Here is a 55389-nt window from a genome sequence, read left to right as displayed (position 1 = left end):
GGTGGGCTTCGCACCAGGGCGCGGGGATGGTGCAGCCGGGGAAGGCGCAGCCGAGGTCCCGGGCGATGAGGGCTTTGCGGAGGTGGGGCGGGAAGAGCCGTGTGGCCCGTCCGATGTCCAGGATCCGTCCCTCACCCCCGAGCAGGACGGGGATGATGTCGGCGTCGCAGGCGATCTTCCGGATGGTGGAGGCGGTGACGGGTCCGGTGAACAGCAGCGAGCCCGTTTCCCGCACCGCCCCCGCGGGCCGGAACGCCCCACCGGCCGCTGCCTGACTTTCTGTCGTGCCGGTCTGAGCGGCCGCACCGGTTTCGTCCGCCGCGCCGGCCGCGCCGGCGGCAGTGCCGTCGGGGGTGGTGCCGAGCCGGGCCAGCAGGTCCCGGTAATCGATGGTGACCATCACCTGGGGGCGGAGCCCGCCGGCGGCGGGCAGGCCGCCGGTCGCGAGGGCGACTTCGCAGGCACCGACCAGGCCGTCGAGCAGCCGCTGGGGCCGGGACCGTCGATCCAGCCGCTCTGCCCCCGGATCCTCCCCGAACACCGGCTGGCCCGCTCCGGCAGGGGCGTCGTCCGGAACGCCATGATTCCCCGCGGCGGGAGCCTGAGCATCCGCGTGAGCCGACACGCCCCCGGCCCGGGCACCACAGGCCGGCACGCCGGCCCCGGCATTCGTGACCGGCCACTCACCGTCGGCCGCACTGGGAGCCCACCCCACGGCGAAAGCCGTGCCGGCGGGCTCAGCGGCCCAGCCAGCAGAAACGGCGGCACCGGGGGTGGCATCAACCGCCCGGCCGTGACCGGCGGCCGTTCCGGCACCCGCGGCCCAGTCATCAGCGGCGCCGACACCGGGGGCGGAGCCCTCCGAGGCGCCATCACCGGCGGTCCAGCCGTGACCGGTGGCGGAGCCCTCGGCGCCGGCCGCGGGGCCCTCAGAAGCGGCGCCGGCGGCCGATCCCTCAACGGCGGCGGCGGGTGTGCTCGTGGTCTCGGCGGCGTTCGTGGTCCCGGCGGGTGTGTTTGTGGTGCCGGTGCGGGGGTTGGTGCCGGTGTTCATGACGGTGAGGAGGTACTCGAACTGTTCGGTGGTCGCGAAAATCTCGACATGGTGCAGGCCGTGGCGCCGGCGCCGGATGAAGGCGCCCTGAAGCTGGCGCAGCAGCTCCTCGGACGGCTCGGCGCCGTCCTGATCCAGCGCATCGGCCCAGCCCCGGGCGACCCGGGCCAGGAAGTCCGTATCGTTTTCCGCGGCCGTGCGCGTCAGGGCGTGCTCCATCCGCGCCAGCGACCCGGCGTCACAGGCGTGCCGGACCTTCTCCAACGCCGCCGCGATGATCGTCGCGGCCCGGGACGCGACCTCCCCGGCCGCGACCGCCGCACCCAGCTCCCCATGCGCGGCCGGGACGGGCTGGCCGGTGAGTCCCCGGCGGGGCAACAGACCCCCGGCCAGCGACAGCCGGCGCTTAGCCTCCGGCGCACCGATCCGCAACAGCGCCCGCAGGAACTCCGCCGTGTTCCGATACCCGTCATCCACCACCGCCGCGTCACCGGCCGCAGCCGACGGCACACCCTCCCCGGTCAGCGCCTCGGGCGAAGCCGCTGAACCGGGCACACCGTCGATCCTGCCATCGGTCCCGTCGCTCACCGCGCCGGAAGATGCGCCACTGGCCGCCGCGGTTCCGGGGGCCTCGTCGCGCCAGCCCGTCGTCCACGACGTGCCGGCCCCCGCCGCCGCGGCGGCCTGTGTCCTGGTCCGGTCCACCGCTCCGGCCGCCACCAGCTGCAAAAACTCCACCCGGCGCGAGAGCTCCTCCACACCCCCGGCGAAGTCCGACGCGGCCCGGAAATCCCACAACGCCGCATCCTGAACCGCCGTCGAACCCACAGCCTCCAGCGCCGCCAGCGCAACATCCACACCCGACCACCGGCCCCGGTCCGTGTTGCGGTCCGTGCCCTGCCCGTCGTCCCCGAACGGAATGAAATCCCTGACGGCTTCCATGACAACAGTCTCCTCCGGGGGTCCGACACTTTAAGCGGGAACCGTGCGCGAAGCCATTGGCGCCGCGGAGCGGTTGCCCGGCCGCCAACTTTTCAGGGCACTCGGGCCAAAGCGGAAGGTTAGTGTGCGCGGTTCAGGACTCTGGATAGCCAAACTGCGTGCGCACCCCGGGCGAGAAAACCACGGACTCCGGAGCCCCTGTGACTTCAATGCCGGCAGCGCGCACCAACTGATCCTCCAACAGAGCCACTCGCGCCCGGTACAGCGGCCACGCGCTGTGCGCGTTCGGAACCAGTGGAGCAGCCGGGTCCCTGCACGGCGACGAAGCCGACACGAAAGGGCCCGCCCCCCAATCCCTAGTGGTCGAAGAACACCAGGCTGGAATTGATGAGTTCTGCGATCACTTCGGGGTCGTAAGCCCGGCGAAGCGACTCGCGGAAGGACTCCTTCGACAGTGAGCGTGCCAGGGTCGCGAGCACTTCGAGGTGGTCGGAAAAAGAACTCGCCGGAGTGGCGATGAGCAGAATCACGGTGGCCGGCCCGTCAGCGGCGCCGAAGTCGAGTGCCCTGCCGTATTTCGTGATGCCGACGGCGATGGAGGTCTGCGAGACGAGCTCGCTGCGGGCGTGCGGCAGTCCCACCCCGCCGGGCAGCCCGGTGGCGAGCTGGTGCTCACGGGCGTTGACCTGCTTGAGGAAGCCCTCGAGATCGGAAATGCGCCCTGCCTCATACATGCGCTCTGCGAGCTGGGACGTGGCGTCGAGCTTGTCCGTGGCGTCCAGTTCGAGGATCACCATCTCGGGCGTGGTGAGCTCGGCGTCGTACCGGTCCAGTGGTTCCGCCAAGAGATGTCCCTTCGAAGTGGCGTCAGTGCACGCCGGCCGGCAGTCATATGACTAGCGTTGTGGTCCGCACTGCCGGCCGGTGCTGAGTCTCAGCGCAAGGGGACGATATCCTCCACGCCCAACCGTGCGGCATCGGCGGATTCGTCGTCCGGCTGCTGCTGGCTCAGGCGCTCGGCATCAACCCGGGCCAGATAGTGCTTGATTTCGCCCTCGCGCTGCGCATCACTCCAGCCGAGAACGTCTCCCATTAGTTTAGCGACTACCGGAGCGGCGGACACACCCCGGTCCCACGCCTCGATCGAAATCCGGGTGCGGCGGGTCAGGACGTCCTGGACGTGGCGGGCGCCCTCGTGCGTGGCGGCATAGACGGCCTCGGCGGCGAGGTAGTCATCCGCGCCCGGCAGTGGCTCTGCCAGTTCCGGGTTGCTGGCGATGAGGGCCAGCACCTCCGGAGCCATGGCGCCGTAACGGTTGAGCAGGTGTTCGATCCGGGCCACGTGGACGCCGGTCTCCTCCGCCATCCGGTTCCGCTTGTTCCATGCGGCTTTGAAACCACTGGCTCCCAGAAGGGGAATGGACTCCGTGCAGCTCGGCGGGACACGCTCGTCCATGCTGCGAGTTGCCTCGTCAACGGCGTCCTTGGCCATGACGCGGTAGGTGGTCCATTTCCCGCCGGCTACTACTACAAGCCCCGGCACGGGGTGGGCCACTACGTGTTCGCGGGAGAGCTTGGCGGTGGAGTCGCTTTCCCCGGCCAGCAGCGGGCGTAGTCCGGCGTAGACGCCCTCGACGTCCTCCCGGGTCAGCGGCCGTTTGAGGACCTTGTTGACGTGTTCCAGCAGGTAGTCGATGTCCTTGCTGGAGGCTGCAGGGTGGGCCTTGTCGAGGTGCCAGTCGGTGTCCGTGGTTCCGATGATCCAGTGCCGGCCCCAGGGGATGACGAACAGCACGGACTTCTCGGTCCGCAGGATCAGCCCCACCGTGGACTGGATCCGGTCACGGGGTACCACGAGGTGGATGCCCTTGGAGGCTCGCACCTTGAGCTGTCCGCGCTCCGTCACCATGGCTTGGGTCTCGTCGGTCCAGACTCCCGTGGCGTTGATGACCTGCTTGGCCCGGATGTTGAAGCTCGAGCCGTCCTCGTGATTGACCACCTTGGCGCCGACCACGCGCTCACCTTCGCGCAGGAAGGCCACGACCGACATCTGGTTGACCGCGTGCGCGCCGTAATATGCCGCGGTCCGGACGAGGTTGGCAACGTACTTGGCGTCGTCCACCTGGCCGTCGTAGTACCGGATAGAGCCTACGAAGGCGTCATCCTTCAGGCTCGGCGCGGCCCGCAGGGTCCCGCGGCGGGACAGGTGCTTGTGGAACGGAACGCCGCGGCTGTGTCCGCCGGTGATGGACATGACGTCGTACAACGCGATCCCGGCACCGACGTACGGGCGCTCAACGAAGTGCTTGGTCAGCGGGTAGAGGAACGGCACCGGCCGGGCCAGATGCGGAGCGAGGACGGAAAGGATGAGCCCGCGCTCGTGCAGCGCCTCCTTGACCAGGGCGAAGTCCAGCATCTCCAGGTAACGCAGGCCGCCGTGGATGAGCTTGGAGGACCGGGAGGAGGTGCCGGCCGCCCAGTCGTTGGCTTCGACGATGCCGACGCTGAGCCCACGAGTGATGGCGTCCAGCGCGACGCCGGCGCCGACGATTCCTCCGCCCACGATCAGGATGTCAAGTTCCTTGCCCGGGTCGCCCGTGCCCTTCAGAAGCGCGATCGAAGCATCGCGCTCTGCGGGGCCAAGAGCACCTCCGGCCACGGGAGAACCGCCGGGAAAACTGTTCATGTCACGCCTCCATCCGGATCAAACCTCGTAGGGCACCAGACTACGTCCAAGTCTTCCGGATGGGCAGGGCCAATCCCCTGCCGGCGTGGGGTTCAATTCCCGGCGTCGCGTTTAGCCGTCTGCCCCGGGTTCAGTCTCCGGCGTACGTCAGAGTTCCCGGCGCCGGGTTCAGTTCCCGGCGTACGGCGAGACGACGACGTCGACGCGCTGGAACTCTTTCAGGTCCGAATAGCCGGTGGTCGCCATCGAACGGCGCAGCGCACCGATCAGGTTCGAGGTGCCGTTGGTGTGGTGGCCTGGACCGAACAGGACTTCCTCGAGCGGACCCACCGTTCCAACGTTGACCCTGTCGCCGCGGGGCAGTTCGAGGTGGTGGGCTTCCTGGCCCCAGTGCCAGCCCTTGCCGGGTGCTTCCTCGGCGCGGGCCAGGGCACTGCCCAGCATCACGGCATCGGCACCCATGGCGATGGCCTTGACGATGTCACCGGAGGTGCCCATGCCGCCGTCGGCGATCACGTGCACGTAGCGTCCGCCGGATTCATCCATATAGTCCCGGCGGGCGGCCGCGACGTCGGAGATGGCCGAAGCCATGGGCGAATGGATGCCGAGCGCGCGGCGGGTGGTGGTGGTGGCTCCCCCGCCGAAGCCGACCAGGACGCCGGCGGCGCCGGTGCGCATGAGGTGAAGTGCCGGGGTGTAGCCGGCCGCTCCGCCGACGATCACGGGGACGTCGAGTTCGTAGATGAACTGCTTGAGGTTCAGCGGCTCGTGGTCCTTGGAGACGTGTTCGGCCGAGACGGTGGTTCCGCGGATGACGAAGATATCGACGCCGGCAGCCACCACGGTCTTGTAGTGTTCCTGCGTGCGCTGCGGGGTGAGGGAGCCTGCGACGGTGACGCCGGCGGCGCGGATCTCGGCCAGGCGCGAGGTGATCAGCTCGGGCTGGATCGGCGCCTGGTAGAGCTCCTGCATGCGCCGGGTGACGGCGGGGCTGTTGGTCTCGTCCGCGAGGACCGCGATTTCGTCCAGGACGGACTGCGGGTCCTCGTACCGGGTCCACAGGCCTTCGAGGTCCAGGACGCCGAGCCCGCCGAGGCGGCCCAAGGCGATGACGGTTTCCGGCGACATGGCCGAATCCATCGGTGCCGCGATGACCGGCATGTCGAACTTGTAGGCATCGATCTGCCAGGAGACGGATACGTCCTTGGGGTCACGCGTGCGACGGTTGGGGACGATCGCAATGTCATCCAGGGAGTAGGCACGGCGCCCACGCTTGCCTCGGCCAATCTCAATCTCGTAAGTCACTGCTCTAGGTTATCCCAGGGCGCGGTTTTCCCCGTGAACGTGTCCCGCACGGCAGCGCAACGACCGCTGCCGACGTAAGGTGGCCGCATGGGTATGCGGTGGATCTTCGACGGCCACATTGCCGGGATCGGCACGGCGTCGGGACTTCGTGCCGTGGTGGGGCTCTGGCAGGAGTCCCCGTTCGGCCGTTTCGCCGACGCCATGGTGGAACTACCCTCGGGCCGGCGCATCCTGCTGGCCCCCACGGCAGAGGTGGCAGGATTCATTGCAGCCGTCTACTGCTTCGATGAGACCCTGCTGGTGGACATCGCCGTCCGGCACGCTGGCGGAACGCTGACGGTAGACGCCGGGCGCCTGCTGCTGGAAGCTGCCGTCGGCGCCCGGACCGCGCTCGGCACGGCGGCACGGCTCATCCCCCGGCCCTTGGCCGTGCACCCGCGCTGGCTGCGCGCCGTCAGCCCCTTCGCGGGACTTCTCAGCCCCGGGGTGCGCACTGCCGGCACCGCCGGGGGCGGTCGGCGCGAGTACTACGGCGTCACCGATCTTCACCGCATTGACGCGGCGACGGTCAGCTGGGACGGGGTCGACGCCGGCACGCTGGCAAAGGTCGTGCCCGCCGTCGGCTTCGGCTTCAGCAGCGTTCCGCCCGAACCGGGCATAGCCCGCGTGCGCACCACTGTGGAAGGCGCTCCCGTCACTCTCCGCTGATGTCCTCCGTGTCCGGGACGGCCAGCTGGGATTCGAACATCCGGAAATACCGGCCGCGCAGCGCCACGAGCTCGCGGTGCGTGCCTTGTTCCACGATCCGGCCGTCCTCGAGCATGTAGACAACGTCGGCCTTCTCGATCGTGGCCAGGCGGTGGCTGATGGCGATGATGGTGCTGCCGCGGTCGGCGAAGAGCCTCGTGAAGATCCGGTGTTCGGCCAGCGCGTCGATGGCCGAGGTCGGCTCGTCCATCACCATGAACGCTGCGTTGCGGTAGAAGTTCCGTGCCATCGCCAGGCGCTGCCACTGCCCGCCGGACAGCCCGCTTCCCTTCCGTCCGCGCGGGTCCTCCATCCAGTTGCTGACGTGGTTGTCCAGGCCGTTGGGCAGTTTGTTGATGAACTCCAGGGCCTCGGCATCGGCGGCGGCCCGGCGGATCATGCCGTCATCGCGGGGCGAATCGACGTCGCCGAAGAAGATGTTCTCCGCCGCGGTGGCGAACTCGTATTTCAGGAATTCCTGGCTGAGCACCGCCAGGTGCCGGTGCCAGGACTTGACGTCGACGGCGGCGAGGTCGACGCCGTCGAGCAGCACCTGCCCGGAATCGGGCCGGTAGAGGCCGGCCAGGATGCGGATCAGGGTGGACTTGCCCGCGCCGTTCTCGCCCACGATGGCGATGTGCTGGCCCTGCCGGATGGTCATTGAAATTCCGCGGATGACTTCAAGGTCGCTGCCGGTGTAGGTGAAGTGGATGTCCCGCAGTTCCAAAGTCTTCGGTGCCTCCAACAGGGGCGGAGCATGGCTGGAATGCACGGGCAGTGCCATGAACAGTTCGTAGTCCTTGAGGTTCGCCAGGTCCTCGTCGATCGAGCTGAGCGAGGAGACCAGGCTGTTGGCCGTGGACAGGGCGCGGCTGACAATCTGCTGGATATAGAGGAACTGCCCCACCGGCTGGGCATGGGCGATGATCTGGCCGACCACCCAGATCAGAGACACAACTTCGGCACCGTACTGCAGCGCATCGGCCGCGAGCTGTCTGGGGATGTAGCGCTTCTGGAAGTCCAGCCGGCGCTTCTCGTCGGCGTCCCGGAGCCTGGAGCGCAGCCCCATCAGGTAGCCGACGATTCCGTAGAGCCGCATCTCGGCGATGTGCTGCGGGCGCAGAAGGTTGGTTTCGATCATCCTGCGCTGCCGGCGCGAATCCACCTGCGTGTTCCAGTGCGCGATTTGTTCGCGGGAGAGCTTGAACTGCAGGTAGACGCTGGGGACGATCGCGATCAGGACGATCACGGCGATCCACCAGCTGACCAGCAGCAGTGCGCCAATAGCGAGGAGCACCGAGACGAGCTGGGTGAAGATCGCGGCGATCCGGTCAAGGACCCGTGCGTAGGAATCGGAGAAACGCTTGGCGCGGTCGTACAGGTCCACCGTCTCTTTGTCGTCGTAGCGCCAGAAGTCCAGGGTGAGGAAACGCTCGTACATCAGATCACCGACGATCGCACCGACCCGGAAGCTCATGAGCTGCTGGATGTAGCGGTCCACGCTGCTGAATGCGCCCCAGAAGAGCCCGAGGGCCGCGGTGATGATGACGTAAATGATGGCCTGCCGGCCGGCGTCGGCGTTGCCCGCGTAGGCGGCAGCCAGCGCCGTCGTGGTCAGAGCGGCGAAGTAGGTGGTGACGAGCGGCAGGAGCGCCGAGATCAGCGAGCCGAGGACTTTCATCACGACGGCGGCCGGTGAGGCCTGGAAGCTCACCCGCAGAACCTGCGCCACGGCGCGGGCATAGGGCTTCAGCGCAAGCTTGCGTTTCGGCTCACGTGCGGGCAGGAGTTCGGACATGCCTCCAGCCTAGTTCCGGGACCCGGAAGTGGCGGGTGCGGCGACTGCGGGTGCGGCACCGGCGGGTGCTGCGCCGCTCCGGGTGAAACCGGGCGCCCACAAACGGGCGAGCCCGCCCAGACGGGTCAGCCCGCCGAAACTGCAGTTTCGGCGGGCTGACCCGGTTCACAGGGAGAGTCTTAGCGCGAACCGTAGTTCGGGGCTTCGACGGTCATCTGGATGTCGTGCGGGTGCGATTCCTTGAGTCCGGCGGCGGTGATGCGGACGAACTTGCCGCGGGCCTTGAGCTCGGCGACGGTGGGGGCGCCGGTGTAGAACATGGTCTGGCGGAGGCCGCCGACCAGCTGGTAGGCCACCGAGGACAACGGGCCGCGGTAGGCGACCCGGCCTTCGATGCCCTCCGGGATGAGCTTGTCATCGCCGGAGACGTCGGCCTGGAAATAGCGGTCCTTGGAGTAGGAGGTGTTCTTGCCGCGGGTCTGCATGGCGCCCAGGGAGCCCATGCCGCGGTAGCTCTTGAACTGCTTGCCGTTGACGAAGATCAGCTCGCCCGGGGATTCGTCGCAGCCGGCCAGGAGGGAGCCGAGCATCACGGTGTCGGCACCGGCGACCAGCGCCTTGCCGATGTCGCCCGAGTACTGCAGGCCGCCGTCGGCGATCAGCGGGACGCCGGCCGGGATGGCCGCCTTCGCCGATTCGTAGATGGCGGTGATCTGGGGGACGCCGACGCCGGCAACCACGCGGGTGGTGCAGATGGAACCGGGGCCGACGCCGACTTTGATGCCGTCGGCACCGGCGTCGATCAGGGCCTGGGCTCCTTCGCGGGTGGCGGCCTGGCCGCCGATGATGTCCACGTGCGCCGCGGAGGACTCGGCCTTGAGCCGGCGGATCATTTCCAGCACGCCCTGGGAGTGGCCGTTCGCGGTGTCCACGAACAGGGCATCCACACCGGCGTCAACGAGCGTCATGGCACGCTCCCAGCCGTCGCCGAAGAAGCCGATGGCCGCACCGACGCGCAGGCGGCCAGCCTCGTCTTTGGTGGCGAGCGGGTACTGCTCAGCCTTGGTGAAGTCCTTGGTGGTGATGAGGCCCTGGAGCCGGCCCTGCTCGTCAACGAGCGGGAGCTTCTCGATCTTGTTCGTGGCCAGCTTGTGCGAGGCTTCCTCACGGCTGATGCCGACGTGCCCGGTGACCAGCGGCATCTTGGTCATGACGTCACTGACCAGACGGAGCGGGAAGTCCGATTCCGGCACGAACCGGGTGTCGCGGTTGGTGACGATGCCCAGCAGCCTGTTGCCTTCGTCCACCACCGGGAGCCCGGAGACGCGGTAGCGTGCGCAGATCTCGTCGAGCTCAGCCAGCGTGGCCTCGGGGCCGATGGTCAGGGGGTTGGTTATCATGCCGGATTCGCTGCGCTTGACCCGGTCCACTTGGTCGGCCTGATCGGCGATGGAAAGGTTGCGGTGCACGACGCCGAGGCCGCCCTGGCGCGCCATGGCGATGGCCATCCGGGACTCCGTGACGGTGTCCATCGCGGCGGACAGCAGCGGGGTCTGGACCGTGATGCGCTTGGAAATCCGGGAGGACGTGTCCGCCTCGGAGGGGATCACGTCGGTGTGGCCGGGCAGGAGCAGGACGTCGTCGTACGTCAGGCCGATGAAGCCAAAGGGGTTGTGTTCGGGCTGGGTCATGAGTGCGCCTCTTACCTTGGGTTACGGGGTTCACGGGTAGGGGTTGCAACAGATGACCAGCCAGTCATTACGGGTCTGGTCTGTGCAGAAGGGTTGAATAAATAGTAGAACCTTGGCGGCGATAGCCATATTCCGGGGCGGTAATGTGCGCCTTCAATGTGAGCCGCCCCATGCCGGACGGCCGCCGGGGGCTGCCGGTGCCGGCCCGGCGCGGGGGGCCTACTTCCAGCCGGTGGTGGCCAGGAGCCGCTGTTCGAACATGGGGATCATGGTCTGAACGTAGGTCTTGGTCAGGTGGTTGTCGTCCTTGTAGACGTACACGTTGCCTACGACCGCGGGGCAGACCCCGTTCGCGCAGATGAAATCGCTCATGTCCATGAGGTGCAGGCCGGGCACCTTGCCACGGTAGGCGTCCAGCGGCGAGGACCCCGCGAGCGACTCCTGCTCGGGCACGTTGCACTCCGCGGCACCCTCGCCGTTCTTCTGGACGCATTCGGGCATATTGATGTTGAAGCGGGGGTTGTCGCGGATGCCCACCACGTCGATGCCGGCGTCGGTGAAGGGTTTGATGCCTTCAAGGTACTGCGGCACCTCGGTCTCGAACGGCGCTTCCTTGTGGGTCAGGGACGCGACCGTGAAGACGGCGTCCGGGTGGTGGTCCAGGACGTACTGCGCGCTGGCCTTGTTGAAGGCATTGCAGTCCGCGTCCCGGTCCGGTGACTCCCCGCCGAAGCGGCAGTTGCCTTTCAGGAGTGTAACGACTTCCCAGCCGTGGCTCTTCGCGATGGGGCCCAGCGCCGCCATGTACTGCTGGGCATGGGAGTCGCCGAGCACCACGATTCGCTTCGTGACCTTCTCGGGTTTGTTGTTCTGCAGGCAACCCTGCAGCAGGGGGTCGCTGGGGACGTTCTCGTCTGCGCACAGGCCGTCGATGTCGGCCCACTCATTCTTCATCGCCGCCGGCGCGGGGATGATCTTCGCGTCCGGGGTGGGTTTGCCGGCGTTTTCCGGAGCCAGGGCGGCCGCGCCGGGCGTAAGTTCCTTGGGCTGGGACGCCGCCGCGGCCTCGTCGGCCACGAGCCTGCTCTGCCAGACCGCGACCGGACCTGCCAGCAGGGCCCCGCAGGCGGCAATCACCACGGCGGTGCGCCAGGCACGGCGCTTCGGCCAGTGCCATTCGCGCAGCGGCTTCTCGACGAAACGGGTGGTGAGGACTGCCAAAACGATGGACACGCCGACGATGCACAGCCCCTGGACAAGGTTCGGCGCTGTGATGGCCGCCCCCGCAAGGGCCAGCACCAACAGCGGCCAGTGCCAGAGGTACAGCGCATAGGAGTTGTCTCCCAGCGACACCAGCGGCTTCCAGGTCAGGAGACGGTCCACGCCGAAGCGGCTGCCGCTTTGTCCGGCGGTAATGATCGCGGCGGCGGCCAGCGTGGGCCACAGTGCGATGAAGCCCGGGAACGACCGGTCCACGGTCAGCAGCAGCCCGCAGGACAGCATGGCCACCAAGCCGGCCCATCCCAGCACGACGCGCAGGATCCTGCCGGGCTTCAAATATGGCAGGGCGAGGGCCAAGAGGGAGCCGAGGGCGAATTCCCAGAGCCGGGCGCCGGTGTCGAAGTAGGCGTGAGCCTGGTTGGTGGTGGTCTGCTGGATCGAGTAGACGAGGGACACGGCGAAGATGGCGCCGAATGCCGCGGTCAGCAGGGACCGGTAGCTAAGCAGGGCGCGGTCCTCGCCCGTCCAGCGCCGGAGCAGTCGGGAAAGAAGAGCCGTGCCGGCAAACACGAGGGGCCAGAGCACGAACACCTGTCCCTGGATCGACAGCGACCAGAAGTGCTGGAGCGGGCTCGCGCCCGAATGGTCCTGGGCGTAGTAGTCGACGGCGCTGTCGGCCAGGAGCCAGTTCTGCCGGTACAGCAGGGACGCCCACGCCTGGTCGAGGATGTCCGGCCAGCGGCTCTGCGGCAAGATGGCCCAGGTGCCGACCAGCACGCCGAGCACCACCACGACGACGGCGGGCAGGAGGCGCTTGAGCAGGTGCAGCCAGTGGCTCAGGAGCCGCAGGGGCGCGCCGGATTCGACCTTCCGCGTGAAGCTGAGCGTCATCAGGAAAGCCGAAATGAGAAGGAAGATGTCCACGCCGCCGGAGACCCGGCCCAGCCACACGTGGTACGTGACCACCATGAGGACGGCCAGGGCGCGAAGGCCCTGGACCTCGGGTCGGTAGCTGGCTTTTCGGGTCGCCGGAGAACCCGCATCCGCTGTTGGCGGGGTGGCTATGGTTCGCTCGTTCGACACTAAAAAACCCTTCAGGCCGGCTTCCAAAAGATCAATGTTACCGAACCGTAACTTTCTTTGCCAGTCACAGGGCTTCGGCGGGGGTGTCGGACGGGGCCTCGGCGGGGGTGTTTCGTTGGAGTCCCGGGCGGCCGCGGGCGTCGGCGAACTCCACTGGCCTCGGCGCGGAAGCTAGGCTGGTGGGAGTCTGAGGAGGCCGCTAAGTGATCGTGCAGCTGCGCATTTGTGTTCCGGGTGATTTGTCCGGAGTTGTTGTCGAAAGATGTGCCGATCATCTCGGCGTCGCGGAAATCGCCGTCGACAAGGGCGCCTCGGTCATGCCGCCCGGGGACGTTATTCAGGTCCTGCTCGCCCGCGAATCCGTGGAGACCCTCATGGAGAAGCTCCAGGCCCTCGACCTCCAGAAACGCGGATCGATTTCGGTCAACCTGCCGGATCTTGTGCTCTCGGACCGGGCCGACCGGGCGGAGGCTGAGGCCCCCGGTGAGGGCGCCGACGCGGTCATCTGGGAAGAGGTGTCGCGCCAGAGCGGCGAAGATTCGCGCCTCACCTGGAGTTTTCTGGCATTCCTGGTCCTGGCCACCCAGCTGGCGGCCATCGGCATCGTCACGGACTCCACAATCGCGATTGTCGGCGCCATGGCCGTGGGCCCGGAGTTCGGCCCGCTGGCTGCGCTGGCTGTGGCTCTGGTCCGGCGCGAGCGGCGGCTCGGACGCGACGCGGCGCTGGCCCTCGGCGTCGGATTTCCGCTCGCGATGCTGGCTGCCGCCCTGACCGCGTGGCTGTCCGTACCGCTCGGGCTGTTTCCCAAGGACGCACTGGACCACGGTTCAGCGGTTGAATTCATCTACCATCCTGGGCCGTATTCGCTGATTGTCGCGGTGCTGGCTGGAACGGCCGGGATGCTCTCGGTGATCAGCCGGCGCTCGGCGGCGCTGATTGGCGTGTTTATCTCCGTCACCACTGTGCCGGCGGCGGGATTTGTGGCCGTGGCCCTGGTCCTGGGCGAGTATCAGAAGGCGGCCGGCTCGGCCCTTCAGCTGTTCCTGAACCTGGTGGGGATTGTGGTGTCCGGCGTCGGGGTGTTGCTCTTCTACCGCGTGGTGGCCAAGCGGCTGCCGCCGGACGCTACGCTGCGGCGCAAGTCTGCGGGCACCCAGCGATGACAGACCAAGGCTGACGGCCCGGTGCTGACGGACTGACTGACAGACTGGTTGGCGGCCGCGCCGGCGGTCAACCAGTCAGTTAGGCAACGGCAGCAGGTTTCTCACTGGGTGTTCCACCCCGTAGCGGCCAGGAACTGGGTCTCAAAGTAGGGCGTGAGGCTCTCCATGTAGGTCCTGGTGACGTGGTTGTCATCCTTGTAGACCATCACGTTGCCGATGACGGCCGGGCAGACATCGTCCTGGCAGAAGTACTGGCTGAAGTCCAGAAACTTGGTGGCCGGGAGCTGCGCGGCCACGGAGGCATCGGGCGACGCGGGCTGGTAGTTCTCCGCCGTCGTCGATCCGCAGGCTGAGTAGTTGTTGGGGTTCTTCTCCAGGCAGGCCGGGACGGCCTCGTGCATGCGCGGGGTGTCGCGCAGCGCCACGACGGGGATGCCGGCATCGTTGATGGCCTTGATCGGCGGAACCCACCCCGGGTCCATGAACTCGGTGGACGTCGGATCCGGGTCGGTCCGGGTGCTGGTTGTCACCACGAGGTCCGGCTTCATGGCCAGCACCTTCTTGAGGGTGTCCTTGTTGAAGTCCAGGCAGCCGTCCGAGAGGCCGGGGGCCGGGCCGACCGTCACAGGGCAGTAACCCTTGGTGATGGCTTCGACCTTCCACCCGTATTTGTCGGCCAGAGTGAGAATGGGGGTCGACCAGACGTGGGCGTGCGAGTTGCCGATGATCACCACGGTCTTGGCGGCGTTCTGTTTGCCGTTGGTGCAAATGTTGGTGAGGGCCTTCTCATCCGACGTGCAGCCGCCCGCGTAGCGGGGCCATTCATCAGCCGCGGTGGCGAGGGTGGGAAGGAGCGGAGCGGATTTGTCGGCCCCGCCGACGTAGGCCGGGTCCAGCGAACGTGCACCCGGATTATTGACCCAGGCCTGGCTTGACGCCGCGGCAAGGGCGTAGTTGATCTGGAGTTGCCAGGCCGCCAGCGGCACGGCAGCGATGGCCGCGGCCGCGGCGATGGCAATGAGGGCGCGGCGGCGTTTGAGCTCGGGCCACTTCCACCCGCGCCAGGGCTTCTCAATGAAGCGGGTGGTGACGTATGCGAGCACCATCGAAACGGCCACGATGATGCTGCCCGTAATCGGCCCCGCGCGGTCCTTGTCCGTCGCGGTCAGCGAGATGACCAGGACGGGCCAGTGCCACAGGTACAAGGCGTAGGACATGTCCCCCAGCCGGACCAGGGGCCCCGAGCTGAGGAAGCGGTCAACGCCCAGCTTGCTGCCGGTCTGGCCGGCGACGATCACACAGGCCGCGGCCAAGGTGGGCCAGAGTGCCACGAAACCGGGGAAGGAGGCCTGGACATTGAGCAGGAGGCCGCAGCTGAGCATGGCCACAATGCCCAGCCAGCCGAGCGCCAGGCGCCAGCTCCGGGGAAGCCGCAGGGAGGGAAGGGCCAGAGCCACCAGGGTGCCCAGCGCAAACTCCCATAGCCGCGCACCGGTATCGAAGTACGCTTCCGTCTGCTCCGCCTTAGTGAAGAGGACCGAGTAGATCAGCGAACCGAGGAAAATCAAGGCGAAGATATAGCACAGCAGCACGCGGTAGCGGAGCCGGAAGCGCTTGGCGACGAGTGCGGCTCCCGCGAAGATTAGGGGCCACAGGATGAAAATCTGCCCCTGGATCGAGAGGGACCAGAAATGCTGGAAAGGGCTGGCCTGGCTGTGGTCCGAAGCGTAGTAGTCCGTGGCCTGGGACTGCAGGAGCCAGTTCTCGACATAGGACAGGGAGGCCCAGCCCTGCGAGATCACTTCCAGCCAGCGGGTCCGGGGAAGGAACAGGATGCTTGCGGCAATGACGGCCACGATGACGGTGACGGCAGCCGGGACGAGGCGCCGGAAGAGGTGCAGCCAATGCTTGAGTAGGGCCATGGGCCGGCCCTGCTCGTAACGGCCGACGAACTGCAGCGTCATGAGGAACGCCGAGATCAGCAAGAACACGTCCACACCGCCGGAGACCCGGCCCAACCAGATGTGGTAGCTCATGACCATCAGCACGGCCAGGGACCGGAGGCCCTGAATTTCGGGCCTGAAGGTGGACTTTCGGCCGGCCTGGGGCGCCCCGTCGGATCGGGCAGGCGCGGGTAGGGTTCTTTGCTGTGTCATAGAAAAACCCCTCAAACCGGTAACCAAAACGTCTATGTTATCCAACCGTGATGTTCATGGCCAATCGTCGCGGTGGGCATAGAACCCTATTCAGTCATGCCAAGGTGTGAGTTTCCAGTGAATTGCCAGCAGGGAGGCAGCACGTCGCGGCTGAGTCGCGGCGGGACCTGCCGCACTTCGGGAGCATTTTCGCGGCAGTCCCCGGGCACAAAAGGAACGGCCCGGCAAGTTGCCGGGCCGTCCCCTGTGCGGGCCGAAATTAGTGCTGGTGGCCTGCGTGCTCGTCTTCGTCGGCCGGCTTCTCCACCACGAGGGTTTCAGTGGTGAGGACCAGTGCAGCGATGGAAGCCGCGTTGCGCAGAGCCGCACGCGTCACCTTGACGGGGTCGATCACGCCGGCGGCGATCAGGTCTTCGTACTCGCCGGACTTGGCGTTGAAGCCCTGGTTGACGGCGGATTCTGCCACCTTGGCAACAACCACATAGCCGTCGAAGCCGGCGTTCTGGGCGATCCAGCGCAGCGGCTGGGTCAAGGCCCGGCGAACGATGCCGACGGCGGCAGCCGCGTCACCTTCGAGAGCCTGGACAGCTGCGTCCTCGTCGAGGGCCTTCAGCGCGTGGATGAGGGCGGACCCGCCACCGGCGACGATGCCTTCTTCAAGGGCAGCGCGGGTCGAGGACACTGCGTCCTCGATGCGGTGCTTCTTTTCCTTCAGCTCAACCTCGGTGGCAGCGCCAACCTTGATCACGCCGATGCCGCCAGCCAGCTTGGCCAGGCGTTCCTGCAGCTTTTCCTTGTCCCAGTCGGAATCCGTGCGGGTCAGTTCGGCGCGCAGCTGGGCAACACGCGCGGCGACGTCCTCGGCCGAACCGGCGCCGTCGACGATCGTGGTGTTGTCCTTAGTGACCGTGATGCGGCGGGCGGTGCCGAGCACCTCAAGGCCCACGGAATCCAGGCTCAGGCCCAGCTCCGGGGAGACAACCTGTGCGCCCGTGAGGGTCGCGATGTCCTGCAGCATGGCCTTGCGGCGGTCGCCGAAGCCCGGGGCCTTGACGGCGACGACGTTCAGCGTGCCGCGGATGCGGTTGACGATGAGCGTGGACAGGGCCTCGCCCTCGACGTCTTCGGCAATGATGAAGAGCGGCTTGGAGCTCTGCAGCGCCTTTTCCAGCAGCGGCAGGAATTCCTGCACCGAGGAGATCTTGCCCTGGTTGATCAGGATCAGGGCGTCCTCGAGGACAGCTTCCTGGCGTTCCGCGTCCGTGACGAAGTACGGGGACAGGTAGCCCTTGTCGAACTGCATGCCCTCGGTGAGGACCAGTTCAGTCTGCGTGGTGGAGGATTCCTCGATGGTGATCACACCATCCTTGCCGACCTTGCCGAACGCCTCGGCCAGGAGCTCGCCGACCTCGTCGCTCTGGGCGGAGATGGCGGCAACGTTGGCAACCTGAGTGCCTTCGACCGGGCGGGCGTTTTCCAGCAGGCGGGCAGCAACGGCCTCGACCGAAACCTCGATGCCACGCTTGATCTCGCCCGGGGCGGCGCCTGCCGCAACGTTGCGCAGGCCTTCCTTGACCAGGGCCTGGGCCAGCACGGTGGCGGTGGTGGTGCCGTCACCGGCAACATCGTTGGTCTTGGTGGCGACCTCCTTGGCAAGCTGCGCGCCAAGGTTTTCATAGGGGTCGTCCAGCTCGATTTCACGGGCGATGGTCACACCATCGTTGGTGATCGTGGGAGCGCCCCACTTCTTGTCCAGCACGACATTGCGGCCGCGCGGGCCCAGCGTGACCTTGACGGTGTTGGCGAGCTTATCGATGCCGGCTTCAAGCGACCGGCGGGCAGCGTCGTTAAACGCAAGCTGCTTTGCCATGGTTTTGTCCTTTCAAGACAGAACCCCGCGCAACTGATCCGTTCAAGGCGAAGGATCGGCTGCGCGGGGGACCAAGAGAGTTACTTTACGACGATCGCCAGAACGTCGCGGGCGGAGAGTACGAGGTACTCCGTGCCGCCGGTCTTGACTTCGGTTCCACCGTACTTGGAGTAGATAACGACGTCGCCGACGGCAACGTCCACGGGAACGCGGTTGCCGTTGTCGTCAAAGCGGCCGGGGCCTACTGCAACAACTTCGCCTTCCTGCGGCTTCTCCTGCGCGGAGTCCGGGATAACCAGGCCTGAAGCCGTGGTCTGCTCGGCTTCGAGCGGGCGGACAACAATACGATCCTCAAGAGGCTTAATAGAGACCGACAAGGACCTCTCCTATTCGTCAGCAAATTCGTGGACTATGAAGCAGTGATGCCATGGCGTACAGACCGTCGTCGCGGTGCCGGCAGCAGCCTGGCTGTGAAGCTTCAGGTGTTAGCACCCTCCTAGGGAGAGTGCTAATTACGACTCTATGTAAATGGTTAGCACTCGGTCAAGGCGAGTGCCAGAAATTCATCTCGGGTGAACAACTCCCCCGCGTGGGACATGCCCATTCTTTGCTCCGGCCAAGGGACACTTCGGCAAAATGCTCTCTGCCTGCCCCAGGGGACGGACATGTCCAACGGGTAGCGGCCATTCACGAGGACATGCCCAACGCATGCGGGCTGCTCAGTGGGAGATGCCCGTTCTCGGCGATGTTCAATGGACACTTCGGCATCATGCTCCCGGTCCGCGCCAAGCGGGGGGCATGTCCGGCGCACGCTGGCTGTCCGAGAGGACATGCCCAACGCATGCGGGCTGCCCAGCGGGACTTGCCCATTCTTTGCTGCAGCCAGCGGACACATCGGCATCATGCTCTCTGCCCGCGCCGAGCGAGGGGCATGTCCATCTACCGGGCCCGCTGGGTCCACGGGGCCTTGGGCGTGCGCTTACTCGCCGGCGAGGTCCTCGAAGTCCACGTCTTCGCCTTCTTCGTCGTCGCGGTCACTGCCTTCGTCGTTCCGATGCCGGTACATCACCAGTGCTCCGGCGCCAGCCAGCAGGACGCCGGCGATGAGGAAGATGATGCCACCGAGCCTGGCCGTGGCATAGGTGTCGCGGATGGCCCGGGCCTCGTCCGTGGCGTCCTGTACGTTCTTGCCGCCGACGGAGTAGACCGTCGCGTTGAAGGAATCGAGGAAGAAGATGATCACCAGCAGCGCGATGCACACGACAGCGATCACCGCTCCGGCGATGATCGCCGGCTTTGCGTAGCGGGCCAGTCCTTGCTGGTGGCTATGGCGCACCCGCCCGTCGTCGTCCCGCCCGGCGTCGTCCCGCCCGTCCACGCCCTGCCCAGCGGCGTCCTGCTCAGCGGCGTCCCGCCCGTAGTCGTCCTGCCCGTCCGTATTCTGCCCGGATGTTTCCTCTGACGTGCTGTCGCCTGTACCGCTGTCTTCCATGTCGTCAAGCCTAGTCCCCGCGGTCCGGTCGCAGCGTGCCCGCGGCGCTGAACTACGCTGGAAGGCATGACTGACGCACCGCAGGAACACATTGCCCCGATCCTCACGCCCGAGGGCTGGGAGCTGCTGGCGTCGCTGGGCCCGTACCGCGAGGACGAGGCCTTCCGCCTCACCGCGGCGCTGCGCAAGGCCGGCCATTCCCCCGAGCTGGTCTCGGCGGTGCTTACCCAGTCCCGGCTGCGGACCAAGGCCGAGGCCAAATTCGGTGAGTTCGCCCGGCAGATGGTCTTCACCAAGGCCGGCCTGGAGCAGGCCACCCGGCTCACGGTGGCGGCCCGGCACGCGCAGCGGTTCGTCGAGGCCGGAATCAGCCATGTCGCGGACCTCGGCTGCGGGCTGGGTGCCGATGCCATGGCCCTGGCGTCCATGGATCTCGTGGTCACCGCGGTGGAAATGGACGAGACCACGGCTGCCTGCGCCACGATGAACCTGATCCCCTTCCGCAACGCCACCGTGGTCCACTCCGATGCCACCGCGGTTTCCCTTGAGGGGGTCGACGGCGTCTGGCTGGACCCTGCCCGGCGCACCACGTCCACTTCGGGAACGAAACGGATCTGGGATCCGGAGGACTTTTCTCCGCCGCTGTCCTTCGTCGAGTCGCTGGCCGGCTCCGGGCGCGCCGTCGGCGTCAAGATGGGACCGGGCATGCCGCACGATTCCGTGCCGGCGGACTGTGAGGCGCAGTGGGTCTCCGTGGGAGGGGACGTCACCGAGGTGGCGCTGTGGTTCAACGCTGTGCGGCGCCCCGGCGTCCGGCGCGCGGCCCTCGTCCTCGGGCCGCTCGGTGCCGCTGAACTCACCAGCGGCGAGGACTTCGGGGCCGGCCCGGCGGCGCCCGTGGGCCCGGTGGAGGGCTACCTGTACGAGCCCGACGGTGCGGTCATCCGCGCCGGACTCGTGGCCGACGTCGCCCTCCAGCTGGGCGGGCACCTCGTGGACGAGCACATCGCCTACATCTGCGCCCCGGAGTTGCGCGAGACCCCGTTCGCCAAGGCCTACAGGGTCCTGGAGGTGATGCCGTTCAACGTCAAGGCGCTCAAGGCTTGGGTCAAGGACCAAGGGATCGGCGTCCTGGACATCAAGAAGCGCGGCACAGCCGTCACCCCGGAAGAGCTGCGCAAGCAGCTCCTGCCCGGCGGAAAACCGGCAGGATCCAAGAGCAGGGGCAAGAAATCGGCCACCCTGGTCCTCACCAGGATCGGCGAGGACCGGGTGGCCATATCGGTGGAGCCCGTCTAACTCGCGCGGCCGGGGCTACTGGGCCCGGGTGAACTCCTCGGCGGCCTTGATCTGCTCGTCGGTCGGCCGAATCCCGGTGTAGAGCACGAACTGCTCCAGCGCCTGGATCGTGGCTACCTCGGCTCCGGTGATCACGGTTTTGCCGGCCGCGCGGGCGGCCTTGATGAGCGGCGTCTCTGCGGGGAGGGCGACGACGTCGAAGACCACCTTTGCGGCGTCGATGGCCTCCTGCGGGAAGGACAGCGCGTCGGCGTCCGGCCCGCCGGCCATGCCGACCGGTGTCACGTTGATGATCATGTCGGCCGTGCCCGTTCCGGACCTTGCGGAGCCCAGGTCCGGGCTCCAGGCGAACCCGTACAGCTCGGCCAGGCCGCGTCCGGTGTCCTCGTTGCGGGCCACGACCGTCACGTCCTTGAAGCCGGCATCCCGCAGCGCGGCGACAGTGGCCTTGGCCATGCCACCGGAGCCCAGGACCAGCACCGAGTAGTCCGTCGGGACGGCATTGCGCTGCAGGAGCTGCTCGATGGCCGTGTAGTCGGTGTTATAGGCGGTAAGCCGGCCACCGTCGTTGACTATGGTGTTGACCGAATCGATGGCCTTCGCGGAGGGGTCCATGACGTCCACCAGGGCGATCACGTCCTCTTTGTAGGGCATGGACACCGCGCAGCCGCGGATGCCGAGTCCTCGCACTCCGGCGATGGCCTGGGCGAGATCGGTGGGGGCGAAGGCCTTGTAGATCCAGTTCAGGCCCAGCTGTTCGTACAGATGGTTGTGGAAGCGTGTCCCGTTGTTGCTCGGCCGGGCCGACAGCGAGATGCACAGGGTCATGTCTTTGTTCAGAATGGGCACAGCTCCATTAAACGCCAGGAGCGGCCCGCTCCCCGGCAGCCCCGCCCGAGCCCGGGCCCGAACCTCAACGACGCCCGGCGCCGGAGCCTCCCCTGACCAGCGGCGTTTGTGAATACACTCACGCATCAGCGGTAACTTTGGCCGCCGTCCGGGGCCAGACCCTGCACTAGACTTGGACCACCCGTAGCCCTGCCAGTCGCCCGGCGGGCGCTGTGGCGGGAAATGGCACGCGACACCGCCGGTGCCGCGTGCAGGGGCACGTCCGAGGGTGTTTGCCAGCGCACTCCCGCCAGGACGACGGCCAGGACAGCAGAACAGTGAAGGGACCACATGAAGATCGAGTTCGCTTCATCCAGGCAGTCGACTCTTGGCGTGGAATGGGAGCTGGCCCTCGTCGATGCCGAGACCGGCGAACTGGCCTCCGTGGCGAACCAGGTGCTCCGCGGAGTCGCTGCCAGGCATCCCGAACTCAACGAGGACGACGAGCACCCGCACATCAAGCAGGAGCTGCTGCTGAATACCGTGGAACTCGTCACCGGAGTCTGCACCACCGTGGCGGAGGCGAAAGCCGACCTGAACAGTTCGCTGGCCGCGGTCCGCGAGGTCACCGACCCCATGGGCGTGGAGGTCTTCTGCGCCGGGAGTCATCCGTTCAGCCCGCCCCAGCTGCAGCCCGTGACTGATAAGGAACGCTACGCGAAGCTCATCGACCGGACGCAATGGTGGGGCCGGCAGATGGTCATCTACGGCGTCCACGTCCACATCGGACTGGACAGCCGGGACAAGGTCCTTCCGGTGCTGGACGGGCTGGTCAACTACTTCCCGCATTTCCAGGCCCTCTCCGCCTCCAGCCCTTTTTGGGGCGGCGAAGACACCGGCTACGCCTCGCAACGCGCCCTCATGTTCCAGCAGCTGCCCACCGCGGGGCTGCCGTTCCAGTTCGCCCGCTGGGAAGACTACGAGGCCTACGTCCAGGACATGTTCACCACCGGGGTCATCGACACCCTGTCCGAGATCCGCTGGGACATCCGGCCCGTCCCGCATTTCGGCACCATCGAGATGCGCATCTGCGACGGCCTGGCCACCCTTGAGGAAGTCGGGGCCATCGCCGCATTGACCCAGTGCCTGGTGGACGAATTCTCCACAACACTGGACAACGGCGGCACCATTCCCACCATGCCGCCGTGGCATGTCCAGGAAAACAAATGGCGCGCGGCCCGGTACGGCCTGGACGCGATCATCATCCTCGACGCCGAGGGCAACGAGCAGCTCGTGACTGAGCACCTCCGCGAGACGCTCAAGCGGCTCGAGCCCGTCGCGGCGAAACTGGGCTGCAGCGCCGAACTGGCCGACGTCGAGAAGATCATCCAGCGCGGCGCCGGCTACCAGCGCCAGCGCCGGGTAGCCGCCGAGCACGGCGGGGACCTGCGCGCCGTCGTCCTGGACCTCGTCAAGCAGATGCGGCAGGGGCCGGAAGCCTAGCTCCGGCGCGAGGTGTAGCGTCCGCGGGAGCGGACAATGGCAGGCGACGCCGGCGCTAACGGCGCCCCAGCCGAACCATTTTCGGGCGAACCGCGGCGGACGGTTCCTCAGGCGCAGACGGTGGTGACCGGCATCGAGGAGTCGGGGGCAAAACCGATCCCGCTCGGCTCCACTCCGGCCATCACCAGCTGCGCCCCGAGAGCTGCCACCATGGCACCGTTGTCCGTGCACAGCGAGAGCGGCGGCACCGTCAGCCGGATCCCGGCGGCGCTGCAGCGCTGTTCGGTGAGCTGGCGCAGCCGCGAGTTAGCGGCAACGCCTCCGCCCAGGAGGACCTCCGTGATGCCGTTTTCGCGGCAGGCGAGCACGGCCTTGGACGTGATCACGTCCACTACGGCTTCCTGGAAGGCCGCGGCGATGTCCGCGACCGGAACCGTCTCGCCGCGGGCCTCGAACTGCTCCACGCAGCGGGCGACGGCGGTCTTGAGTCCGCTGAAGGACCAGTCGTACCGGTGCGGGCCGGGTTCCTCGGCGGTCCCCATGTACTTCGGCTGGGTGAGGCCGCGCGGAAACCGGATGGCTTTGGCGTTGCCGGTGCGCGCGAGCTTGTCGATGGCCGGGCCGCCGGGATAGCCCAGGCCCAGGAGCCGCGCCACTTTGTCATAGGCTTCGCCGGCAGCGTCGTCGATCGTGGAGCCCAGCAACTCGACGTCGTCGGTGATGCTCCGGATCCGCAGGATCTCGGTGTGGCCGCCGGACACCAGGAGCGCGCCCATGTTGTCCGGGAGGGTTTCCGGCGGCGACCCGGCGGGCGGCGTCGACACCGACGTCGCGTTGCCGGTGCCCTGCTGGAGGAGCCCGACACCGACGTGCGCCACCAGGTGGTTGATGGCGTAGAGGGGTTTTCCGGTGGCGACGGCGAGCGCCTTGGCCGCGCAGACGCCCACCATGAGCGCTCCGGCCAGGCCCGGTCCGGAGGTGACGGCAATGGCGTCAATGTCCGCCAGCTGAACGTTCGCCTCCGCAAGCGCCTCCTGGAGGGTGGGGACGAAGGCGTCGAGGTGGGCGCGGGAGGCGATCTCGGGAATCACGCCGCCGAAGCGGACGTGTTCCTCCATGGAGGAGGACACGGTGTTGGTCAGCAGTTCGGTCCCTCGGACAATGCCGACGCCGGTTTCGTCGCAGGAAGACTCGATGCCGAGCACGAGCGGCTGGGTGCGGTTCATGGTCGGCCTGCTTCCTTGGGCTGGGGGCTGAGTGGTTCGCGGGGCAGCTGGAGCCGCATGATCAGGGCGTCGACGCCGTCGCGGTAGTAGCGGGGCCGGATGTGGATCTGTTCGAAGCCGAAGCGCCGGTAGAGCTGCTGGGCGCGGGGATTGTCCGCCCGGACCTCCAGCAGCAAGTCGTGGGCGCCGCGGGCCCGGCTTTCCGCGATCAGCTCGGTAAGCAGGGCCGAGCCGATGCCCTTGCCTTCCTGTTCGGGTACGACGGCGATCGTCTGGACGTCCGAGATCGGTTCGATGCACATCAGCCCGGCATATCCCACGATCCGGCCGTGGAACTCCGCGACGAGGTAGCGACGGGTATCCGTCTGCGCGAGCTCGTCGCGGAACATCTGCAGCGGCCACGCGTCCACCGGGAACAGCCGGCATTCGAGCTCGTGGACGGCGGGGATGTCCGCGGCGTCCATCTCCCGCAGCCTGACGCCGCCGGGCAGAGTGCGCGGTGTGGTGTGGTCAGCGTTCACAGGGCACGCTTCCGGGGTCCGGGCACCTGGGCATCGGACTCGCGGAGGTACAAAGGGGTGGAGTCCAGGAGCTGCTCCCCCGCCGCGAGCCGGGCGAGCGCGAACTGGCCCAGCGAGAGGGCCTCGGGCTGCCGGGTGCTGAATTCGGCGACGGCCTTGACGACGTCGGAGTAAATTCCCGCTCCGGCGCCGTAGACGGGCAGATCCGGAAGATCCGCGGCGAATCCGACGTGCGGGCCGTCGGCAAGGTGCGGCAACTGGGCGTCGGAGAGCGTGTACCGGGCCCAGTACACTTCCTTGCGGCGCGCATCGGTGGCCACGATGAACTCCGCGGCCGAGTCGGTGGATTCGGCGACTTCCAAGGCGATCGCGTCCAGGCTCATGACGCCGTACAGCGGTTTGTCCCAGACAAAGGCGAGGGTGCGGGCGGTGACGATCCCGGAGCGCAGTCCCGTGAACGGTCCGGGACCCACGCCGGTGACGATTGCGTCGACGTCGTGGCCACTGACGCCGGCCTCGGCCAGTAGGGCGTCGATTCCCGGGGCCAGGACCTCCGCGTGCGTGCGCGTATCTTCGGTGGCGAAGCTGGCCAGCACGGACTCCGGCGCGTCATCGGAGACCAGCGCGGCGCTCGCGACGGCCGAGGTGTCGATGGCGAGAATAAGCATCAGGAGTTCCGTTCCGAGGTTTGGGGCAGTCGTTCGGCGGGCGTTGCTTCGAAGCCCGGCAGCGCCGGGGGTTCCGCCCAGCGCGGGCCGAAGCCGCGGATCACGACGGTCCGGGGCTCGTCGTCGTCGTCCGTGTCGAAATCCAGCACGCCGGGTTCGACGGCGGGGTCGACGGCCGTACTGTCGGCGCTGGCTTCGGAGGGCACACCAGCGGCTGGCGCGCCGGCGGCTGGGGCGCCCGCGGCGCCTCCCCGGGTGCGGTGGAGTTCCACCTCCAGGCGGCTGTCACTCAGGTGTTCCACCCGGTCACGGCCCCACTCGACCACGGTCACGGCGCTGTCCATGGTGTTTTCAAGGTCGATGTCATCGATTTCGGCGGCTGAATCCAGCCGGTAGGCGTCCACGTGCACCAGGTCCGGACCGCCCGGCCGGGGTCCCTCGGGCAGGTTGGGGTGGATGCGCACCAGGACGAATGTCGGGGAAATGATGCCAGGCCGGACGCCCAGGCCCTCGCCCAGTCCCTGCGTGAAGGTGGTCTTCCCGGCGCCCAGTTCGCCGGTGAGGATGAGCAGGTCGCCGGTCTCCAGGTCGGCGCCGAGGGCCGCGGCGAGCGCGTGCGTCTCTGCCGCCGTCCGGACCTCAACGCTCCGTTCCCATGCGGGCCCGCTCACGGCCGCTCTTCGCCGGTCGAGGGCTCTTCGTTGATGTAGCGGCGCGGCACCCGCGGGCTGATCCGGGTGACGATCTCGTAGTTGTTGGTGCCGGCGGCCCGGGCCCAGTCGTCGGCTGTGGGTCCGCCGTCGGCGCCGTCGCCGAACAGCACCGCTTCGGCCCCGAGGATGCTCGGTCCTCCGGCCGTGACGTTGCGGGGTCCGAGGTCGATCACCATCTGGTCCATCGCGATGCGCCCCACCACGGGGTAGTTGACGCCTTCGACGCGGACCGGGCCTCCGGTCGCGATGCGCGGGACGCCGTCCGCGTAGCCCAGCGGGATGAGCCCGAGGGTGCTGACGCCGTCCGTGCGGTAGTTCAGTCCGTAGGAAACGCCCTGCCCGGCGGGGACGTCCTTGCAGTGCGACACCACCGTGCGGACCGTCATGGCCGGCCGCAGCCCGAGCTCGGCCGGGCTTTGCCCTTCGAAGGGCGACAGCCCGTACAGGCCCAGCCCCACGCGGACCAGGTCAAAGTGCGTGTCCGGCCGGGACAGGGTGGCGGGGGTGTTGGCCAGGTGGCGGACCTCCGGGTCCACGCCGGCGTCCTGGGCGACGGCGAGGATCTGGCGGAACGCGGCGAGCTGTTCGTCGGTTTCGGGCCGTTCGGGCTCGTCGGCGACGGCGAGGTGGGAGAAGATGCCGACGACCCGCAGCAGTCCCTGGTCCTGGTATTCCATGGCTTCACCCACCAGGCTGTCCCAGGCGTCTAGGGTGGCGCCGTTGCGGCCGAGCCCGGTGTCGACCTTCAGGTGGATGCGGGCCGGCCGTTCCTGCTCCCGGGCGGCGGCCACGATCCGGTCGAGTTCCCAGCCCGAGCAGCCGATGTCGATGCCGGCGGCCACGGCGGCGGCGAAGTTGCTGTCCGGTGTGTGCAGCCAGGCCAGCAGCGGCGCCTCGATGCCGGCGGCGCGGAGGGCCAGGGCCTCGGAGATGTGGGCGGTGCCCAGCCAGCTGGCTCCTGCACCGAGGGCCGCCCGGGCCACCTGGACGGCGCCGTGCCCGTAGGCGTCGGCTTTGACCACGGCCATGATCTTCGCCGGTGAGGCCACCGCCGCGAGGTGGCGGACGTTGTGCCGGATGGCCTCGAGGTCGATTACTGCGGAGCGTTCCTCCGCGCGGGCCGGCGCCGCCGCCGAATCGGGCAGGAGATCGCCTGTTGCTGCTTGGTAAGTCACTTAACGATTCTATGGGCGACGCCGCGGGCCGGATAATCCGCGGGGCCACGCCTACCGCTGGACATGTCCTCCCATCCCCCGGGACATGCCCATTCTTCGCACCCAGGACCGGGCACAACGGTTATATGTCCACGCACTGGCCTCAGAGAGGGGCATGTCCGGTGGCCAACGAGAATCTACCCGGACACCGCTCTCGGCAGATGCCCATTTTTCGCACCCAGGACCGGGCACAACGGGTATATGTCCACGCACTGGCCTCAGAGAGGGGCATGTCCGGTGGCCAACGAGAATCTACCCGGACACCGCTCTCGGCAGATGCCCATTTTTCGCACCCAGGACCGGGCACAACGGTTATATGTCCACGCGCTGGCCTCAGAGAGGGGCATGTCCGGTGGCCAACGAGAATCTACCCGGACACCGCTCTCGGCAGATGCCCATTTTTCGCACCCAGGACCGGGCACAACGGTTATATGTCCACGCGCTGGCCTCAGAGAGGGGCATGTCCGGTGGCCACCAAGTCCGTGGCGGTCAGTGCGCGCGGGACATGCCCATTCTTCGCACCCAGAACCGGGCACAACGGGCATATGTCCATGCCAAGGTCCGGGAGGAGGACATGTCCAGTGGCGGCCACCGCCCGCGCCGGCACCTCCCGCGGCCCCTACGCGTCGGACAGGTGCGCGATGGTCGCCGTCGCCCGCCGCTGCGCCTCGGGCGGAACATCCCGCACGATCTCATCCAGGAAGCGGTAGCGGCGCAGCCATTGACTGGCCTGCCGTTCCTTCCGGGCGTTGGCCCGCTGCCACCAATCGGCAATGTCCCCCCAGCCGGGTGCCGCCAGCGAGCCGCCAACCTCCTGAACGGCCAGAGCCGCACAGAGATTCGCAAACCGCAGCCGGTCCCCGAGCGGCCAGCCGGCCAGGCAGCCGACAATGAAGGCGGCTCCGAAACAATCCCCCGCGCCTGTGGGATCGTAGGCGGACACCGGCAGCGACGGCACCCACTCCTCTTCGCCCGTCTCGGAGTCCACGGCCATGGCCCCCTGGGGTCCAAGGGTCACGACGGCGACCGGCACCCGGTCGGCCAGCGCGTAGAGGGCCGCCCACGGGTTGTCGCGGCCGGTGAAAGCCATCGCCTCGTGCTGGTTCGGCATGAACGCGTGGAAGTACTGCAGGTTGTCCAGCCGGGTGGAGGACCAGACACCGGACGGATCCCAGCCGACGTCGCCGAACAGCCGGACGCCGTTCTTGTGCGCGTCGACGGCCCAGGGCTCGAGTTCCTCCCCCAGCTCCGCCACGGCTGCGAGCGCCGGTGGCGGACAGCCGATCAGCTCGGTGGCGGAGACGGGCGCCGGGTGGCCGTGCGTCACCATGGACCTGTCCTGCTCCACGCTCAGGGATACCGTGACGGGCGAATGCCAGCCCGGCACCCGCCGCGACAGGGACAGGTCCACGTGTTCCTGCCCCGCCAGGATTTTCCAGTTGTAGTCGCCGTAGCCATCGTCGCCGAACGCGGCGGCCAGCCCGGTCCGCAGCCCCAGCCGGGCCGCGGCGATCGCCTGATTCGCGACACCGCCGGGGCAGCTGCCCATCCCGTCGCTCCAGATTTCTGTTCCCGGCTGGGGTGCGTGCGGCAGTCCGGTGAAGATGATGTCCTGGAATACGGTGCCGGTCAGGAGCAGGTCGAACCCGTCCGCGGCCGAGCTGCGGACGGCAGACAGCGGGTCAAAGCGCCGCGTCGGGATCGCGTCCATATACGGCACACTACGCCGTACCGCAGCCGAGCGAAACCGCCGGCAGCAGCGGCCCGACGGCGGCATGTCCGGCACGATAGTGGCGCCCCGGCCCGCGCCACACCCGCCGGCACTGGCCCACACCGGCCGCGCCGGGACGCGCGAAGAATAGCGCGGAGAATAGACTGTCCGCATGCGGCTCACGATCGCCGGCGGGGGCGGGTTCCGCGTCCCCCTGGTCTACCGGGCGCTTTCGGCCGGCCCCTTCGCGGGGCTGGTCCGGGAGCTGGTGCTCTACGACGTCGACGCCGGCCGGCTGGCCGCCATCGAAGCGGTCCTGGCCTCCCTTGCACAGCAGGGTCCGCCCGGTTCCGGGCCGCAGGTCCGTACCGCATCATCGCTCGCCGACGCCCTCAACGGCGCCGACATGGTCTTCGCCGCGATCCGGCCCGGCGGCACGGCCGGGCGGACCGCCGACGAGCGGATCGCCCTGGACCTGAGCATTCTGGGCCAGGAAACCACCGGTGCGGGCGGTATTTCCTATGCCCTGCGGTCCATTCCGCCGATGCTGAAGCTCGCGGAGGAAATGCGGAGCCGCTGCCCCGGGGCCTGGCTGCTGAACTTCACCAACCCCGCCGGCATGGTCACCGAGGCCCTGGTCCCGGTACTCGGGCACAGGGTGATCGGGATTTGCGATTCCGCCGGCGGCCTGGTGCACCGCGCGGCCCGGGCTGCCGGAGTCACGCTGCCCGAAGGCAGGCTCGACGGCGTGGGCTACTACGGCCTGAACCACCTCGGCTGGCTGTACCGGCTGGAATCCGGGGGCCGCGATGTGCTCCCGGAACTCCTGGCGAGCCCGGCCGCGCTGGCGGAGTTCGAAGAGGGCCGGCTGTTCGCGCCCGGTCTTCTTGGGGGCCTTGGCTGCCTGCCGAATGAGTACCTCTTCTACTACTACGACACCGAACGCGCGGTGGCCGGCATGCGCGGCGCGGGCCTGACCCGGGGGGAATCAATCGCCCGGCAGCAGGCCGAGCTCTATCCCCGTCTCGCAGCCGCCGGGCCCGGGGCCTTTGCGCTCTGGGAGGCCGCCCGCCGGTCACGCGAAGAGGGCTATCTCGCGGAAGCCCGCACCGGGGGCGAACACCGCGACGAGACCGACCTCGCCGGCGGCGGCTACGAGCGGGTGGCCCTGGCGGCCATGCGCGCCTTGTCCGGGGGCGGGGAGGCCCAGCTGATCCTCAACACGGTCAACACCCTCCCGGCCGAGACCGCAGTCAACGCTGTCGCTGAGCCGGCCCCGGACCGCCCCGCCGCCGGCCGCGCGGCCGGGTCCGCAGTGCCGGCCGCAGTGCCGGCCGTGCCGGGGCTGCCGGCGGACGCCGTCGTCGAGGTTCCCTGCACGGTGACCCCCGACGGCGCTGTACCGGTTCCGCAGGATCCTCCGGGACCGGAGCAGCTGGCGTTGATGCGGCGGGTCAAGGACGTCGAACGGCTCGTGGTGGAGGCGACGACGACCGGTCGCCGCGAGTCAGCCCTCGCCGCGTTCGCCCGGCATCCGCTCGTGGATTCGGAGGTCCTCGCCGGTAGACTCCTCTCCGGGTACGAGGCCGCATTCCCGGAGCTGGGCCGCCTGTGGCACCGCCGGCCGTGACGGCCGCACCGTAAGTGGGGACCCGCTGGCAGCCCGCCAGCCGGGCACGGCCGTTCAGCCCGGTTTCTCCTGCCGGCCAGGCTAGAGCTTCCGATACATCATGTGGAGGCCCACATACCCCAAGTTCGGGTGGTTGAAGGCCTCGGGAATGGTGGCGAGCACCTCGAAGCCCATGGATTTCCAGGCGGCGACGGCCCGGACATTGCTTTCCACGACCGCGTTGAACTGCATGGCCCGGAAGCCGGCGTCGCGTGCGGCGTCGAGCGAGTAGGCGCAGAGGGCCCGGGCCAGTCCGCGGCCGGCAGAGCCGGGATGGACCATGTAGCCTGCGTTGGCCACATGGCTGCCGCCGCCGCCCTGGTTGGGGTGCAGTTCGCCGGTGCCCAGGATGGCACCGGTGCCGGAGGCGACCGCGACGAACGTCTGCCCCGGCGCCTGCTTGAACCAGCGCCCGCGGGCCTCGTCCTCGGTGGTGTCCCGGTCCCAGGTGAACGTCTCCCCCGACCGGATGACGGGCTCCAGGATCGCCCAGATACCCGCCCAGTCCTCTGGTCGGGCCGCCCGGATTGTCCAACTGCCTGCAGCATCGTGTTCTGTCGTTGCGCTCACAGCCGCCACGTTAGCAGGAGGCCGTGACTTGGGGACCGGGCAGTGAACCGGACGGTGAACGGAACCCGGAACCGTCCCCTGACCGGGCCCGGGAAAGGAACTGTGAAACCGGGCCGCAAAACGAGCTGTGAACCCGCCGCCACTTCAGGAGTAAGGTTTTATCGACATGCATGTGGCAGAGAGAAATCTGCAGAGGAAAGGGGAACCGTGTCGCTGATCCGCCGCGTCGCTTTCCTTTCCCTGCACACCTCGCCCATGGAGCAGCCCGGCTCGGGTGATGCCGGTGGCATGAACGTGTACGTCCGGGCGCTGGCCGCGGCCCTTGCCGAGACCGGCGTGGAAGTGGAGATCTTCACGCGGTCCACCGCAGCCGGGCAACCCGCCGTCGAACATCCCTCCCCCGGCGTTTGCGTCCACAACGTCCTGGCCGGGCCGCCGCGGAAGCTGCCCAAGGAGGAGCTCCCGGAACTGCTGCACAGCATGGTCGCCGAGATCGACCGCATCCGGCACCTGCAGCCGCACGGCCGGTACGACGTCGTCCATTCCCACTACTGGGTCTCCGGGGTGGCAGGCCTGGAGCTCGCGGAATTGTGGCGGCTCCCCCTCGTCCACACCATGCACACCATGGCCAAGGTCAAGAACCAGCTCCTCGAGTCCGGCGAACAGCCCGAACCGCGGCGGCGGGAGGACGGCGAGCAGCGGATTGTCGACGGCGCCGCCCGGCTGATCGCCAATACCGGCACCGAAGCCGCGGAGCTGGTCTCGCACTACAACGCGGACATCGACCGCATCGACGTCGCGCCGCCGGGCGTAGACCTGGCCGTCTTCACGCCGGCTTTCCGGAACCGCGACAGGGCCAGCCATGGCGTGGCCCCGGGAAAGTTCCATCTCCTGTTCGCGGGACGAATCCAGCGGCTCAAAGGGCCGCAGATCCTGATCAAGGCGGCCGCGCTCCTGCGGTCCCGGCGCCCCGACATCGACCTGCAGCTGACCATCCTGGGGGCCGTTAGCGGCGCGAAGGACTTCAACCTCAAGGCGCTGATCAGCGCCGCCGGAATGGACGACGTCGCCACCCACCACCCGCCGGTCAACGCACCGGAGCTGGCCAGCTGGTACCGCTCGGCCGACGTCGTGGTGATGCCTTCCTACAGCGAATCCTTCGGCCTGGTGGCGCTGGAGGCGCAGGCCTGCGGGACACCGGTGCTCGCCACGAAAGTGGGGGGCCTGTCCCGCGCCGTGCAGGACGGGCGCACGGGGATGCTGGTCGAGGGCCACAAAGCCAGCGACTGGGCGGACGCCCTTGAAGCTCTCTACGACGACCCCCAGACGCGCACCGACATGGGGCGCGCCGCCGCGATCCATGCGCAGGATTTCGGCTGGCAGCGCACCGCCGCGATTACGCTGGAGAGCTACCACACCGCCGTGAGCCAGTATTTTGGTACCCTGACCATCCCGGTGGGCCACACACCCTGAACCGGACCCCGCCGCCGAACCCGTGCCGGCAACACCGGCCCGGGACGCCCGTCGCCGCCACGAGCCGAAGGACAACGATGTCTGAGACCACCACTGCCGGGAACAACGTACCCAGCGATCTGGAAATTGCCCAGCGGGCCGTCATGAAGCCCATCGGGGAGATCGCGGCGGCTGCCGGCATCAACCCGGAGGCGCTGGAGCTCTATGGACCCTATAAAGCCAAGATCGACCCTTCGAAGCTGAACGTCGCAGCGGGCGCTGCCGCTGGAACGCCGTTGCGTACCCCCGCACGTACCCCTGGAAAAGTCGTGCTCGTCTCGGCGATGTCCCCCACCCCGGCCGGCGAGGGCAAATCCACCACCACCGTCGGGCTCGCCGATTCCCTGGCCCGAGCCGGGCACAAAGTGATGATCGCGCTGCGCGAACCCTCGCTCGGGCCCATCCTTGGCATGAAAGGCGGCGCCACGGGCGGCGGCTACTCCCAGGTGCTGCCGATGGACCAGATCAACTTGCATTTCACGGGGGACTTCCACGCCATCACCTCGGCAAACAACGCGCTCATGGCCCTTGTGGACAACCACATTTTCCAAGGCAATGAACTGAACATCGACCCGCGGCGGATGACGTTCAAGCGGGTCCTGGACATGAACGACCGCTCCCTGCGCGAAGTCGTGATCGGCCTCGGCGGCCCGGCCCAGGGCATCCCGCGGCAGGACGGCTTTGACATCACCGTGGCCTCGGAGATCATGGCGGTGTTCTGCCTCGCCACGGACCTCAACGATCTGCGCGAGCGGCTGGGCCGGATCACCTTCGGGTACACCTACGACCGCCAGCCCGTCACCGTGGCCGATCTTGGTGTCCAGGGCGCCCTGACCATGCTGCTCAAGGACGCGATCAAGCCCAACCTCGTGCAGACCATCGCCGGCACACCGGCACTCGTGCACGGCGGACCCTTCGCCAACATCGCCCACGGCTGCAACTCCCTGATCGCCACCCAGACGGCCCGCAGCCTGGCGGACATCGTGGTCACCGAGGCCGGTTTCGGCGCGGACCTCGGTGCCGAGAAGTACATGGACATCAAGGCGCGGATGGCCGACGTCGCCCCGTCCGCCGTCGTCCTCGTGGCGACCGTCCGGGCGCTCAAGATGCACGGCGGCGTGGCGAAGGACCGGCTCAAGGAGCCCAACGTGGAGGCGCTGGCCGCCGGCGTCGCCAATCTCCAGCGCCACATCCGCAACGTGGAGAAGTTCGGCATCGTGCCGGTCGTGGCGGTCAACAAATTCGCCACGGACACCGCCGAGGAGCTGGACTGGCTGATTGAGTGGTGCGCCGCGGAGGGCGTCCAGGCTGCGGTGGCCGATGTCTGGGGCCGTGGCGGAGGCGGCGACGGCGGGGATGAGCTCGCGGCGAAGGTGGCGGCCGCGCTGGACGCCCCGCACGCCTTCCGGCACCTGTACCCGCTGGACATGTCCGTCGAGGACAAGATCCGGACCATCGTGCAGGAGGTTTACGGGGCCGACGGCGTTGACTTCTCCGTGCCGGCGCTCAAACGGCTGGCCGAGATCGAGAAGAACGGCTGGTCCGGGATGCCTGTGTGCATGGCGAAGACCCAGTACTCCTTCACCGACGACGCCACCCGGCTCGGCGCCCCCAAAGGCTTCACCGTCCACGTCCGGGACCTCATCCCCAAGACCGGTGCCGGCTTCATCGTGGCCCTCACCGGCGCGGTGATGACCATGCCGGGCCTGCCCAAGGTCCCGGCAGCGATGCGGATGGACGTCGACGACTCCGGCAACCCCGTAGGCCTCTTCTGACCCGACGCTCCCTCACATCCTGCATCCCCCAACCCGACGCTCCCTCACGTCCTGCATCCCCCAACCCGACGCTCCCTCACGTCCTGCATCCCCCAACCCGACGCTCCCTCACATCCTGCACAACGCTGGTGCCGGTAGGGCCGGCACTCCCGACTAACGCCTTAACTCGATCAGGGACATCTGTGGATAACTTCTGCACGACTTTTCAAATGGGTTCACAATGCCAGAATGAAAATGCGATCGGAGCTTCCACGTCCACTCGGTGCAGAACCTTTCACCATCGCCGCTGCCGGGTCCTTGGGGGTGCCGAGAAACAGACTCAGACAGTCAGACGTCCTTCACATCAGCCGGGGTCTCTACCGGCCCGCTGAATGGAGCTTCGAGTTGGAGACGGCAGCTCGGGCTCTGTCCGCTGCCTCGCCCGGCGCCTGGATCTCGCACGTCACGGCCGCCAGGCTTCGCTGCCAGCTCTTGCCTCCGTGGCTGTCGGACTCTGAGGAACTGCACCTGAGCAAGCCCCGGGCCCTGCCTGAGGTCCGGCGAAAAGGCATCGTCGGGCACACGGTTTTGGCGTTGGATGACGAGGTCGAAACTGCGGACGGTATCCGGATCAGCACACGTCCCCGAACGTGGCTTGACCTAGCCCGGCATTTGAGCCTGTCCGAGTTGGTCTGCATGGGCGACGAGCTCCTGCGAATTCCCCGGCTCGGCTTGGAGGGACGGAGCGAACCCTTCGCAACCATCGAAGGGCTGCGCTCGATGGTGAACCGACATCCCAATCTGCAGGGAATTGTCCGCGCCAGGGCTGCCCTGGACTTGATGCGAGTGGGATCCGATTCAGGTCCGGAATCACTGCTACGTCTGGCGATATGCGATGCCGGTCTCCCAGAGCCGGAGCTGCAGCTCCCGCTCCGTCCTGATAGTCCGGGCTCCCCGACGGCGGACCTTGGGTATCGCAGCCGTCGGTTGGCCGTGCAGTACGACGGCGGGCACCACTTGCTCCCCGCTCAGATCTTCAGCGACCACCGCCGTGACAAGGCCTTCGAAGCAGCGGGATGGACCGTGCTTGTCCTGACAAAAGGCGACCTGGCCGACGGCTTCGCGGGCGCCACCGCCAAGATCAAGCGAATTCTCCGCACCGCGTACCTCAGTCCGCGGACCGAGGCTGGTTTTACTAACGCAATGTGAGGGTGCGATCCGCAAATCCCTGCACAACGTGAGAGAAGGTCGGGACGGTACCGGCAGCACGCGAGGAAACGTCTTGTGGGCCCCCCGGACCCACGACGCTCCCGCACCACAGGTGCGGGAGCGTCGTGTTCAAACACCCCAAACGTGCGAGAGCGTCAGGGTGTTATGCGGTGCGGGAGGGGTTAGCGCTCCAGGTCGCCGCGGATGAAGGCCTCGACCTTTTCACGGGCGAGGTCGTCGTTGAACTGCTCCGGCGGGGACTTCATGAAGTAGCTCGACGCGGAGACCAGCGGGCCGCCGATGCCGCGGTCCAGGCCGATCTTGGCGGCGCGGATGGCGTCGATGATCACGCCGGCGGAGTTGGGCGAGTCCCAGACTTCGAGCTTGTATTCCAGGGACACCGGGGCGTCACCGAAGTTGCGGCCCTCGAGGCGGACGAAGGCCCACTTGCGGTCGTCGAGCCACTGGACGTAGTCCGACGGGCCGATGTGGACATCGCGGGGGGCGATCTCGGCCTCGACGTTGGAGGTGACGGCCTGGGTCTTGGAGATCTTCTTGGACTCGAGGCGGTCGCGCTCCAGCATGTTCTTGAAGTCCATGTTGCCGCCGACGTTCAGCTGGTACGTGCGGTCCAGGGTGACCCCGCGGTCCTCGAACAGTTTGGCCATGACGCGGTGCGTGATGGTGGCGCCGATCTGGCTCTTGATGTCATCGCCCACGATCGGCACGCCGGCGGCAGTGAACTTGTCCGCCCACTCCTTGGTGCCGGCAATGAACACGGGCAGGGCATTGACGAACGCCACGCCGGCGTCGATGGCGCACTGGGCGTAGAACTCGGCGGCTTCCTGGGAGCCGACCGGGAGGTAGCAGACCATGACGTCAACCTTGGCGTCCTTGAGGGCCTGGACGACGTCGACCGGCTCTTCCGGGGACTGCTCGATGGTCTCGAGGTAGTACTTGCCGAGGCCGTCCAGGGTCGGGCCACGCTGGACGGTGACACCGGTCGGCGGGACGTCGGCGATCTTGATGGTGTTGTTTTCGCTGGCCAGGATGGCGGCGGACAGGTCCTGGCCGACCTTCTTGCCGTCGACGTCGAATGCGGCGACGAACTCGACGTCGCCCACGTGGTACTGGCCGAACTGCACGTGCATGAGGCCCGGAACTGTGGCCGTGGGGTCGGCGTCCTTGTAGTACTGGACGCCCTGGACCAGCGAAGTGGCGCAGTTACCTACGCCGACGATTGCAACACGAATCGGATGTGAAGACACGGAACTCCTTTGAGGAAAGGGTGACCGGCGCGGCCGCACTCTGTTGTACTGCATCAGTTGTGCGGGCGGCAGGCGGACACGGCGCCGTAAGGCGCCCTTAGTAGTCTAATCAACACCGCCGGGACCGCGGTTGTTCCCGCGGTCCCGGCGAAGCTGACTGGTCCGCTGGATTACGTGACGGGCCGGGCTACTTCTGGGCCCACAGGTTGATGTCGGAGTCGACGGCGAACTCATCGATCGCGTCCAGCTCATCGGCCGCGAACTCCAGGTTCTTGATCGCGGCCAGGGTGTCCTCAAGCTGGCGGACGCTGGACGCGCCAACGAGCGCGGACGTGACGGACGAGCCCTTGCCCTGCTCCCGCAGGATCCAGGCGATGGCCATTTGCGCGAGTGTCTGCCCGCGGCCCTCGGCAATCCTGTTGAGGCCGCGCACGCGGTCCAGCTTGTCCGTGGTGATCATCGATTCGTCCAGGGACTTGTCCTGGGCGGCACGGGAGTCGGCCGGGATGCCCTTGAGGTAGCGGTCGGTGAGCATGCCCTGGGCCAGGGGCGAGAACGCGATGGATCCCGCGCCCACCTGCTCCAGCGCCTCGAAGAGGTTGGGACTGCCGTTCTCCGTCCAGCGGTTCAGCATGGAGTAGCTGGGCTGGTGGATCAGCAGCGGGGTGCCGAGCTCCTTCAGGATCCGGGCTGCCTCAAGGGTCTGCTGCGGGGTGTAGGAGGAAATGCCCGCGTAGAGCGCCTTGCCGGAGCGCACGGCCTGGTCCAGGGCAGCCATGGTCTCCTCCATCGGCGTCTCCGGGTCCGGGCGGTGGCTGTAGAAGATGTCCACGTAGTCCAGGCCCATCCGGCCCAGCGACTGGTCCAGGCTGGCCAGCAGGTACTTGCGGGAACCGAAGTTGCCGTAGGGACCGGGCCACATGTCGTAGCCGGCCTTGGTCGAGATGATGAGTTCGTCGCGGTAAGGCCTGAAATCGTCCTTGAAGTGACGGCCGAAGTTGGTCTCGGCGCTGCCATAGGGCGGGCCGTAGTTGTTGGCCAGGTCAAAGTGGGTGACGCCGAGGTCGAAGGCGCGGCGCAGGATGGCGCGCTGGATCTCGAACGGCTTGTCATCGCCAAAGTTGTGCCACAGGCCCAGGGAGATGGCCGGAAGTTTCAGGCCGCTGCGCCCCACGCGGCGGTAAGGCATGGAGTCATAGCGGGTATCAGCTGCCAAATAAGTCATACGTCATATCCTGCCCTAGTTTGTAAGGATCGCGGCGCTGTGGCCGGGGAGATGGAGACGACCGGAGGCCTGCTCCCCACCCGTAGTGCGGTCGGCACCCGGATCCAGCCGCACGCCGTCGTCGGTGGCCAGGGCGATGGCGCCCCCGCTGACCGGGACGCGCCGCGCCTCGCCGGAGAAGTTCATCGCCACCTCGGTGCCGCCGCGCCGGAACAGCAGCCAGCCTTCTTCCTCGCTGACCTCGGTGACGGTGTCCTGGAACCCGGGCTCCGTCAGGTCCGGCGTCGTGCGGCGCAGCGCGATCAGCGCCCGGTACAGCTCCAGGAGCCGGGCGTGGTCCCCCTCGGAGGCCTCGGTCCAGTTGAGCTTGGACCGGGTGAAGGTTTCCGGATCCTGAGGATCGGGCACGACTGCGGGGTCCCACCCCATGCGCTCGAACTCCCTGATCCGGCCTTCGGCCGTCGCCTTGCCCAGTTCCGGTTCCGGGTGGGAGGTGAAGAACTGCCACGGGGTGCTGGCCCCGTACTCCTCGCCCATGAACAGCATGGGCGTGAACGGCGACGTCAGGGTGGCGACGGCGGCGAGCGCGAGGTGGCCGTAGCCCAGGGTCTGGGACAGCCGGTCGCCGGTGGCCCGGTTGCCGATCTGGTCGTGGTTCTGGCTGCACACCACAAGCGCGGCGGGGTGGACCAGGGCCGGGTTGATGGGCCGTCCGTGGTGCCGGCCGCGGAAGCTGGAGTAGCTGCCGTCGTGGAAGAACCCGCATTCCAGGACCTTGGCGAGCGCCCCGAGTGAGTCGAAGTCCTCGTAGTAGCCGGTGGTTTCTCCGCTGACGTTGACGTGGACGGCGTGGTGGAAGTCGTCGCTCCACTGCCCGGCCAGCCCGTAGCCGTTGACGTCCCGCGGGTAGAGAAGGCGTGGGTTGTTCAGGTCCGATTCCGCGATCATGGTGGCCGGGCGGCCCGTCTCCGCCGAGACGGCGTCGGCGAGCGCGCCGAAGTCCTCCAGGAGGTGCACGGCGCGCTCGTCCTTGAAGGCGTGCACGGCATCCAGCCGCAGGCCGTCCACATGGTAGTCGCGCAGCCACATCGCGGCGTTGTCCAGGATGTAGCGGCGCACCTCGTCGGAATCCGGGCCGTCCAGGTTGACGGAGTCGCCCCACGTGTTGCCCTCCCCCGACTTCAGGTAGGGCCCGAACCGGGGGAGGTAGTTTCCGCTGGGGCCGAGGTGGTTGTAGACCACGTCCTGGATCACGCCAAGGCCGGCCCCGTGCGCGGCGTCCACGAAGCGCTGGTACGCCGCGGGTCCGCCGTAGCCTTCGTGGACGGCGTACCACTGGACGCCGTCGTAGCCCCAGTTGTGGGTGCCGTTGAACCCGTTGACCGGCAGGAGTTCCACGAAGTCGATGCCCAGCTCCGCCAGGTACTGCAGCTTTCCTGCCGCGGCGTCCAGCGTTCCTTCCGGGGTGAAAGTGCCCACGTGGAGTTCGTAGATGACGGCGCCCTTGAGTGCCCGTCCCGCCCACTGACCGTCCGCCCATTGGTAATGGCCGGCGTCGAAGGTACGCGAAAGTGCGTGCACGCCCGCAGGCTGGCGGCGGGAGCGCGGGTCCGGCAGCGGAATGGAGTCCCCGTCCAGCAGGTACCCGTAGTCCACGTCCCCGGAGGCGGGCGCTCCGGGGGCGGTCCACCAACCGTCACCGTCAGTGCCGCCGACGGGCCGCCGGGCCATGGGGTACTGCCGACCATCGGCAAGCAGCGTCACCATGCCCGCTTCCGGCGCCCAGAGGTCGAAGCGCGCGCTTCCGTGTGCAGGCAAGGTCATCGTCATGCTCCGTTCCGCTGTCCGGGGAATCAGCTCTTCAGGAATACCGTTTTTAGGAATACCGACGCAGGAATACGTCAGGCCGCCGGCACAAGCAGGGCTACGGGGTAGTCCCGCAGGATCTCCCCCACCGCTACAGGGCCCGGGCCGAAGGTGCTGCCGGTCAGTTCGTCGGTCATGGCGGCGGCGAACCGGATGGACGTGTCCTGCCATCCGCCGCGCTGCTCGAGTCCCCGGGGCAGCCGGGTGGCAAGCGTGAGGGCACCCGGGGTTGAGGCGGTTCCGCGGTCAAAGGCGAGCAGGTGGGCTGCTGCGGCGCCGGTGGCCGTGACCGGCACGTACCCGGTGAACAGCTCCGGCCGGTCCCGGCGCAGACGCAGGGCCCGCGAGGTGACGAGGAGTTTCGCCGCGTCGTCCAGGAACGACGCCGGACGCTCACCGGCGTCGAGCGCGGCGAGGGCGCGCCGGCGCTCACCGAAGTCGAACGGCCGCCGGTTGTCCGGATCCGTCAGCGACCGGTCCCAGAACTCGGTGCCCTGGTACACGTCCGGCACCCCGGGCATGGTGAGCTGGACGAGTTTGGCACCCAGCGAGTTGACGGCACCGTACGGCGCCAGCAGCGCCACGAGGGATTCCAGCTCAGCCGTCACCTCAGGGGTGTCGAAGGCGGCGTCGACGGCGGCGGCCAGCTTCGCTTCGAAGGCCTCGTCCGGATCGATCCAGTTGGTCGAGTTCCCGGCTTCGCGGGCGGCCTTTTGCGCATAGGACTGCAAACGGTCGCGGTCCGCAGGCCATACCCCTGCGACGGCCTGCCACAGCAGGTTTGCCAGGGGCCCGTCCGGCAGGGGTGCCAGCTTCTGCAGCCGCCGGAGGGATGCCTGCCACTCCGGCGCCAGTTCCGCCAGGACCGAGATCCGGGCGCGGGTATCCTCGCTGCGCTTGGTGTCGTGGGTGCTGAGCGTCGTCATGGACAACGGGAGCTCGGCCTGGCGGCGGGCCATCCGGGTGTGGAACTCCTCCGGGGCAACGGAGAATTCGGTGGGGTCGGCGCCCACTTCGGTCAGGGTGCCTAGCCGGGTGTACCGGAAGAACGCGGTGTCTTCCACGCCCTTGGCCATGACCATGCCGGAGGTCTGCTGGAAGCGGATGCCGATCTCGGCGTCGGCATCCAGCAGCAGCGGAAGGAGGATTCCGACGGCGTGTCCGAGGTCCGGGCGGCGCCGGACAGCCAGGCCGCAGGCCCCCCGGAGCACGTCGGCGCCTTCGGGCAGGTAGCTGCGGTAGACAGGGAACGCCGCGATGATCTCGGAGAGACCATCCGCCGCGGCGTCCTGGGCCAGCCCCGCAGCAGCCGGAACCAGCCGCGCCAGCCGGAGCATTTCCGAGTGCAGGATCCCGTCGGTGATCCTGCGCTTAGTTCCGCGGATCATGTCATCGTAGTCGGCAGCCTGCCCGCCGCGCAGTTCGGCGTCGAGCGCGTCGAGCGCCCCCTGGCCGGCGGGGTCGACGAACACCCGGTCCACGTCCGCGAGGGCGTCGTAGCCGGTGGTGCCCTCGCACTCGAAGCCGGCCGGCAGCACCTCGCCCGGTTCCAGGATCTTCTCGATCAGGAGGTAGCTGCCGTCTGTGGCCTTGCGCAGCCGGCGCAGGTAGCCTTCCGGGTCGGCGAGGCCGTCCGGGTGGTCGATCCGCAGCCCGTCAACGAGTCCCTCCCGGACCCACCGCACAACTTCAGCATGGGCTTCATCGAAGACCTCAGGCAGCTCCACCCGGATCCCGGCCAGGCTGTTGACGGCAAAGAACCTGCGGTAGTTCAAGTCCTTGTCCGCCCGGCGCCAGCCGATCAGCTCGTAGTGCTGCCGGCCGTGGACCTCGCGGGGATCATCGGCGGTGGAGTCACCTGCGGTATACGTGCCCTCTGCGAGCGGGAAGCGGTGGTCGTAGTAGCGCAGTTCACCGTCACGGATCTCCAGCGCGTCCACGTCCGAGTCCCCCCCGAGCACGGGGATCCGGACCCGGCCGCCGCCAAAGTCCCAGTCGACGTCGAACGCCTGGGCGTAGCGGGAGTGCTGCCCTTCCTTCAGGAGGGACCACCACCACGGGTTCTGGGCCGGGGTCGCGACGCCGACATGGTTGGGCACTATGTCCACGAGCACGCCCATGCCGGCTTCCCGGGCCGCGGCGGAGGCCGCCAGCAGGCCGGCTGCGCCGCCCCGGTCCGGATCGATGGCGGAAGGATCCGTGACGTCGTAGCCGTGGTCCGAACCTTTTTCCGCCGTCAGGATCGGCGAAAGATAAATCCAGTCCACGCCCAGGGACTTCAGGTACGGAACGGTCTGCGCGGCGTCCTGCAGGGTAAAGCCGGGCCGGATCTGGAGCCGGTACGTCGAGACGGGCGTCCTCATGAGGCAGGGCCCTTCCTGGACCGAGGCTTCTTGGCGGGAGCCGCCTTCGGGTTCGCGGCCGCCTTGGACGAGCCGCGTTTGGCCGGGGCCGCCTTCGCCGGTGCGGGATCAGGCTCGGCCGGAGCCGGATCCTGCTCGGGCGCCGGATCTGCTGGCTCGGCCTCCGGCCCGGGCGCGATTTCAGGAACCTCGGCCTCCGGCTCGGGCGCGGCTTCAGGAACCTCGGCCTCCGGTTCGGGCGCAGCCTCCGGCGCCGCCGGAACCTCGGGTTCGGGCGCCGCCTCCGGCGCCGCAGAAACCTCCGGGGCCGGGACCTGGGTTGCAGCGGGTGCGGCCGGAGCCGCTTCCGCGGGGGCCTCGGCCCGGGCGGCCAGGGACGCCGCGGCGGAGTAGTCCACCTCAACTTCCGGGCCCGAGTAGGCGCGCAGGACCACGAGGGACTTCGCCGCCAGCTTCAGGACGGATCCGGCCTTGAGCGGCTGGTCCGTGTCGGCCTGGTCGGCGGTGTCCACCACGACGTCCCAGAACGGCGAGTACTCCTCGGCCGGGAGAAGGAAATCGACGCGGTCGTCATGCGCGTTGAACGCCAGAAGGAAACTGTCGTCAGTGATCCGGCGTCCGCGGGAGTCCTGTTCCTGGATGCCGTGGCCGTTGTAGAACACGCCGATGGTCCGGCCGAAGCCGCTGTCCCAGTCCTCCGGCAGCATTTCCTTGCCGTCGGTGTTGAGCCAGACGATATCCGGGAGCTTCTCACCCTCACCGCGGCGGACGGGGCGGCCGTCGAAGAAGCGGCTGCGCCGGAAAATGGGGTGGTCGCGGCGGACTTTGTTGACCACGGCGGTGAACTCCACCAGCGGCTGGTCCATGTCATCCCAGTGCACCCAGCTCAGTTCCGAGTCCTGGCAGTAGGTGTTGTTGTTGCCCTGCTGGGTGCGGCCCAGCTCGTCGCCGTGCAGGAGCATCGGAACGCCCTGCGACAGCAGGAGGGTCGCAATGAAGTTCCGCTGCTGGCGGGCGCGCAAGGTCAGTACGGCGTCGTCCTCGGTCTCGCCTTCCGCGCCGCAGTTCCAGGAGCGGTTGTGCGATTCGCCGTCGTTGTTGCCTTCACCGTTGGCGTCGTTGCGCTTCTCGTTGTAGGACACGAGGTCGCGCATTGTGAACCCGTCGTGGGCGGTGACGAAGTTGATGGAAGCCACCGGGCGCCGGGCAGAGCTCTCGTAGAGGTCGGCCGAACCGGTCAGCCGCGAGGCGAACTCGCCGAGCGTGGCCGGTTCCCCGCGCCAGAAGTCGCGGACGGTGTCGCGGTATTTGCCGTTCCATTCGGTCCACTGCGGCGGGAAGTTGCCCACCTGGTAGCCACCGGGGCCCACGTCCCACGGTTCGGCGATCAGTTTGACCTGGGAAACGATCGGATCCTGCTGGATCAGCTCGAAGAAGGTGGAGAGCTTGTCGACGTCGTAGAACTCGCGGGCCAGGGTGGACGCGAGGTCGAAGCGGAACCCGTCCACGTGCATTTCCGTGACCCAGTAGCGCAGGGAGTCCATGAGCAGCTGCAGGGAGTGCGGGTGCCGGACGTTGAGCGAGTTGCCCGTGCCGGTGTAGTCCATGTAGTGCTTCAGGTCGCCGTCCACCAGCCGGTAGTAGGCGGCATTGTCGATGCCTTTGAAGGACAGCGTGGGGCCGAGGTGGTTGCCTTCTGCCGTGTGGTTGTAGACCACGTCCAGGATCACTTCGATGCCGGCCTTGTGCAGGTCCCGGACCATCGCCTTGAACTCCTGGACCTGGTGACCGACGTCGCCGGAGGAGCTGTAGGTGTTCTGCGGGGCGAAGAAGCCGATGGTGTTGTAGCCCCAGTAGTTGGTAAGACCCTTCTCCACGAGAGTGCCGTCGTTGACGAACTGGTGCACGGGCATGAGCTCGATCGCGGTGATCCCGAGTTTCTTGAGGTGCTCGATCACGGCGGGATGGGACACGCCGGCATACGTGCCGCGCTGCTCCTCCGGGACCTCCGGGTGCAGCTCGGTCAGGCCCTTGACGTGGGCTTCGTAGATGACCGACTCGTGGTACGGGATGCGCAGCTGGCGGTCGCCGTCCCAGTCAAAGAACGGGTTGATGACGACACCGTGCATGGTGTGTGGAGCCGAATCGGTGTCATTGCGGGACATGGGGTCCCCGAAGTTGTAGGAAAAGAGCGCCGGGTCCCAGTCGATCTGGCCCTGAATGGCCTTGGCGTACGGGTCCATCAGCAGCTTGCTGGGGTTGAACCGGTTGCCCTTGTCAGGATCGTATTCTCCGTGGACCCGGTAGCCGTACTTCTGTCCGGGCTGGACTTGCGGCAGGTAGCAGTGCCACACATAGCCGTCCACTTCGGTCAGTTCGATCCGGGTCTCGCTCAGGTCGTCAGCCAGGAGGCACAGTTCCACGCGCTCGGCGCGCTCGCTGAACAGGGCAAAGTTGGTGCCAGTGCCGTCAAAAGTGGCTCCCAGCGGGTAAGCCGTTCCGGGCCAGACTTCCATGTGTACTCCTCGTGCGTGACGAATATTCTCTAGACAGACTACTTGTAAGTAGGATTAGTATTTGTCCGGGCGCACTGAACGCGCCCGATTGTTACAGCTCCCGCATCACCTCCCGCGCCGCATCGGCAATGCCGCTGGCCGTCACCGGTCCCCCGCCGGAGGCCCGCACGCCGGCGCGGCCGTGGACGCTGGCCGCCATCGCCGCGATCGCCGCCCATCTGGCGTCGGGATCGATGCCATAGTCACCGAAGCGCCCGACGTCGGCCCCCACCTGGGCAAGCAGCCCACCGATAATTCCCGCCAGAACGTCCCCGCTGCCGGCCGTGGCCATCCACGGGGTGGCTTCCGCCTGGCTGAAGAAGTCCTGAAAGGGGGAGGCAACGAGGGTCGTCGCGCCTTTGAGCAGCACCGTGGCTTCGGTCAGACCCGCAGCCCGCCGCACCGCGCCGAGTGTGGATGCTTCCACCGCGGCACGGTCCAATGAAACTCCGAGGCGCTCAAGCAATGCGGACAGTTCGCCGGCGTGGGGTGTGAGGATCACTTGCGGGGCAAGCACTTCAGGCAAGGCGGGCAACGCGCCGGCATCGGCGATCGTCGGCAGGCCCGAGTCTGCGGCGTCGCGGGCGCGCTGCAACTGCTGCTCATCGGAGTCATCCAGTCCGGAGCCAACGAGCCATGCCTGAACGTGCGTGTCGGCCACGGCGCCGGCGCTGCACACGACCTCGGGGCAGGATTGCCGGACGAGGTCGGCGACGTCCGCCGGCCCAAGGTAGCGCACCATGCCGACGCCGGCAGCCAGGGCACCCTTGCAGGCCAGCACGGCGGCGCCGGGATAGGCGCTGGAGCCTGCGACCACCCCAAGCACTCCCCTGGAGTACTTGTGGGCCCGCCGCTCCGGGCTCGGCAGGAGAGCGGAAAGGTCTCGGGCCTCAAGCCGTCGCAGAGCCGGCCATGGCAGCGCTCCTTCGATTCCGATCGGAATGACCCGCACGCGGCCGGCGAAGTCGGCACCGGGGTCCGCGAGCAGGCCGGCCTTGGCGGCACCGAATGTGACCGTCAGATCGGCGGCCAGGACCGGTGCGTGCGCCTCTCCGGTGTCCGCGTCGACGCCGCTGGGGATGTCGCAGGCCACCACGAGGTCCGGCCGGGAGCGGCCCAGGGCCTCGATCAGCCCGGCGGCCGCGCCACGCAGCCCGCCCTGGGCGCCGGTCCCGAGGATTGCGTCGATCACGACGTCGGCACCGCCGGCCATCGCGGCGAGTTCGGTCACGTTGTCCCCGGTGAGGGACACGGCGTGTCCGCCGGCCTTCCGGAAGGCCGCCAGCCCCGCGTCGTGGGCGTCGCCGGCGGTGAGCACCGCCGTCGTCCGCATGCCGCGGCCGGACAGCAGCGCGGCGGCGAAGAGCCCGTCGCCGCCGTTGTTGCCCTTGCCCGCCAGCACGGCCACGCTGGAGCCGTACAGCCGCTGACCGCGGCCGCGCAAGGCGCTGATGACGGCGTTGGCGAGGCCGTAGGCGGCCCGCTGCATGAGAACAGCGCCCGCACCGGGGCCCAAGGCGTCGTCGAGAAATGGTTTCTCGGCTTCTCGTACCTGTGTTCCGGTGTAGGCGCTGATCATGGTTTCAGTCCGTTCGCGGTGCGGTCGCTGGGGAATGCCTGGCGCTCAGGCTGGTGCTGCCCGGGCGGCCGGCTCAGCCTTCCGCGATTACGGTAGCGGTGGCGATCCCGCCGTCGTGGCTCATCGACAGGTGCCAGCGCTTGACGCCCTTCGACTCCGCCACGGCCAGCACCGTGCCTTTGACCTGAACCGTGGGGCCGTTCTGGTCCAGCCCGATCCAGCAGTCCTGCCAGTTCATGCCGGCCGGCGCCCCCAGCACTTTGGCCACGGCTTCTTTGGCGGCGAACCGTGCGGCGAGGGACCGCGTGTTCAGTTCCCGCTCGGCCGGGACGAACAACCTGTCGCGCAGCCCGGGGGTGCGCTCGAGTTGCCGTCCGAACCGCTCAATGTCTACGACGTCTACGCCAATGCCAACGATCATGGCGTTATTCTACGGTCACGCTCTTGGCCAGGTTGCGCGGCTGGTCCACGTCGTATCCCTTGGCTGAGGCTAGTGCGAGGGCGAAGATCTGCAGCGGAACCGTTGCGAGCAGCGGCGCCAGGAGCGTGGGGGTCTCCGGGATGTAGAAGACGTGCTCGGCATACGCCTTGACGGCCTCGTCCCCTTCTTCTGCGATCACGATGGTCCGGGCACCGCGGGCCCGGACTTCCTGGATGTTCGAGACCACCTTGGAGTGCAGCGAGTCGCGGCCGCGCGGGGACGGGACCACCACGAATACAGGCTGGCCTTCCTCGATCAGGGCGATCGGACCGTGCTTGAGTTCGCCGGCGGCAAAACCCTCGGCGTGGATGTAGGCGAGCTCCTTGAGCTTTAGGGCACCTTCCATCGCTACCGGGAAGCCGACGTGGCGGCCCAGGAACAGCACGGACTTGGCATCGGCCATCGACCGTCCGAGTTCCTTGATCTCTGCCTCGTTGTCGAGGATGTGCTGGATCTTGGCCGGGATCTTGCCGAGGTCGGCCAGGATGTCCTTGATCTCGCCCTGGAACTTGTTGCCGCGCAGCTGTGCCAAATAAAGGCCCAGCAGGTAGGCGGCGCTGATCTGGGCGAGGAAGGCCTTGGTCGAGGCCACGGCGATCTCCGGTCCGGCGTGGGTGTAGAGCACGGCGTCGGATTCCCTCGGGATGGTGGATCCGTTGGTGTTGCAGATGGAGACCGTCTTGGCGCCCTGTTCCTTGGCGTAGCGAACGGCCATGAGGGTGTCCATGGTCTCGCCGGACTGGGAGATGGAAACAATCAGGGTGTTCTCGTCCACGATCGGATCCCGGTAGCGGAATTCGTGCGAAAGTTCGACCTCGGTGGGGATCCGGCACCAGTGCTCGATCGCGTACTTCGCCACCTGCCCGGCGTAGGCGGAGGTGCCGCAGGCCAGGACGATGATCTTGTTGACGTTCTTGAGCAGTTCCGGGTCGACCCGGAGCTCGTCGAGCGTCAGCCGGCCGTGGATGTCGGAGCGGCCCAGCAGGGTCTGGAGCACGGCGTCCGGCTGGTCGTGGATTTCCTTTTCCATGAAGGACGGGAAGCCGCCCTTTTCCGCGGAGGCCGGGTCCCAGTTGACGTGGTATTCCTTGCCTTCGGCGGGGGCGCCGTAGAAGTCCGTGATCTCCACGGAGTCGGCGGTGATCGTGACGATCTGGTCCTGCCCGAGTTCCACGGCGCGCCGGGTGTAGTCGATGAAGCCGGAGACGTCGGAGCCGAGGAAGTTCTCGCCGTCGCCCAGGCCCACCACGAGCGGGGAGTTGCGGCGGGCTGCGACCACTACGTCCGGCTGGTCGGCGTGGACGGCCAAGAGGGTGAAGGCGCCTTCGAGCCGCTGGCAGGCGAGCTGCATGGCCCGGGTGAGGCCGCCCTTGGCCGCGTCAGCGCCGATCTGGTTCCGGTAGATGTCGCCCAGCAGCGCGGCGGCCACTTCGGTGTCGGTCTCGGACTGGAAAATGACGCCCTTGCGGAGAAGTTCCTGCTTGAGTTCGGCAAAGTTCTCGATGATGCCGTTGTGGATCAGCGCCAGCTTGCCGCCGTCGGACAGGTGGGGGTGGGCGTTCTGGTCCGTCGGGCCGCCGTGAGTCGCCCAGCGCGTGTGGCCGATGCCGGTGACCGATTCGGGCAACGGGCTGGTCTCGAGCTCGGCAATCAGGTTGCTCAGCTTGCCCGACTTCTTCCGGGAGGAAATGGTGCCGTCGGCAACCACGGCAATTCCCGCGGAGTCGTAGCCGCGGTACTCCAGGCGCCGCAATCCTTCAAGGACAACGTCCAAGGCATTGTGTCCAGCATTTACCCGGCCATCTGAGTGGCCCACATATCCAACGATTCCACACATGGGGTCAAGCCTAGCGGGTTTCCGGGAGGGAGGACGTTGGACAAGGCCGTATGGACGCTTCGACGCGGGGTGCGGTGTTGGGCCGGTACTGCGCCGTGACGGGCCCTCGGCGGCCCGCGGCGGCCGCATTCCGGCTCCGACCGGCCCGTCCATTTCGCTCTCGGCGTCGTGAGGGGCAGAATCTCTAGGGTGACTTTGCAACGCAATGAAGCGACCGGGGAAGGTGTCTCCCCGTTCGTGGAGCTGGACCGTCAGACCTGGTCCCGGCTCGCTGCCCAGATGGAGCAGCCCCTTAATGAAGAGGACGTGGTCCGCCTTCGTGGCCTCGGGGACCCCCTCGATATCAAGGAAGTGCGCGAGGTCTACCTGCCGCTCTCGAGGCTCCTGCACCTGTATGTGGAGGCCGCCGGCCAACTGCATGCCGCCACCACAACGTTCCTTGGCGAGACCACCCAGCGCACGCCGTTCGTGATCGGCGTTGCCGGGTCGGTGGCCGTCGGCAAGTCCACCATCGCCCGTGTGCTGCGGGAAATGCTCCGGCGCTGGCCGGGCACCCCCAACGTGGAGCTCATCACGACGGACGGGTTCCTCTACCCCCTGGCCGAGCTCAAGCGCCGGCAGCTGCTGGAGCGCAAGGGTTTCCCGGAGTCGTACGACCGCCGGGCTCTGCTGCGCTTCGTGAGCGAGATCAAGGGCGGCGCCGAGGAAGTCCGGGCGCCGTGGTACTCCCACGTGACCTATGACATTGTCCCGGGCAAGGAAGTGGTCGTGCGCCGGCCGGACGTCCTGATCGTCGAGGGACTGAACGTCCTGGCCCCGGCCCGGGCACGGCAGGACGGCAGGCAGGGCCTCGCCCTGAGCGATTTCTTCGACTTCTCCATCTACGTCGACGCCAAGACCTCGTATATCGAGGAGTGGTACGTGGACCGCTTCCGCAAGCTGCGGAGCACCGCCTTCGCGCAGCCGGAATCCTACTTCCACCGCTACGCGACCCTCTCCGATGCCGAGGCTGAACAGACCGCGCGCGAGATCTGGAAGCGCATCAACGAGCCCAACCTCGAGGAAAATGTCCTCCCGACCCGGGGCCGGGCGCAACTGGTTCTGACCAAGGACGCCGACCACTCCATCCGGCGGATGCTGCTGAGGAAGGTCTAGCACACATGTGCTACCACGGCGGGGGCGAATCGATCGGACGGCCGTCGGCCGGACCGGATTCGCCAAGCCGCCGGGCGTTCAGCCGCCTCCTGCTGGCAGGCACCGGCCTCGCGGCCCTGAGCGCCTGCACTCCGGCCCCGGCGTCCGCGCCCGCTTCAGCACCGGCCGGCATACCGGCACCGACGCCGGGGCTCAGCCCGGGTATCGGCACCGGGGCGCCGACTGTCGCGGCGTCGGCGGCAACCGTTCCGGAAAGGACGACGGCGGCGGCCACGCCACCGACGCCGGCGGCAGCACCGCCGTCGAAGGCAGCTCCACCGAAGGCACCGCCGTCGGCCTCAGCGCGGGGGGCGCAGCAGTCACTTACGGACCCAACCAGCCCGTGGGTAATCGTCAACAAGCACCGGCCGCTCTCCCCCGCCACCTTTGTGCCACCGGACCTCGTCCGGTCGGCCGTCCGCTTGGCCACCTCCGGCGAGGCGGCACTGCTGAACAGCACGACGGCGGCAGCGGCGGAGAAGATGTTCGGTGCCGCGGCTGCCGACGGCGTCATCATCACCCTGGCCAGCGGGTACCGATCGTTCAAGACACAGACGGCGACTTACGGCAGCTACGTGCGCACCCGGGGCCGGGCCGAGGCGGACACCGTTTCAGCCCGGCCGGGGTACTCCGAACACCAGACCGGCTGGTCCTTCGACATCGGCGACGGGGGCGGGGCATGCAGCTTCCAGCCGTGCTTCGCCCAGCAGCCGGCGGCGGTCTGGGCCAAGGCCAACGCCCACCGTTTCGGCTTCGTGGTCCGCTACCCGTGGATGCTCCACGAGATCACGGGCTACTACTACGAGCCCTGGCACCTGCGCTACATCGGCGTGCAAGCGGCGACGGACATGGCGAACCGCGGCATCAATACGCTGGAGGAGTACTTCGGGGTAGAAGCAGCACCCGGATATCGCTAACAGGACGGTGCGGCTGCCCATCCTGTAGTCTCACTGACCATGACAAAGGGTCGGCAGGTGCTCGCTATTTTGGTGCAAAGGATTGACAGTTTCATCACGCCGGACCGGCTCAGAGTTTATCCGATGATCTTTGCAGTCATGTCCGGCGTTGCGCTGCTGGCCTCCTCGGTTACCCGCGTGGTCCTCCCGGCCGCCCAGGGCCCCTTCCTGCCGGACTACCTGGCCCACTGGACAGGCGGAGGCCTGCTGCTGGCCGGCGAGCCAGCGGCCCTTTACGACCCCCAGGTTCAGCAGGCGTTCCAAGAGAGGGCGCTCGGACCCGTGACCACACTGGCCTGGTTTGTCTCACCTGCTGTCGTCGCCGCGTCTTATGCCCCACTTGCCCTCATGCCGTACAACCTGAGCGCTCTGATCTGGCTGGCTGTGAGTGCGGCCCTACTGGTTGCGTGCACGCTGAGCCTAAGTTTGTTCGCGCCCCAACTGATGCTGCACAAGCGCAAAGTGGTCCTTCTTGCCGTCTTCGCGTCACCGGCCGTCTTCGAACTGCTGGGCGGGGGGCAGGACTCGGCCTTCGTGCTCGCCGTTTGGCTGCTGGGCATACGCTTCCTCAGCGCCGGTCATAACTATTCTGCCGGCGCAATCCTCGGGCTTGGTTTCGCGAAGCCGCAGCTTTTTGTCCTGGTCCCAATAGTGCTCCTGGCAACGCGAAACTTTCGCGCCCTGGCAGGTTTTGTGGCAGTGTTCTCGCTGCTCGCCGGCGTCTCGGTCGGCTTGGTCGGAGTGGACGGCATGGCTCGCTGGGTTTCTGCGCTCTCCAGCCCGCTGTACACAGAGCAGGTCCAGCAAGGACAAGCCTGGAAAATGATCGGCTTGCCATCGCTGGTCCAGGGACTCCTCCCGCCCGCCTGGGCCGGTTGGACAGCACCGGTCCTGACGGTGGCTGCGTTGCCAGTAGGCGCAGCGATATTGCTTTTTCACTTATGCAGGACCAGAAAGCGCCCGGCCGACCCGGTGCTGGTATGGCTTACCACGCTTGCGACGACGGTTGTTTTCTCCCCGCACATCGCAACCTATGACGGCGTACTGCTAGTCCCGGTGCTTGCCTACCTACTCGAGTACCATTCCTCGCCCATGGTCCGCGCCTCGACCGTAGGCGCCCTTGGGCTGCTTTGGCTAGGCCCAGTATTCCATCAAATCGCCGTTCAGCTGGCCGTGTGGCCGTTGGACGTTATCGACGCTCCGTGGGCTGCATTGCCGCTGGCCGTTTTGTGGCGGGAATTGTTACGGCCGCTCAGTACCTTCGAAAATCCTGTAAAAACCATGCACCCTCACCCACAGGGCCTGACATAGCTTCAATCGTTCATTCCGGGTCAACAGCCGACCGTCAGTCTGCGGCGACGGCGAGAGCCAGTTCGGTCTGCACGACTCCGGCCAGGCCAGCAGCGACCTTCTGCGCCGTATCCTGATCAGCGGCTTCCACCATGACCCGGACGACGGGTTCAGTGCCGGAAGGCCGGAGCAGCACGCGTCCGGTGTCGCCAAGTTCGGCTTCGGCGACGGCCACGGCCGCAGCCACTGCTTCGTCGCCCTTGACACGGGCGCGGTCCACGCCCTTGACGTTGATGAGGACCTGCGGCAGCTTGGTCATCACGGTGGCCAGCTCCTTGAGCGGGCGCCCGGTGAGGGCCACCTGGGCTGCGATCTGCAGGCCGGTCAGCACGCCGTCGCCGGTGGTGGCGTGGTCGGCAAAAATCACGTGCCCGGACTGCTCGCCGCCTAGGCTGTAGCCGCCGTTGCGCATTTCTTCGAGGACATAGCGGTCCCCCACGCCGGTTTCACGCAGGCTGATACCGGCCTCGCGCAGGGCGATCTTCAGGCCGAGGTTGCTCATCACGGTGGCCACCAGGACATCGTCCTTGAGCTTTCCGGAGGCCTTCAGGGCCACGGCCAGGATCGCCATGATCTGGTCGCCGTCCACCTCGTTGCCTTCGTGGTCCACGGCGAGGCAGCGGTCGGCGTCACCGTCGTGGGCGATGCCAAGGTCAGCCCCGTGGTCCAGGACGGCCCGCTGGAGCGGGCCGAGGTGGGTGGAGCCCACCCCGTCGTTGATGTTGAGTCCGTCCGGTTCGGCGCCGATGAGGATCACGTCGGCGCCGGCGTCCTTGAACACCTGAGGGGAACAACCGCTGGCTGCACCGTGGGCGCAGTCAAGGACTACCTTCAGGCCGTCCAGGCGGTGCGGAAGGGTGCCGAGCAGGTGCACGATGTACCGGTCCTCGGCGTCGGAGAATCGCTGGATCCGCCCCACCTCGCCGCCGACCGGCCGGAAGGGCTCCTTGCCGAGCTGCTCTTCGATGGCGTCCTCGACGTCGTCGGGCAGCTTCTGGCCGCCGCGGGCGAAGAACTTGATGCCGTTGTCCGGCGCGGGATTGTGGGAGGCGGAGATCATCACGCCGAAGTCGGCGTCGAGGTCCGCCACGAGGTAGGCGGCGGCCGGGGTGGGAAGCACGCCGGCGTCGTAGACGTCGATCCCGGAGCTGGACAGCCCGGCCTCCACGGCGGCGGCGAGGAACTCACCGCTGGCCCGCGGGTCGCGTGCCACGACGGCTCGCGGCCGCTCCCCGCTCGTATTGCGGTCGTGGCCAAGCACGACGGCGGCGGCCTGCGCCAGCTGCAACGCGAGCTCGGCGGTCAGCAACCCGTTCGCCAGGCCCCGGACTCCATCTGTTCCAAATAATCTAGACATCGGGTCAAGTTTAGTCGATGGCCGGCCGCGGTCGGTGGCGCGCCATTATCGATCCCCCTTTGGAGTGGCGTGGTGGTCACTCACGCCATCGTTGGGTCAGGACCAGGGTGGGGGGTTGGCTGTGATGATTTCCGGGGTGAAGATCATCCCGCCGAAGTCGGCGCGCGCCTTCGCCAGTGTTGTCGGGTCGGGGTCGATGGCGGCGTACCAGGGCTCCAAATCTTTAGCCTGCACGAGGTGTTTGCCTGCGCCGAGGGGTTCGATGATCCAGTCGGAGAGGTCGTTCGCGTGCTTCAGGTGGGCGTCGGTGAGGAGCTGCAGTCCGTGCGCGTCGGGCATGTACTGCCCGTTCAGGTGCCTGTTGTAGCGGATGTGGTATTCGTCTACGTACGGCAGCGGGGGCCTGCCGGTGGAAAGATCGCTCCAGGTGGTGGTGTGGAAGTGGCTGTACTGCACAAATGCCAGATCGGTGTCTCCGGGGAGTGCGACCATGACCCGGGTGACTTCGGCCAGCCGGTCCTGCCAGGTCGCCGTATCGTCCATGACCCCGTAGCAGGTCCGGCCCAAGGGGCTTAGCGATGCCCAGACCACCCGGCGAGGTTGAGCCGGCAGATATGGCACCCGAGCCTGTGCGAATTTTGCGGCGCCGTCCGCCAGCGCCGGGCCGACGTCGGGGTTCCTTGTCCGGACTTGGTGGATGCTGCGCTGCAGGTAGACGTCGGCGCCGTCGAAGCGGCCCCACGCTGTGCCGGCGTCGGCGATCTTCGCGGTCAGGGCGGCAGGGACATGCCACGCACGGCCCTGTTCGTCGGCGTCCAGCAGCGCCAGATCATCGGTCTGGTAGGACACGAACGCCGTCAGCTGCCGCGGCAGCTCGACTGCGCCGCTCATCCACTCCGGGAAAAACACTTGCGGTGCGGCGGTGACCCTCCCGGTCTTCCCCAGGGCTTCCAAGTGCCGGGCGAAGGCGTCCAGCCACGCGCGGACCCCCTCCTCGGGGCCGGAACTGCAGCCACAGCTCCTCGTACTCGGCCTTCCGCCACGCCCTCGACAACGCGCCCCACACAACCTCAACACCGGGCTCCGGCATACGATCCCCCCTCGATCACGCGGCACACCGCTCTCCGGCGAACATACCCCATTCCGTTGCCACCATTCGAGGAAACCCGTCGAACCGGACCGTTCCATTGCCAGAGCACGTTCCGGATCAGAAGGAAGATCCCGGCCAGCCGAATATCTCCACTATCGTCATCGGTCTCAGCTCCAACCGTCACAGGTCGGGCCCACTCACATCCGGCTGGAAACTGCTGTCAACTACTTGGATTTGTACGACCGTGTAATCAAATTTTTCCAAAACACTCGCCTCGCTTCCAGCGTCCAGTTATGCTTCGAGGCATGACACCTAGCTCTGGGGGCTTGGCGCTCGAAATCGTTGTACCGGTCTTTAATGAACAATTGGTACTCGAAAACAGCATCAGTAAGCTCGCCACGTATTTATCGCAGGAAATGCCATCGACGTGGCAAATCACCATCGCGGACAATGCCAGTACAGACAATACCGCTGCCATTGCAACGCGATTGGCCGCCCAATTACCTAACGTGGTTTATCGCAGGCTTGACGTTAAAGGACGTGGTTTCGCCCTGCGCGATGCCTGGGAGGCTTCCTCTGCCAAAGTGCTTGCCTACCTTGACGTTGATCTCTCAACGGACCTCGCAGCGTTGCCGCCGTTGGTTGCTCCCTTGCTGTCTG

The 55389-nt window shown here is 67.5% G+C and carries 41 protein-coding genes (1 of these 41 running past the window's edge); 12 read left to right on the top strand and 29 right to left on the bottom strand.

The genetic code is table 11. The annotated features are described in order from the left end of the window. The 4 genes from BLR03_RS24900 to BLR03_RS09915 all read right to left on the bottom strand — a co-directional run. Positions 1–1996: DUF222 domain-containing protein (locus tag BLR03_RS24900; protein ID WP_091252103.1), on the bottom strand; the 1996-nt coding region annotated here is incomplete at its 3' end. 356 nt (positions 1997–2352) lie between these two features. Next, the gene (locus tag BLR03_RS09925) at positions 2353–2841 is read right to left on the bottom strand and encodes a PTS sugar transporter subunit IIA (protein WP_091252102.1); all 489 of its coding nucleotides are present in this window, start codon (positions 2839–2841) and stop codon (positions 2353–2355) included. 89 nt (positions 2842–2930) lie between these two features. Further along, positions 2931–4682 (bottom strand): glycerol-3-phosphate dehydrogenase/oxidase, encoded by a 1752-nt coding sequence (locus tag BLR03_RS09920; RefSeq protein WP_091252100.1) that lies wholly within the window; start codon positions 4680–4682, stop codon positions 2931–2933. Positions 4683–4850: 168 nt separating this feature from the next. Beyond that, on the bottom strand, positions 4851–5987 hold the full coding sequence (locus BLR03_RS09915) for a GuaB3 family IMP dehydrogenase-related protein (RefSeq protein ID WP_091252098.1): 1137 nt from the start codon (positions 5985–5987) through the stop codon (positions 4851–4853). A gap of 87 nt (positions 5988–6074) precedes the next feature. Here BLR03_RS09915 and BLR03_RS09910 point away from each other — a divergent pair, with 87 nt between their 5' ends. Next, positions 6075–6695: a hypothetical protein gene (locus BLR03_RS09910; protein ID WP_091252096.1), complete on the top strand. Its 621-nt coding sequence runs from the start codon at positions 6075–6077 to the stop codon at positions 6693–6695. On the opposite strand, the gene BLR03_RS09905 is transcribed toward BLR03_RS09910, so the two are convergent. From BLR03_RS09905 to BLR03_RS09895, 3 genes are all read right to left on the bottom strand, one after another. After that, positions 6682–8532, bottom strand: coding sequence for an ABC transporter ATP-binding protein (locus BLR03_RS09905; protein WP_091252094.1), 1851 nt, complete (start codon positions 8530–8532; stop codon positions 6682–6684). The genes BLR03_RS09910 and BLR03_RS09905 overlap by 14 nt on opposite strands. Positions 8533–8711: 179 nt before the next feature. After that, positions 8712–10223: an IMP dehydrogenase gene (guaB, locus tag BLR03_RS09900; RefSeq protein ID WP_091252092.1), complete on the bottom strand. Its 1512-nt coding sequence runs from the start codon at positions 10221–10223 to the stop codon at positions 8712–8714. A 219-nt stretch (positions 10224–10442) separates the two neighbouring features. Beyond that, positions 10443–12509 (bottom strand): acyltransferase family protein, encoded by a 2067-nt coding sequence (locus BLR03_RS09895; RefSeq protein ID WP_091252126.1) that lies wholly within the window; start codon positions 12507–12509, stop codon positions 10443–10445. 221 nt (positions 12510–12730) lie between these two features. Here BLR03_RS09895 and BLR03_RS09890 point away from each other — a divergent pair, with 221 nt between their 5' ends. Further along, a complete protein-coding gene (locus BLR03_RS09890; RefSeq protein WP_091252090.1) occupies positions 12731–13693 on the top strand; it encodes a DUF389 domain-containing protein in 963 nt (320 codons plus the stop codon). Positions 13694–13794: 101 nt separating this feature from the next. Here BLR03_RS09890 and BLR03_RS09885 read toward each other — a convergent pair whose 3' ends face one another. The 4 genes from BLR03_RS09885 to BLR03_RS09870 form a co-directional block, all read right to left on the bottom strand. Further along, positions 13795–15849, bottom strand: a complete 2055-nt coding sequence (locus tag BLR03_RS09885; RefSeq protein ID WP_091252089.1) for an acyltransferase family protein — start codon at positions 15847–15849, stop codon at positions 13795–13797. 259 nt (positions 15850–16108) lie between these two features. Further along, positions 16109–17719, bottom strand: coding sequence for a chaperonin GroEL (gene groL, locus BLR03_RS09880; protein ID WP_091252087.1), 1611 nt, complete (start codon positions 17717–17719; stop codon positions 16109–16111). A gap of 80 nt (positions 17720–17799) precedes the next feature. Further along, on the bottom strand, positions 17800–18096 hold the full coding sequence (gene groES / locus BLR03_RS09875; protein ID WP_028275747.1) for a co-chaperone GroES: 297 nt from the start codon (positions 18094–18096) through the stop codon (positions 17800–17802). A 602-nt stretch (positions 18097–18698) separates the two neighbouring features. Beyond that, a complete protein-coding gene (locus tag BLR03_RS09870; protein WP_368086959.1) occupies positions 18699–19211 on the bottom strand; it encodes a hypothetical protein in 513 nt (170 codons plus the stop codon). A gap of 66 nt (positions 19212–19277) precedes the next feature. Between BLR03_RS09870 and BLR03_RS09865 the strand changes: the two genes are divergently transcribed. Continuing rightward, positions 19278–20510 carry a class I SAM-dependent methyltransferase gene (locus tag BLR03_RS09865; protein WP_091252086.1) on the top strand — a complete coding sequence of 411 codons (1233 nt, stop codon included), beginning with the start codon at positions 19278–19280 and terminating at the stop codon, positions 20508–20510. Positions 20511–20525: 15 nt separating this feature from the next. On the opposite strand, the gene BLR03_RS09860 is transcribed toward BLR03_RS09865, so the two are convergent. After that, on the bottom strand, positions 20526–21359 hold the full coding sequence (locus BLR03_RS09860; protein WP_302846584.1) for a shikimate 5-dehydrogenase: 834 nt from the start codon (positions 21357–21359) through the stop codon (positions 20526–20528). Between the two features lie 330 nt (positions 21360–21689). Between BLR03_RS09860 and BLR03_RS09855 the strand changes: the two genes are divergently transcribed. After that, a complete protein-coding gene (locus BLR03_RS09855) occupies positions 21690–22841 on the top strand; it encodes a glutamate--cysteine ligase (protein ID WP_091252084.1) in 1152 nt (383 codons plus the stop codon). Between the two features lie 107 nt (positions 22842–22948). Here BLR03_RS09855 and tsaD read toward each other — a convergent pair whose 3' ends face one another. The 6 genes from tsaD to BLR03_RS09825 form a co-directional block, all read right to left on the bottom strand. Continuing rightward, complete coding sequence (gene tsaD / locus BLR03_RS09850; protein WP_091252083.1) at positions 22949–24067, bottom strand: tRNA (adenosine(37)-N6)-threonylcarbamoyltransferase complex transferase subunit TsaD; 1119 nt, start codon at positions 24065–24067, stop codon at positions 22949–22951. After that, positions 24064–24531 (bottom strand): ribosomal protein S18-alanine N-acetyltransferase, encoded by a 468-nt coding sequence (rimI, locus tag BLR03_RS09845; protein ID WP_091252120.1) that lies wholly within the window; start codon positions 24529–24531, stop codon positions 24064–24066. The genes tsaD and rimI overlap by 4 nt, the downstream gene beginning before the upstream one ends. A 53-nt stretch (positions 24532–24584) precedes the next feature. Beyond that, entirely contained in the window at positions 24585–25256 is a 672-nt protein-coding gene (gene tsaB, locus BLR03_RS09840; RefSeq protein WP_091252081.1) for a tRNA (adenosine(37)-N6)-threonylcarbamoyltransferase complex dimerization subunit type 1 TsaB, read from the bottom strand. Continuing rightward, complete coding sequence (tsaE, locus tag BLR03_RS09835) at positions 25256–25927, bottom strand: tRNA (adenosine(37)-N6)-threonylcarbamoyltransferase complex ATPase subunit type 1 TsaE (RefSeq protein ID WP_091252080.1); 672 nt, start codon at positions 25925–25927, stop codon at positions 25256–25258. Before tsaE ends, tsaB begins: the two co-directional genes overlap by 1 nt. Then, positions 25924–27144 carry an alanine racemase gene (gene alr, locus BLR03_RS09830; protein WP_091252078.1) on the bottom strand — a complete coding sequence of 407 codons (1221 nt, stop codon included), beginning with the start codon at positions 27142–27144 and terminating at the stop codon, positions 25924–25926. The genes tsaE and alr overlap by 4 nt, the downstream gene beginning before the upstream one ends. Positions 27145–27802: 658 nt before the next feature. Further along, positions 27803–28894, bottom strand: coding sequence for a carbohydrate kinase family protein (locus tag BLR03_RS09825; RefSeq protein WP_091252076.1), 1092 nt, complete (start codon positions 28892–28894; stop codon positions 27803–27805). A 172-nt stretch (positions 28895–29066) separates the two neighbouring features. Here BLR03_RS09825 and BLR03_RS09820 point away from each other — a divergent pair, with 172 nt between their 5' ends. Beyond that, positions 29067–30524: a family 4 glycosyl hydrolase gene (locus tag BLR03_RS09820; protein WP_091252074.1), complete on the top strand. Its 1458-nt coding sequence runs from the start codon at positions 29067–29069 to the stop codon at positions 30522–30524. An 81-nt stretch (positions 30525–30605) separates the two neighbouring features. On the opposite strand, the gene BLR03_RS09815 is transcribed toward BLR03_RS09820, so the two are convergent. Beyond that, on the bottom strand, positions 30606–31133 hold the full coding sequence (locus BLR03_RS09815; protein WP_091252072.1) for a GNAT family N-acetyltransferase: 528 nt from the start codon (positions 31131–31133) through the stop codon (positions 30606–30608). A 207-nt stretch (positions 31134–31340) separates the two neighbouring features. Here BLR03_RS09815 and mshA point away from each other — a divergent pair, with 207 nt between their 5' ends. From mshA to BLR03_RS09800, 3 genes are all read left to right on the top strand, one after another. Then, on the top strand, positions 31341–32606 hold the full coding sequence (gene mshA, locus BLR03_RS09810) for a D-inositol-3-phosphate glycosyltransferase (RefSeq protein ID WP_091252070.1): 1266 nt from the start codon (positions 31341–31343) through the stop codon (positions 32604–32606). A 77-nt stretch (positions 32607–32683) separates the two neighbouring features. Then, positions 32684–34420, top strand: coding sequence for a formate--tetrahydrofolate ligase (locus tag BLR03_RS09805; RefSeq protein WP_091252068.1), 1737 nt, complete (start codon positions 32684–32686; stop codon positions 34418–34420). A gap of 384 nt (positions 34421–34804) precedes the next feature. After that, positions 34805–35608: an endonuclease domain-containing protein gene (locus BLR03_RS09800; RefSeq protein WP_368086958.1), complete on the top strand. Its 804-nt coding sequence runs from the start codon at positions 34805–34807 to the stop codon at positions 35606–35608. Positions 35609–35790: 182 nt separating this feature from the next. Here BLR03_RS09800 and BLR03_RS09795 read toward each other — a convergent pair whose 3' ends face one another. The 8 genes from BLR03_RS09795 to glmS form a co-directional block, all read right to left on the bottom strand. Further along, on the bottom strand, positions 35791–36876 hold the full coding sequence (locus tag BLR03_RS09795; RefSeq protein WP_091252064.1) for an inositol-3-phosphate synthase: 1086 nt from the start codon (positions 36874–36876) through the stop codon (positions 35791–35793). A gap of 187 nt (positions 36877–37063) precedes the next feature. Further along, positions 37064–38101, bottom strand: a complete 1038-nt coding sequence (gene mgrA, locus BLR03_RS09790) for an L-glyceraldehyde 3-phosphate reductase (protein ID WP_091252062.1) — start codon at positions 38099–38101, stop codon at positions 37064–37066. A 15-nt stretch (positions 38102–38116) separates the two neighbouring features. Beyond that, the gene (gene treZ, locus BLR03_RS09785; protein WP_091252118.1) at positions 38117–39925 is read right to left on the bottom strand and encodes a malto-oligosyltrehalose trehalohydrolase; all 1809 of its coding nucleotides are present in this window, start codon (positions 39923–39925) and stop codon (positions 38117–38119) included. 77 nt (positions 39926–40002) lie between these two features. Next, a complete protein-coding gene (treY, locus tag BLR03_RS09780; protein ID WP_091252060.1) occupies positions 40003–42330 on the bottom strand; it encodes a malto-oligosyltrehalose synthase in 2328 nt (775 codons plus the stop codon). After that, on the bottom strand, positions 42327–44846 hold the full coding sequence (glgX, locus tag BLR03_RS09775; protein ID WP_254788352.1) for a glycogen debranching protein GlgX: 2520 nt from the start codon (positions 44844–44846) through the stop codon (positions 42327–42329). Before glgX ends, treY begins: the two co-directional genes overlap by 4 nt. Positions 44847–44937: 91 nt before the next feature. Continuing rightward, positions 44938–46464: an NAD(P)H-hydrate epimerase gene (locus tag BLR03_RS09770; protein ID WP_091252058.1), complete on the bottom strand. Its 1527-nt coding sequence runs from the start codon at positions 46462–46464 to the stop codon at positions 44938–44940. 73 nt (positions 46465–46537) lie between these two features. After that, positions 46538–46885, bottom strand: a complete 348-nt coding sequence (locus tag BLR03_RS09765) for a holo-ACP synthase (RefSeq protein ID WP_024366340.1) — start codon at positions 46883–46885, stop codon at positions 46538–46540. A gap of 4 nt (positions 46886–46889) precedes the next feature. Further along, positions 46890–48782: a glutamine--fructose-6-phosphate transaminase (isomerizing) gene (glmS, locus tag BLR03_RS09760; protein WP_091252056.1), complete on the bottom strand. Its 1893-nt coding sequence runs from the start codon at positions 48780–48782 to the stop codon at positions 46890–46892. Between the two features lie 189 nt (positions 48783–48971). Between glmS and coaA the strand changes: the two genes are divergently transcribed. Genes coaA through BLR03_RS09745 form a run of 3 tightly spaced genes read left to right on the top strand, consistent with a single transcriptional unit; the run spans position 48972 to position 52243 of the window. Further along, complete coding sequence (gene coaA, locus BLR03_RS09755; RefSeq protein WP_091252054.1) at positions 48972–49937, top strand: type I pantothenate kinase; 966 nt, start codon at positions 48972–48974, stop codon at positions 49935–49937. A gap of 5 nt (positions 49938–49942) precedes the next feature. Beyond that, positions 49943–50893, top strand: coding sequence for a M15 family metallopeptidase (locus BLR03_RS09750; protein WP_091252051.1), 951 nt, complete (start codon positions 49943–49945; stop codon positions 50891–50893). 39 nt (positions 50894–50932) lie between these two features. Continuing rightward, positions 50933–52243, top strand: a complete 1311-nt coding sequence (locus BLR03_RS09745; protein ID WP_091252049.1) for a glycosyltransferase family 87 protein — start codon at positions 50933–50935, stop codon at positions 52241–52243. A 34-nt stretch (positions 52244–52277) separates the two neighbouring features. Here BLR03_RS09745 and glmM read toward each other — a convergent pair whose 3' ends face one another. Together glmM and BLR03_RS09735 are read right to left on the bottom strand one after the other, a co-directional pair. Continuing rightward, on the bottom strand, positions 52278–53639 hold the full coding sequence (glmM, locus tag BLR03_RS09740; protein ID WP_091252047.1) for a phosphoglucosamine mutase: 1362 nt from the start codon (positions 53637–53639) through the stop codon (positions 52278–52280). A gap of 96 nt (positions 53640–53735) precedes the next feature. Continuing rightward, a complete protein-coding gene (locus BLR03_RS09735; protein ID WP_139184507.1) occupies positions 53736–54530 on the bottom strand; it encodes a hypothetical protein in 795 nt (264 codons plus the stop codon). Positions 54531–55034: 504 nt separating this feature from the next. Between BLR03_RS09735 and BLR03_RS09730 the strand changes: the two genes are divergently transcribed. Further along, on the top strand, positions 55035–55389 hold the beginning of the coding sequence (locus BLR03_RS09730) for a bifunctional glycosyltransferase family 2/GtrA family protein (RefSeq protein ID WP_091252044.1). The gene runs 884 nt beyond the window's last position; 355 of the gene's 1239 nt are visible here — the first part of the coding sequence; it begins with the start codon at positions 55035–55037; the stop codon falls past the right edge of the window.

Source organism: Arthrobacter sp. ok909, assembly GCF_900104405.1.
In the GTDB taxonomy this organism is placed as follows: domain Bacteria; phylum Actinomycetota; class Actinomycetes; order Actinomycetales; family Micrococcaceae; genus Arthrobacter; species Arthrobacter humicola.
The sequence above is the reverse complement of the archived record's forward strand: the minus strand, read 5'-3'. Positions and strand labels throughout refer to the sequence as shown.

What these genes read in the sequence shown, in the direction of transcription:
- BLR03_RS09825 (WP_091252076.1), bottom strand. Translation starts at nt 28,894, where the DNA reads ATGGACGCGATCCCGACGCGGCGCTTTGACCCGCTGTCTGCCGTCCGC.
- tsaB (WP_091252081.1), bottom strand. Translation starts at nt 25,256, where the DNA reads ATGCTTATTCTCGCCATCGACACCTCGGCCGTCGCGAGCGCCGCGCTG.
- glgX (WP_254788352.1), bottom strand. Translation starts at nt 44,846, where the DNA reads ATGGAAGTCTGGCCCGGAACGGCTTACCCGCTGGGAGCCACTTTTGAC.
- glmM (WP_091252047.1), bottom strand. Translation starts at nt 53,639, where the DNA reads ATGTCTAGATTATTTGGAACAGATGGAGTCCGGGGCCTGGCGAACGGG.
- groL (WP_091252087.1), bottom strand. Translation starts at nt 17,719, where the DNA reads ATGGCAAAGCAGCTTGCGTTTAACGACGCTGCCCGCCGGTCGCTTGAA.
- BLR03_RS09820 (WP_091252074.1), top strand. Translation starts at nt 29,067, where the DNA reads ATGCGGCTCACGATCGCCGGCGGGGGCGGGTTCCGCGTCCCCCTGGTC.
- mgrA (WP_091252062.1), bottom strand. Translation starts at nt 38,101, where the DNA reads ATGACTTATTTGGCAGCTGATACCCGCTATGACTCCATGCCTTACCGC.
- BLR03_RS09865 (WP_091252086.1), top strand. Translation starts at nt 19,278, where the DNA reads ATGACTGACGCACCGCAGGAACACATTGCCCCGATCCTCACGCCCGAG.
- BLR03_RS09750 (WP_091252051.1), top strand. Translation starts at nt 49,943, where the DNA reads ATGTGCTACCACGGCGGGGGCGAATCGATCGGACGGCCGTCGGCCGGA.
- BLR03_RS09910 (WP_091252096.1), top strand. Translation starts at nt 6,075, where the DNA reads ATGGGTATGCGGTGGATCTTCGACGGCCACATTGCCGGGATCGGCACG.
- BLR03_RS09870 (WP_368086959.1), bottom strand. Translation starts at nt 19,211, where the DNA reads ATGGAAGACAGCGGTACAGGCGACAGCACGTCAGAGGAAACATCCGGG.
- glmS (WP_091252056.1), bottom strand. Translation starts at nt 48,782, where the DNA reads ATGTGTGGAATCGTTGGATATGTGGGCCACTCAGATGGCCGGGTAAAT.
- BLR03_RS09745 (WP_091252049.1), top strand. Translation starts at nt 50,933, where the DNA reads ATGACAAAGGGTCGGCAGGTGCTCGCTATTTTGGTGCAAAGGATTGAC.
- guaB (WP_091252092.1), bottom strand. Translation starts at nt 10,223, where the DNA reads ATGACCCAGCCCGAACACAACCCCTTTGGCTTCATCGGCCTGACGTAC.
- BLR03_RS09765 (WP_024366340.1), bottom strand. Translation starts at nt 46,885, where the DNA reads ATGATCGTTGGCATTGGCGTAGACGTCGTAGACATTGAGCGGTTCGGA.
- BLR03_RS09770 (WP_091252058.1), bottom strand. Translation starts at nt 46,464, where the DNA reads ATGATCAGCGCCTACACCGGAACACAGGTACGAGAAGCCGAGAAACCA.
- BLR03_RS09920 (WP_091252100.1), bottom strand. Translation starts at nt 4,682, where the DNA reads ATGAACAGTTTTCCCGGCGGTTCTCCCGTGGCCGGAGGTGCTCTTGGC.
- treZ (WP_091252118.1), bottom strand. Translation starts at nt 39,925, where the DNA reads ATGACCTTGCCTGCACACGGAAGCGCGCGCTTCGACCTCTGGGCGCCG.
- BLR03_RS09905 (WP_091252094.1), bottom strand. Translation starts at nt 8,532, where the DNA reads ATGTCCGAACTCCTGCCCGCACGTGAGCCGAAACGCAAGCTTGCGCTG.
- tsaD (WP_091252083.1), bottom strand. Translation starts at nt 24,067, where the DNA reads ATGAACCGCACCCAGCCGCTCGTGCTCGGCATCGAGTCTTCCTGCGAC.
- BLR03_RS09855 (WP_091252084.1), top strand. Translation starts at nt 21,690, where the DNA reads ATGAAGATCGAGTTCGCTTCATCCAGGCAGTCGACTCTTGGCGTGGAA.
- BLR03_RS09735 (WP_139184507.1), bottom strand. Translation starts at nt 54,530, where the DNA reads ATGAGCGGCGCAGTCGAGCTGCCGCGGCAGCTGACGGCGTTCGTGTCC.
- BLR03_RS09805 (WP_091252068.1), top strand. Translation starts at nt 32,684, where the DNA reads ATGTCTGAGACCACCACTGCCGGGAACAACGTACCCAGCGATCTGGAA.
- BLR03_RS09885 (WP_091252089.1), bottom strand. Translation starts at nt 15,849, where the DNA reads ATGACACAGCAAAGAACCCTACCCGCGCCTGCCCGATCCGACGGGGCG.
- treY (WP_091252060.1), bottom strand. Translation starts at nt 42,330, where the DNA reads ATGAGGACGCCCGTCTCGACGTACCGGCTCCAGATCCGGCCCGGCTTT.
- rimI (WP_091252120.1), bottom strand. Translation starts at nt 24,531, where the DNA reads ATGGACGCCGCGGACATCCCCGCCGTCCACGAGCTCGAATGCCGGCTG.